General features: G+C 55.3%; 49 protein-coding genes (1 of these 49 running past the window's edge). 23 read left to right on the top strand and 26 right to left on the bottom strand.

The features are described from left to right. A protein-coding gene (gene yfaU, locus FHW71_RS22160; protein ID WP_179453095.1) for a 2-keto-3-deoxy-L-rhamnonate aldolase crosses the window boundary here: on the top strand, window positions 1-563 show its 3' portion. Its footprint begins 238 nt before the window's first position; the window shows 563 of its 801 coding nt (coding positions 239-801); its start codon lies off the left edge, out of view; the stop codon is at window positions 561-563. Window positions 564-674: 111 nt separating this feature from the next. Here yfaU and FHW71_RS22155 read toward each other — a convergent pair whose 3' ends face one another. After that, on the bottom strand, window positions 675-1,166 hold the full coding sequence (locus FHW71_RS22155; protein WP_179453150.1) for a helix-turn-helix domain-containing protein: 492 nt from the start codon (window positions 1,164-1,166) through the stop codon (window positions 675-677). Window positions 1,167-1,483: 317 nt separating this feature from the next. On the opposite strand from FHW71_RS22155, the gene FHW71_RS22150 reads away from it, so the two are divergent. Next, window positions 1,484-2,506 carry an alpha/beta hydrolase gene (locus FHW71_RS22150; RefSeq protein ID WP_179453094.1) on the top strand — a complete coding sequence of 341 codons (1,023 nt, stop codon included), beginning with the start codon at window positions 1,484-1,486 and terminating at the stop codon, window positions 2,504-2,506. 30 nt (window positions 2,507-2,536) lie between these two features. On the opposite strand, the gene FHW71_RS22145 is transcribed toward FHW71_RS22150, so the two are convergent. The 3 genes from FHW71_RS22145 to proP all read right to left on the bottom strand — a co-directional run bounded on the left by FHW71_RS22145 (window position 2,537) and on the right by proP (window position 6,217). Beyond that, a complete protein-coding gene (locus FHW71_RS22145) occupies window positions 2,537-3,508 on the bottom strand; it encodes a sensor domain-containing diguanylate cyclase (RefSeq protein ID WP_179453093.1) in 972 nt (323 codons plus the stop codon). A 109-nt stretch (window positions 3,509-3,617) separates the two neighbouring features. Further along, window positions 3,618-4,595, bottom strand: a complete 978-nt coding sequence (gene hemB, locus FHW71_RS22140) for a porphobilinogen synthase (protein WP_179453092.1) — start codon at window positions 4,593-4,595, stop codon at window positions 3,618-3,620. Between the two features lie 116 nt (window positions 4,596-4,711). Then, window positions 4,712-6,217, bottom strand: a complete 1,506-nt coding sequence (gene proP / locus FHW71_RS22135; RefSeq protein WP_008108164.1) for a glycine betaine/L-proline transporter ProP — start codon at window positions 6,215-6,217, stop codon at window positions 4,712-4,714. 359 nt (window positions 6,218-6,576) lie between these two features. On the opposite strand from proP, the gene FHW71_RS22130 reads away from it, so the two are divergent. From FHW71_RS22130 to FHW71_RS22120, 3 genes are all read left to right on the top strand, one after another. Continuing rightward, window positions 6,577-7,377, top strand: coding sequence for a hypothetical protein (locus FHW71_RS22130; protein WP_179453091.1), 801 nt, complete (start codon window positions 6,577-6,579; stop codon window positions 7,375-7,377). Next, window positions 7,370-7,840, top strand: a complete 471-nt coding sequence (locus FHW71_RS22125; protein WP_179453090.1) for a hypothetical protein — start codon at window positions 7,370-7,372, stop codon at window positions 7,838-7,840. Before FHW71_RS22130 ends, FHW71_RS22125 begins: the two co-directional genes overlap by 8 nt. A gap of 111 nt (window positions 7,841-7,951) precedes the next feature. Further along, complete coding sequence (locus FHW71_RS22120) at window positions 7,952-8,431, top strand: hypothetical protein (protein WP_179453089.1); 480 nt, start codon at window positions 7,952-7,954, stop codon at window positions 8,429-8,431. On the opposite strand, the gene FHW71_RS22115 is transcribed toward FHW71_RS22120, so the two are convergent. Both FHW71_RS22115 and FHW71_RS22110 read right to left on the bottom strand, forming a co-directional pair. After that, window positions 8,423-9,382: a D-2-hydroxyacid dehydrogenase family protein gene (locus FHW71_RS22115; RefSeq protein WP_179453088.1), complete on the bottom strand. Its 960-nt coding sequence runs from the start codon at window positions 9,380-9,382 to the stop codon at window positions 8,423-8,425. The two genes, FHW71_RS22120 and FHW71_RS22115, sit on opposite strands and share 9 nt — an antisense overlap. Then, window positions 9,357-10,961, bottom strand: coding sequence for an EAL domain-containing protein (locus FHW71_RS22110; protein WP_179453087.1), 1,605 nt, complete (start codon window positions 10,959-10,961; stop codon window positions 9,357-9,359). The genes FHW71_RS22115 and FHW71_RS22110 overlap by 26 nt, the downstream gene beginning before the upstream one ends. A gap of 238 nt (window positions 10,962-11,199) precedes the next feature. Here FHW71_RS22110 and FHW71_RS22105 point away from each other — a divergent pair, with 238 nt between their 5' ends. Then, the gene (locus FHW71_RS22105; protein WP_179453086.1) at window positions 11,200-11,964 is read left to right on the top strand and encodes a class II aldolase/adducin family protein; all 765 of its coding nucleotides are present in this window, start codon (window positions 11,200-11,202) and stop codon (window positions 11,962-11,964) included. Window positions 11,965-11,974: 10 nt separating this feature from the next. Next, window positions 11,975-12,919 (top strand): ABC transporter substrate-binding protein, encoded by a 945-nt coding sequence (locus FHW71_RS22100; protein WP_154157240.1) that lies wholly within the window; start codon window positions 11,975-11,977, stop codon window positions 12,917-12,919. Between the two features lie 35 nt (window positions 12,920-12,954). Here FHW71_RS22100 and FHW71_RS22095 read toward each other — a convergent pair whose 3' ends face one another. From FHW71_RS22095 to FHW71_RS22070, 6 genes are all read right to left on the bottom strand, one after another. Continuing rightward, window positions 12,955-14,001, bottom strand: coding sequence for an AI-2E family transporter (locus FHW71_RS22095; protein ID WP_179453085.1), 1,047 nt, complete (start codon window positions 13,999-14,001; stop codon window positions 12,955-12,957). Between the two features lie 229 nt (window positions 14,002-14,230). Continuing rightward, window positions 14,231-14,710 (bottom strand): type VI secretion system tube protein TssD, encoded by a 480-nt coding sequence (gene tssD, locus FHW71_RS22090; protein ID WP_179453084.1) that lies wholly within the window; start codon window positions 14,708-14,710, stop codon window positions 14,231-14,233. A 213-nt stretch (window positions 14,711-14,923) separates the two neighbouring features. Beyond that, entirely contained in the window at window positions 14,924-15,598 is a 675-nt protein-coding gene (locus FHW71_RS22085; RefSeq protein WP_179453083.1) for a hypothetical protein, read from the bottom strand. Window positions 15,599-15,797: 199 nt separating this feature from the next. Next, window positions 15,798-17,447 (bottom strand): ABC transporter permease subunit, encoded by a 1,650-nt coding sequence (locus tag FHW71_RS22080; protein WP_179453082.1) that lies wholly within the window; start codon window positions 17,445-17,447, stop codon window positions 15,798-15,800. Between the two features lie 3 nt (window positions 17,448-17,450). After that, the gene (locus FHW71_RS22075) at window positions 17,451-18,422 is read right to left on the bottom strand and encodes an ABC transporter substrate-binding protein (protein ID WP_179453081.1); all 972 of its coding nucleotides are present in this window, start codon (window positions 18,420-18,422) and stop codon (window positions 17,451-17,453) included. Continuing rightward, window positions 18,400-19,113: an ABC transporter ATP-binding protein gene (locus tag FHW71_RS22070; RefSeq protein ID WP_179453080.1), complete on the bottom strand. Its 714-nt coding sequence runs from the start codon at window positions 19,111-19,113 to the stop codon at window positions 18,400-18,402. The genes FHW71_RS22075 and FHW71_RS22070 overlap by 23 nt, the downstream gene beginning before the upstream one ends. Window positions 19,114-19,339: 226 nt before the next feature. Between FHW71_RS22070 and FHW71_RS22065 the strand changes: the two genes are divergently transcribed. Beyond that, window positions 19,340-20,563: an MFS transporter gene (locus tag FHW71_RS22065; RefSeq protein WP_179453079.1), complete on the top strand. Its 1,224-nt coding sequence runs from the start codon at window positions 19,340-19,342 to the stop codon at window positions 20,561-20,563. A gap of 151 nt (window positions 20,564-20,714) precedes the next feature. Here FHW71_RS22065 and FHW71_RS22060 read toward each other — a convergent pair whose 3' ends face one another. Then, the gene (locus FHW71_RS22060; protein ID WP_179453078.1) at window positions 20,715-21,530 is read right to left on the bottom strand and encodes a TIM barrel protein; all 816 of its coding nucleotides are present in this window, start codon (window positions 21,528-21,530) and stop codon (window positions 20,715-20,717) included. Between the two features lie 424 nt (window positions 21,531-21,954). On the opposite strand from FHW71_RS22060, the gene FHW71_RS22055 reads away from it, so the two are divergent. Next, a complete protein-coding gene (locus FHW71_RS22055) occupies window positions 21,955-23,460 on the top strand; it encodes a CoA-acylating methylmalonate-semialdehyde dehydrogenase (protein WP_061719751.1) in 1,506 nt (501 codons plus the stop codon). Between the two features lie 24 nt (window positions 23,461-23,484). Next, complete coding sequence (gene iolB / locus FHW71_RS22050; RefSeq protein ID WP_061719750.1) at window positions 23,485-24,300, top strand: 5-deoxy-glucuronate isomerase; 816 nt, start codon at window positions 23,485-23,487, stop codon at window positions 24,298-24,300. A gap of 84 nt (window positions 24,301-24,384) precedes the next feature. On the opposite strand, the gene FHW71_RS22045 is transcribed toward iolB, so the two are convergent. Both FHW71_RS22045 and iolC read right to left on the bottom strand, forming a co-directional pair. Continuing rightward, window positions 24,385-25,230: a MurR/RpiR family transcriptional regulator gene (locus FHW71_RS22045; protein ID WP_008107943.1), complete on the bottom strand. Its 846-nt coding sequence runs from the start codon at window positions 25,228-25,230 to the stop codon at window positions 24,385-24,387. A gap of 288 nt (window positions 25,231-25,518) precedes the next feature. Beyond that, complete coding sequence (iolC, locus tag FHW71_RS22040) at window positions 25,519-27,432, bottom strand: 5-dehydro-2-deoxygluconokinase (RefSeq protein ID WP_179453077.1); 1,914 nt, start codon at window positions 27,430-27,432, stop codon at window positions 25,519-25,521. Between the two features lie 549 nt (window positions 27,433-27,981). Between iolC and iolD the strand changes: the two genes are divergently transcribed. From iolD to iolE, 3 genes are all read left to right on the top strand, one after another. Next, a complete protein-coding gene (gene iolD, locus FHW71_RS22035) occupies window positions 27,982-29,916 on the top strand; it encodes a 3D-(3,5/4)-trihydroxycyclohexane-1,2-dione acylhydrolase (decyclizing) (protein WP_179453076.1) in 1,935 nt (644 codons plus the stop codon). Window positions 29,917-29,984: 68 nt separating this feature from the next. Further along, window positions 29,985-30,998: a Gfo/Idh/MocA family oxidoreductase gene (locus FHW71_RS22030; RefSeq protein WP_008107937.1), complete on the top strand. Its 1,014-nt coding sequence runs from the start codon at window positions 29,985-29,987 to the stop codon at window positions 30,996-30,998. A gap of 65 nt (window positions 30,999-31,063) precedes the next feature. Next, the gene (gene iolE, locus FHW71_RS22025; RefSeq protein ID WP_061719747.1) at window positions 31,064-31,960 is read left to right on the top strand and encodes a myo-inosose-2 dehydratase; all 897 of its coding nucleotides are present in this window, start codon (window positions 31,064-31,066) and stop codon (window positions 31,958-31,960) included. 80 nt (window positions 31,961-32,040) lie between these two features. On the opposite strand, the gene glpD is transcribed toward iolE, so the two are convergent. After that, window positions 32,041-33,549 (bottom strand): glycerol-3-phosphate dehydrogenase, encoded by a 1,509-nt coding sequence (gene glpD / locus FHW71_RS22020; protein ID WP_061719746.1) that lies wholly within the window; start codon window positions 33,547-33,549, stop codon window positions 32,041-32,043. A 350-nt stretch (window positions 33,550-33,899) separates the two neighbouring features. Here glpD and glpE point away from each other — a divergent pair, with 350 nt between their 5' ends. The 5 genes from glpE to malQ all read left to right on the top strand — a co-directional run bounded on the left by glpE (window position 33,900) and on the right by malQ (window position 40,567). Next, entirely contained in the window at window positions 33,900-34,226 is a 327-nt protein-coding gene (gene glpE, locus FHW71_RS22015) for a thiosulfate sulfurtransferase GlpE (protein WP_008107933.1), read from the top strand. A 32-nt stretch (window positions 34,227-34,258) separates the two neighbouring features. Further along, window positions 34,259-35,083 carry a rhomboid family intramembrane serine protease GlpG gene (gene glpG, locus FHW71_RS22010; protein WP_061719843.1) on the top strand — a complete coding sequence of 275 codons (825 nt, stop codon included), beginning with the start codon at window positions 34,259-34,261 and terminating at the stop codon, window positions 35,081-35,083. A 42-nt stretch (window positions 35,084-35,125) separates the two neighbouring features. Next, the gene (locus FHW71_RS22005) at window positions 35,126-35,884 is read left to right on the top strand and encodes a DeoR/GlpR family transcriptional regulator (protein ID WP_008107931.1); all 759 of its coding nucleotides are present in this window, start codon (window positions 35,126-35,128) and stop codon (window positions 35,882-35,884) included. A gap of 172 nt (window positions 35,885-36,056) precedes the next feature. After that, window positions 36,057-38,462: a maltodextrin phosphorylase gene (gene malP / locus FHW71_RS22000; RefSeq protein ID WP_179453075.1), complete on the top strand. Its 2,406-nt coding sequence runs from the start codon at window positions 36,057-36,059 to the stop codon at window positions 38,460-38,462. A 50-nt stretch (window positions 38,463-38,512) separates the two neighbouring features. After that, window positions 38,513-40,567 (top strand): 4-alpha-glucanotransferase, encoded by a 2,055-nt coding sequence (gene malQ / locus FHW71_RS21995; protein WP_179453074.1) that lies wholly within the window; start codon window positions 38,513-38,515, stop codon window positions 40,565-40,567. A gap of 39 nt (window positions 40,568-40,606) precedes the next feature. On the opposite strand, the gene nfuA is transcribed toward malQ, so the two are convergent. Together nfuA and gntX are read right to left on the bottom strand one after the other, a co-directional pair. After that, the gene (gene nfuA / locus FHW71_RS21990) at window positions 40,607-41,182 is read right to left on the bottom strand and encodes a Fe-S biogenesis protein NfuA (RefSeq protein ID WP_008107927.1); all 576 of its coding nucleotides are present in this window, start codon (window positions 41,180-41,182) and stop codon (window positions 40,607-40,609) included. Window positions 41,183-41,240: 58 nt separating this feature from the next. Beyond that, a complete protein-coding gene (gene gntX / locus FHW71_RS21985; RefSeq protein ID WP_179453073.1) occupies window positions 41,241-41,918 on the bottom strand; it encodes a DNA utilization protein GntX in 678 nt (225 codons plus the stop codon). A gap of 35 nt (window positions 41,919-41,953) precedes the next feature. On the opposite strand from gntX, the gene bioH reads away from it, so the two are divergent. Next, on the top strand, window positions 41,954-42,724 hold the full coding sequence (gene bioH, locus FHW71_RS21980) for a pimeloyl-ACP methyl ester esterase BioH (RefSeq protein WP_179453072.1): 771 nt from the start codon (window positions 41,954-41,956) through the stop codon (window positions 42,722-42,724). Here bioH and FHW71_RS21975 read toward each other — a convergent pair. Together FHW71_RS21975 and FHW71_RS21970 are read right to left on the bottom strand one after the other, a co-directional pair. Then, window positions 42,708-44,393 carry an alpha-amylase family glycosyl hydrolase gene (locus FHW71_RS21975; RefSeq protein WP_179453071.1) on the bottom strand — a complete coding sequence of 562 codons (1,686 nt, stop codon included), beginning with the start codon at window positions 44,391-44,393 and terminating at the stop codon, window positions 42,708-42,710. The two genes, bioH and FHW71_RS21975, sit on opposite strands and share 17 nt — an antisense overlap. Before the next feature lie 116 nt (window positions 44,394-44,509). After that, window positions 44,510-46,837 carry a Tex family protein gene (locus tag FHW71_RS21970; protein ID WP_179453149.1) on the bottom strand — a complete coding sequence of 776 codons (2,328 nt, stop codon included), beginning with the start codon at window positions 46,835-46,837 and terminating at the stop codon, window positions 44,510-44,512. Between the two features lie 189 nt (window positions 46,838-47,026). On the opposite strand from FHW71_RS21970, the gene greB reads away from it, so the two are divergent. Beyond that, window positions 47,027-47,515, top strand: a complete 489-nt coding sequence (gene greB, locus FHW71_RS21965) for a transcription elongation factor GreB (RefSeq protein WP_061719740.1) — start codon at window positions 47,027-47,029, stop codon at window positions 47,513-47,515. 63 nt (window positions 47,516-47,578) lie between these two features. Here the strand turns inward: greB and yjbE are convergent, their stop codons facing one another. Next, window positions 47,579-47,818, bottom strand: coding sequence for an exopolysaccharide production protein YjbE (yjbE, locus tag FHW71_RS21960; protein ID WP_179453070.1), 240 nt, complete (start codon window positions 47,816-47,818; stop codon window positions 47,579-47,581). A 512-nt stretch (window positions 47,819-48,330) separates the two neighbouring features. On the opposite strand from yjbE, the gene ompR reads away from it, so the two are divergent. Together ompR and envZ are read left to right on the top strand one after the other, a co-directional pair. After that, window positions 48,331-49,050 carry a two-component system response regulator OmpR gene (ompR, locus tag FHW71_RS21955; RefSeq protein ID WP_001157751.1) on the top strand — a complete coding sequence of 240 codons (720 nt, stop codon included), beginning with the start codon at window positions 48,331-48,333 and terminating at the stop codon, window positions 49,048-49,050. After that, window positions 49,047-50,411 carry a two-component system sensor histidine kinase EnvZ gene (gene envZ, locus FHW71_RS21950; RefSeq protein ID WP_008107911.1) on the top strand — a complete coding sequence of 455 codons (1,365 nt, stop codon included), beginning with the start codon at window positions 49,047-49,049 and terminating at the stop codon, window positions 50,409-50,411. Before ompR ends, envZ begins: the two co-directional genes overlap by 4 nt. Before the next feature lie 90 nt (window positions 50,412-50,501). Here the strand turns inward: envZ and pckA are convergent, their stop codons facing one another. The 5 genes from pckA to FHW71_RS21925 form a co-directional block, all read right to left on the bottom strand. Then, window positions 50,502-52,121, bottom strand: coding sequence for a phosphoenolpyruvate carboxykinase (ATP) (pckA, locus tag FHW71_RS21945; RefSeq protein WP_179453069.1), 1,620 nt, complete (start codon window positions 52,119-52,121; stop codon window positions 50,502-50,504). Window positions 52,122-52,395: 274 nt separating this feature from the next. After that, a complete protein-coding gene (gene hslO / locus FHW71_RS21940) occupies window positions 52,396-53,268 on the bottom strand; it encodes an Hsp33 family molecular chaperone HslO (protein ID WP_061719737.1) in 873 nt (290 codons plus the stop codon). A gap of 23 nt (window positions 53,269-53,291) precedes the next feature. Beyond that, entirely contained in the window at window positions 53,292-53,693 is a 402-nt protein-coding gene (gene hslR, locus FHW71_RS21935; RefSeq protein ID WP_008107905.1) for a ribosome-associated heat shock protein Hsp15, read from the bottom strand. Window positions 53,694-53,711: 18 nt separating this feature from the next. Further along, window positions 53,712-54,380 carry a GMP/IMP nucleotidase gene (gene yrfG / locus FHW71_RS21930; RefSeq protein WP_179453068.1) on the bottom strand — a complete coding sequence of 223 codons (669 nt, stop codon included), beginning with the start codon at window positions 54,378-54,380 and terminating at the stop codon, window positions 53,712-53,714. Window positions 54,381-54,433: 53 nt separating this feature from the next. Beyond that, window positions 54,434-56,575 carry an intracellular growth attenuator family protein gene (locus FHW71_RS21925; protein ID WP_008107900.1) on the bottom strand — a complete coding sequence of 714 codons (2,142 nt, stop codon included), beginning with the start codon at window positions 56,573-56,575 and terminating at the stop codon, window positions 54,434-54,436. A 397-nt stretch (window positions 56,576-56,972) separates the two neighbouring features. Here FHW71_RS21925 and nudE point away from each other — a divergent pair, with 397 nt between their 5' ends. Further along, window positions 56,973-57,539, top strand: coding sequence for an ADP compounds hydrolase NudE (gene nudE, locus FHW71_RS21920; RefSeq protein WP_008107898.1), 567 nt, complete (start codon window positions 56,973-56,975; stop codon window positions 57,537-57,539). Window positions 57,540-57,671 lie beyond the last annotated feature (132 nt).

Raw genomic sequence — 57,671 nt, 5'->3', positions numbered from 1 at the left:
CCGCACTGATTAAGCAGGTGCTGGATATCGGTGCGCGCACCTTGCTGGTACCAATGATCGATAGCGCCGAGCAGGCAAGAGCGCTGGTGAAGGCGACACGCTATCCGCCTTACGGTACGCGCGGCGTCGGAGCGGGCGTGGCGCGTGCGGCACGTTGGGGACGCGTGGAAAATTACATGGCACGCGCCAATGAAGAGTTGTGTCTGTTGATTCAGGCCGAAAGCAAAACGGCGATTGATAATCTGGATGCGTTACTGGAAGTCGAAGGCGTTGACGGGATATTTATTGGCCCGGCAGATTTATCCGCCTCATTGGGTTATCCCGATAACGCAGCACATCCTGAAGTGCAGAAGGTGATTGAGCACAGTATTAAACGCATCCGCTGTGCAGGAAAAGCGGCCGGTTTTCTGGCAGTTAATCTTGAAATGGCAGAACGCGCCATCAGTTGGGGGGCAAACTTTGTTGCTGTCGGCGTGGATACCATGCTTTATACCGATGCTCTGGATAATCGGCTCGCGCATTTTAAAAAGCGTTTAATCGCGCCGAATAAATCGAACTACTAAATGAGTAAACGGATGGTGCGCCATCCGTTTTTCATTGATGAAATATATCATTTAATTGAAATGAATAAGTCTGTTGACGTCAAAAGGCGTTAATAAAAGAACCGTTATTTATCAACGCATCACACAGCTGAGCCGGGGCAGAAATCTATCGTTGCGCGCTAGCGGCGTAACAATCTCTTTAGCACGTTCTGTGGCATCAAAACCCGCTTGACGACACAGCACACAGGGATCGCTACTTTCACGCATTGCTTGTTTGGTTTCATCATCGAGCTGGCGCTTGCGGCAATACAGCGGCGTGCAGCCCAATACATGCTTAAACGATCGAGTAAAGGATTGCTGGCTTTCGAAATGGTATTTAACCGCCAGACTGATAATCGGCGCATTGCTGTCTTTTAAATCATTGATACAGTGAACCAGTTTCTTTTTACGAATGTAGCGTGCCAGCGTTTCATTGTGATAGCGGGCGAAGAGTTTCTGTAAATACCATTTAGAATAGCCGGACTTCAGTGCGATATCATCGATGCTTAAACGTTGATCCAGGTTAGCCATAATCCATTCGGTTACCGAATCAATTACCCCTTCATTGTATTTTTGCTGTGTCATCATAGTCCTCCATTAACACGCACAGAGTGTAATTTAATTAATCTTTCCATTCTGCAATTAATGTAAAGTTTTCTGATTATTGAACTATTTTGTTATTTGTCATCAAGACCGGTCTTGGTTTTCGTGAATTTACAGGTTTTCTTGTTGTGATGGTGTTGAATATTTATCGTAATAACGGACGTTATTATTAACTCAAATTTTTCATCGCATTGAGATGCTTAATAGTAAAAGTCGTGCTTTTTGGCGGCACACTTCATCAATACTTAACGCGAATTAACGTGCCAGACTGAAGGTTTTCACTCTTGAGGAATGGCGCTATGGATTTTCGTTTCAAGCCAAAACAGTCACTTGCCATTATTCTGGCGTCGATGGCGCTTTGTGGTACCGCCCCGGCGCTCGCTGCCAATGTGTATGGCGAGCAGTTGGAAGGTTTCAACTATCCCTATCCGCTGCAGCACTTTAACTTCACCTCGCAGCAGCAAGCGATGAGCATGGGTTATATGGATGTCAAACCTACGCAGCAGGCCAACGGCAAAACCGTGGTGCTGATGCACGGCAAGAACTTCTGCGGCGCAACCTGGGACGGCACCATCAAAGCGCTGAGCCAGAAAGGTTATCGGGTGATTGCGCCGGATCAGATTGGCTTCTGCAGCTCAACCAAACCGGCTAACTATCAATACACTTTCCAGCAGCTGGCGCAGAACACCCATCAGCTGTTGCAGCAACTGGGTATCGACAATGTCATTATTGTTGGGCATTCCACCGGCGGCATGCTGGCGACGCGCTATGCGCTGATGTATCCACAGCAAACGCAGAAGCTGGTGCTGGTCAATCCCATCGGTTTAGAAGACTGGAAGGCCAAAGGCGCGCCGTGGCGATCGGTGGATCAGTGGTATCAACGTGAACTCAAGCTGGATGCGGCGGGTATCAAGAAGTATGAACAGCAGACTTATTACAGCGGCCAGTGGAAGCCGGAGTATGACAAATGGGTCGATATGCTGGCCGGACTAAACAGCGGACCGGGCCACAAGAAAGTGGCGTGGAACTCGGCGTTAATCTACGACATGATCTTCACGCAGCCGGTTTATTACGAATTTAAAGATCTGCGCGTGCCAACCACCTTAATGATCGGTACCGCTGATACCACGGCGATTGGCAGCGATATCGCGCCGCCGGACGTGAAAGCAAAACTCGGACATTACAACGTGCTGGGCAAGCAGGTGGCGCAGCTGATTCCCGGCGCACGCTTAATCGAATTCCCTGGCATGGGCCACGCGCCGCAAATGGAAGAGCCGCAGAAGTTTAATCAGACATTAATCGCGGATTTAGCTGGCAATTAACCGTAGGGGCGCCATTCATGGCGACCAACATCAACTCATCTTCTTTTTCCCATTCTTAGCGGCGTACATCCGTTCGTCGCTACCTTCCAGCAATTGTTCCAGCGATTGCGGATGGTCAGGATCGAACTCAACAATCCCCGATGAGAAGTGCAGGGCGTAACGCCGCTCCAGATTCTGCGTTTGCTGTTGCAGGAAACCATCAAAGCGCGCCAACACGCCTTCGGCATCGGCGAGCTGCAAGCCGTTAAACAGCACCACAAACTCATCGCCACCCAAACGGGCAAAGATATCCGCGTGGCGGAAACTCACTTTCATGGCATCGGCAAAATCCATCAGTGCGCGGTCGCCTTCGCGATGGCCGAGGGTATCGTTGATGGCTTTAAAGCGATCGAGATCGAGGAACGTCAGGCTGGCGGGTAACTGCTTCACCTGGCACTCATTCAGCGCCAGCTGGCCGAGCGTCATAAAGCCGCGGCGATTGGTGATTTGCGTCAGTTCATCTGAGGTCGCGGTCTGGAAAGCCACCAGCTCCGCTTCCGCCATTGCGGCCAAATCGCGCAGTGTATGAATATCGTCTGCATCGAACTGGCGCGCATGGTGATCGATAATACACAGCGTGCCGATTTTGGCTCCGGCGGGCGTGCGCAGTGGACACCCGGCGTAAAAACGCACTGGGCTGTTTTCGCCGCTCACCAACGGGTTGTCGTGGAAACGTTCGTCTTCTAGCGCGTTTTCAACCACCATCACATCATCTTGCAGGATTGCATGGCCACAAAATGAGGTATTACGTGGTGCGGTGGTAGCAGCGTAACCGGCCGCTGATTTGAACCACTGATGGTCCTCTTCCAGCAGGCTGACCAGCGCGACGGGCACGCCAAACAAACGACGGGCAAGGCGGGTTAATCGGTCGAAACGCTCTTCTGCCGGCGTGTGCAGAATGTTGAGCGCACGTAACTGGGCCAGACGATGTGACTCGTCCGCAGGCAGTGCAGGTGCTTTCATCGCGTTACTCTTATTAATTATGGAATTACTGAAACACTGGTGTTGGTGCCATAAAGGCTGAAAGCGCCTGGCAACGGGATGCGATGTCCGATGCCAGGCGTAACGATAATCAGAGCACTTTTTGCTCGGCGAGATCAAGGGCAAAATAGCTGAAAATGAGATCGGCACCGGCACGTTTAATCGCGCCCAGGCTTTCCAGAACCACATTACGTTCGTCGATGGCGCCCGCCTGTGCGGCGAATTTAATCATCGCGTACTCACCGCTAACCTGGTACGCCGCCAACGGCAACGTAGTGCGTTCGCGGATATCGCGCAGGATATCGAGATAAGCACCCGCTGGTTTCACCATCAGTGAATCTGCGCCTTCCGCTTCATCAAGCAGCGACTCGCGCAGTGCTTCACGGCGGTTCATTGGATTCATCTGATAAGTCTTACGATCGCCTTTCAGCGCGGTGCCTGCTGCTTCACGGAACGGGCCGTAGAAGGAGGAGGCGAACTTGGTCGAATACGACATGATGGCGGTATCGGTGAAGCCTGCGGCGTCCAGCGCCTGGCGAATGGCTTTCACCTGGCCATCCATCGCGGCAGAAGGGGCGATAAAGTCGGCGCCGGCTTGCGCTGCCACCACGGCTTGCTTACCGAGATTTATCAGCGTTTGGTCGTTATCAACGCCGTGATCGCACAGCACGCCGCAATGGCCGTGGCTGGTGTATTCGCAGAAACAGGTATCAGACATCATGATCATTTCTGGCACGGTGTCTTTGCAGATACGCGACATACGCGCCACCAAACCGTTTTCGTTCCAGGCATCGCTGCCGGTGGCATCGGTATGGTGGGAAATGCCGAAGGTCATCACCGAACGAATACCCGCTTTAGCAATACGTTCGATCTCATACGCCAAACGTTTTTCTGGAATACGCACCACGCCCGGCATGGCGTTAATTGGCACGTAATCGTCCACGCCTTCTTCAACGAAGATCGGCAGCGCCAGATCGTTGATGCTTAGGTTGGATTCCTGGAACATTTCGCGCATTGACGCGCTTTTGCGCAGCCTTCTTGGGCGCTGGATCAGATTAAATTCAGACATGCTCTACAACTTATGCAGGTTAAAAAAGTGGCAATAGTTTACCCCTTTTCGGCACTGCGCATGAAGGATTGTGTGCGGAAACGAAAACTCCCGCCGGGCGGCGGGAGTGGGGAAGATTACTCGTTGATGTCCGGGTGCTGCTGCACCAGGTTTTTACGTTTCGCCTCAAGCTTGGCGATCTCGTCATCAATATCTTCGATTTTCTGCTCGATGTTGTCGTGATGCTCCTGCAGGATTTCACGCGCTTCTTCGAGATCCGACGCCGCCGGAGTGGCACCGCGCAGCGGCTTGTTAGCGGTCTCTTTCATGTAGATACCGGTAATCAAACCAATCACCGCGACAACCATCAGGTAGTAAGCCGGCATATACAGATTGTTAGTGGCTTCGACTAAATAAGCGGCGAGTGTCGGAGTCAAACCGGCAATCAGCACCGAGATATTAAAGGCACTTGCTAAGGCGCTGTAGCGAATGTGGGTTGGGAACATCGCAGGTAGCGACGATGCCATTACACCGGTAAAGGCATTAAGAATCACCGCCATCAGCAGCAGACCGGCAAAAATCAGGCCCAACACGCCGCTGTTGATCAGCATAAATGAAGGAATTGCGAAGGCAAACAGCGCGATAGAACCAATGATGATAAACGGACGACGGCCAAAACGGTCACTCAGCATACCCATCACTGGCTGCACAAACAGCATACCCATCATGATGGCGATAATGATTAACACGCCGTGATCTTCCGAGTAGTGCAGGTTATGCGACAGATAACTCGGCATGTAGGTCAGCAGCATGTAGTAGGTCACGTTGGTGGCAATCACCAGACCGATACAGGCCAACAGGCTTTTCCAGTGTTTGGTCGCAATCTCTTTAAACGACACTTTCGGGCCATCGCGCAGTCCTTCACGGTCGCCCTGTTCCAGTTTCTCAACGTGCTGCTGGAACGCCGGCGTTTCTTCCAGCGCATGACGCAGATACAAACCAATGATGCCCAGCGGCAGCGCGATAAAGAACGGAATGCGCCAGCCCCACTCAAGGAACTTCTCTTCACCGATGATGGTGGAGATCAGTACCACAACGCCCGCACCCAGCACGAAGCCGGCAATCGAACCGAAGTCGAGCCAGCTGCCCATAAAGCCGCGCTTACGGTCAGGCGAATACTCGGCAACGAAGATCGATGCGCCGGTGTATTCACCGCCGACCGAGAAGCCCTGCGCCATTTTTGCCAACAGCAGCAGGATCGGTGCCCAGATACCAATCGAGGCATAAGAGGGTATCAAGCCAATACAGAAGGTACTGATCGACATGATGACAATGGTGATAGAGAGAATTTTCTGGCGACCATATTTATCGCCCAACATGCCAAAGAACAAACCACCGAGCGGACGAATCAGGAACGGAACTGAGAACGTACCCAGTGCAGCAATCATCTGTACACTTGGTGAAGCATCCGGGAAGAACACCTTACCCAGCGCATAAGCCACAAAGCCATAAACACCAAAATCAAACCATTCCATCGCGTTGCCCAGCGAAGCTGCGGTAATGGCTTTACGTAAACGGGAGTCATCGATAATCGTGACATCATCAATCCCGATAGGTTTTACACGCTTCCTACGTAGTTTCATGCAGATACCCTGTATTGGAATTCGAAAAATCCTCAACGCTGCGGACTCAATAAATGCCAACAGTCCGCGGCGTTGAGAAAATTAAAGCATAGCCGGGAAATAACGTTTTTCCCTGGCCTGCCGGGCAATTATTAGGGGGGTAATGATTGCCAACCGCGACAGAGTATACCGATTTAGTGTGATATTTGTCATGTTTTCACCATTAACTGGCTATTTTTTAGCTAATGATACGGCTTTATTCATGCTTAAACGCGTCAAAAAAAGGCAGGAAAATAACATCACACTCTGCGGTTAGCGTGCGCCTTATGGTTAAACTACTTATACTTACGCCAATTGCTTTTTTGGAAATCAGGATTCGCATGGCGCGTTATGTTTTGTATGCCAAAAGTCTCTGTTTTGATGCCGAACAACAGGTGTTTTATCCGCTGAATGCCTCAACACAACGTGTTGCGTTGAGTACGCTTCAATGCGCAGTATTACGCCGCGTGCTCAATGCGCAGGGGAAACTGGTACGTAATCAGGCGCTGCATGTGCTGTTCCAACGGGAACCTTCTGATGTGCCCTTTGCCGATCGCCTCACTACGACCATTGCCGAGATCAATCGCCTGGCACTACATGCTCATGCGCCAGGTGCGTTGATTCACCAGGTGCCGCTAATTGGCTGCGTGCTGGCGGAGCAGGTTGATGTTGAACCCTGCAACGACACGCTGTCTGTGAAATCAGAGCCTGAGATGCCGGTGAACATTCAGCCTGCACCGCAAGCTAATCCTGTTGTCGCTAAGAAAAAATCCTGGTTGCTGCGCGGAGTGCTGGCCGGTTTTTTGCTGCTCAATGCGATGCTTGCACTGGTTGCACGACACGAGTTAGCACCAGCGGGACATGAAGGCACTGATTACAAATCCTATGGTCAGGAGGCGCGAACGCAGGTGTTTATCGCCGAAAGCCTATTGCCAAACTCTTTTGTGGTTCAGGATGCCCTGCGCCGCTTTCGCGATTTAAAGCCGCGTCTGGCGGATGGATCGACACCGCCTTTGCTTTATATCAATCGTTCGCGTACCCGCGTGTTTACCAGCGCATTTCTCTGCGCGCGACCGATGTCGCAAAAGAACAATGAATGTCTGTCGTGGATGGTATCTGCTCAGGAATTACCGGATGCGTAAATCACTTCTGGCTGTTGCCCTCTTTGTTGCTTTTATCTTGCCGTGGGCACTGGTGTTGCTGGTACGCCCAGCCGAACCGGTACCGGAATGGTGTGAATTTCCCTATCGTATTCAGAATGAAGCGCAGCCAGGTGGCGTGATTAATGCCACGGTGCGCAATCGTTTTAAAGCTGATGGCAGCGGCAGTTCAATTCTGACCGGCACCATCACGCTCAGCGATCGTCATTATCAATTAAATCGGGTATCAGATTACAGCTGGCATCGGCAGGGTGATTTTATGCTGGTGAATACGCATCAGGTGCAGATTATGGCCAACGATACGGTGCCTGCCGCGCTGGCAGCACAGGTTCTTTTCACTTCGGGGCGCGAAGCTAATAATGATTTTTATCAGATGTATCAACTCCCGAACGGCGATCAAATAATCAATTATTCTGGTATGCCACGGCTTTATTGCCATACCTGATTGTTGCGCAAATAAATAAGAAAAACTTACCATTAAGCGAGGCGGTAAGCACCGCTTGCCAGTTTGTAAGCATTCAGTAATACTCTGCCGCCGTGCTTTGGTGGAGTGTTCATGTCGAGGAAAAACGCCCAGTCTTTTAAGAATCCCTGGCTGTCGATGATCGACAGTGTAGAAAGGAATCTTATCAATTTTGTGCCTGCGGCACCTCGTACGGCTGCCGTTTCCAGTACCTCGATTGAGTGGATTAACTGTGGCGAGCGAGCCGATGCGCAGCTGGCATTATTGGCGCAACAACCCGATGAACTGCTGCAACGCCTGAAAAGCTGGCGCCAGGCCGGATTACTCACCAGCCAGGCGATGGAGAGCTTTCGTCAGCTGCAACGGCTGACACAAACCAGCATCGCACGTAACCAACCCATCACGCAGCTTGATGAATATCAGCAATTAGTGGGGCAGTTAACGCCGACGCTGGAGCGCATCAATCAACGTCTCAACGCCCAGCGCGATTTGCCGAATGGCGCACTGGCGGAAGATAGCCTTGAAGTGGCGCTGCGTATTGCTGAAAAACGTCGCGCAGGCCGTTCAGAGTAACGAGCGCAGCGGCGCACCGGTCAACCATCCCTTAATATCTTCCACCGCCTGCGTAAAGTAGGTGTGATAATTGCTGTCGGCAACATAGCCGAGATGCGGCGTCGCCAGCACATTCGGCAGCAGACGCAACGGATGATCCGCAGGAAGCGGCTCCTGTTCAAACACATCCAATCCTGCACCGGCTAGCTGACCCGATTGCAGCGCGGCGATCATCGCCTGTTGATCAACAATCCCGGCACGCGAAGTGTTAATCAGTAGCGCACCAGGCTTCATCTGCGCCAGCGCCGCCGCATCGATCAAATGGCGTGAGCGTTCGCTCAATACCAGATGAATCGACACCACATCGCTGCTGTTGAGCAGCACTTCCAGCGAGGGCGAGCGCTCAACGCCACACTCGGCGGCGCGTTCAGCGGTTAAATTCTGGCTCCACGCACATACATTCATCCCAAACGCCTGCGCTACTTTTGCCATCTCGCCGCCGATTTTGCCCAGTCCGAGCAAGCCCAGCGTTTTGCCCTGCAGACTCATGCCTAAGGTGTGCTGCCACGCGCCGTTGCTGCGCAGCGCTTGATTCTCCGGCACGATATGGCGCGCTAGCCCAAGCAATAATCCCCACGTCAGTTCCAGCGGTGCCGCACTGCTGCTGGCGGTGCCACATACCGCGATATAGCGCTCTGCGCAGGCATCTAGATCGATGGAGGCATTACGCATGCCGGAAGTGACTACCATTTTCAGATTGGGCAAGCGGCCAATCAGCTCGGCGCTGAGCGGCGTGCGTTCGCGCATCACCACCAGAATGTCGGCGTGGGCGATGTGTTTAACCAGTTGATCCTGGTCGGCGAAATGTTCAGTCAGGGAAGTGGTGTTAACCAGCGGGGCGAGAGACGCCCAATCGGCAAGTGACTGGGCGACGTTCTGATAATCATCAAGAATGATGCAGTTCAGGCTCATGATGTTCCTCAACGAGAAGTGGCTTGTGCCCTTGCTCGCTGAGCCAGGCACGCAGCCGGTCATTATCCAGCGGACGGGCATAATAGTAGCCCTGAATAAATATCACACCACGCTGCCGAAGGTACTCAAATTGTGTTGCGGTCTCTACGCCTTCACCGAGTACATCCAGTTCCAGCTTGTGGCACAGATTAATAATCGCATCCAGCACCGGCGTTTCGACGTCGAGGCCTTCAATGGCGTTAATAAAGCCACGATCGATTTTCAGATAATCCAGCGGGAAGGTGAGCAGATAAGTCAGCGAGCAGTGTCCGGTACCGAAATCATCAATTGCCACCTTCATGCCCTGCGCGCGCAAATGGCGCAGTTTACGCGCCACCATTTCACCATCTTCAATCAGGCTGCGTTCGGTCAGCTCCAGAGTAATACACATCTGTTTATCTTTGATGCGCTCAGCAAACAGCTCAATGTCAGCAACGAAATCGGCATGTTGCAGATGTTCCGCCGCCAGATTCAGCCCGATGTGGAAACCGGGTTCGACCTGCCAGCCCTGAATATCTTCCGCCATCAACTCCAGCAGATGCTGGGTCAGCGGCACAATCATGCCTTCGGCTTCAGCGGCGCTGATAAAGATATCCGGGCGAATCATGTCGCCATTGGGGCGCTGCCAGCGCAGCAAGGCTTCGGCGCCGGCGCAGGCGTGCAATGTGTTGCTGTAAACCGGCTGATAATGCACCGAGAACTGACGCGCGCGGATAGCGCGGCCAATCTCATCGTGCCAGGAGATACGGCGACGCAGCCAGTTGGCGGTGAGGATCATCAACAGAATCGAGAAAATCGCCGCCATCGGCAGGAAGATGAACAGCGCCTGACGCCAGGCTTTCAGCAACTCCGAAGCCGGAACCGTCACACTAACGGTGATGGGATAGCGGCTGGATTCGGCCATAAAAGTTTCACTTTTCATATACAGCTTCGGCCGCATGTCATTCGGTCCGCTGGCGATCACCGCACCGCCGCTGAATTGCAGGCTCATTTGGTAGCCACGAGATCCGCCGATGGCGTTCATAAAGTCCATCAAATATTGGCCATCAATGACCGCCCAAAAGCCGCTGGTATCGGGGAGCTGGCGCACAAACACCACGGCAGGACGGTTCTGTACGCCGTAAGTGCCGCGCACCGAGATGCTCCACCAGGCTTTGCCGGTAATCGGCGGTGGCTGCAGCATCATTTCGCTTAAGGTGCCGTGTTTCAGGCCAAAGGCGGACGAGCAGCTGATGTCGCCGCCTTTCAGCATACCAATGGATCGGAAATAGGGATTGAGCGTGCCCGCTCGCTGCAGCTGATCTTCGATTTGTGTGCAAGGTTGATAGTGATACTGACGCAGCTCAGTGATCATATCCCATGCGTTATCACTCATCTTTTCAGCCTGAGTGAGCAAGGTATTGGCGGTGGAAATCTGCTGTTGGTGGACGGTATGGCGCGCTTCGATGGCGGTACAAAGGATGCCGAGCACCAAGGGTAACAACCCGGCGCAGACAATTAAGAGCCAGCCAAAATCGTGATGTCGTTTTTTCAGTGGCACCAGACAATCCTCGGTGGGTTTACGCCGCGCATAAGCTGCGGTTGCGGCGTCAGCAGCATACCATTTTCACAGGGCTGTGTAGGGTAGCGATTTAAGAATAAACCGGTCTGATACAGGTCAATGATCAATCTCACTTTGCGTTTACTGACAATGTTTTGCCGTTATTGGCATTTCCCAGCGGCAAAAACGCTATGCCACGATGTTAGGTAAGCACATTGACCTGAAATGAGGAGCGGAAATGAGCATTGAAACCCTGGATGTCACATCGTTACGGCAGCGCATTAGCGAAGGCGAATGGCAGGCGCGTACCAAGCTGGCACAGGCTTACCATCTGGCGGCCAAGCTGCGCTGGACCGACCATATTTACACCCATTTTTCCCTGCGCGTACCGGGCGATCAGCCGCACTTTCTTATCAACGCTTTCGGGCAAACCTTCGATGAAATCCAGGCGGAAACGCTGGTGAAAATCGACATCGACGGCAATATTATTGACGACCCAACCGGGCTGGGAATTAACCTTGCCGGATTTGTTATTCACAGTGCGATTCACCGCGCGCGGCCCGATGCCCATGCGGTGCTGCATACGCATACCGCCGCGGGCATTGGCGTTTCGGCGCAGCGCAACGGCCTGCTGATGATTTCGCAACACAGCACCCGTTTCCATAATCGCCTTGGTTATCACGATTACGAAGGCATCGCGCTGGATCTCGACGAGCAGCAGCGCATCGTCGCCGATCTTGGCGATCTCAACGCGCTGATCCTGCGCAATCACGGTCTGTTGACCAGCGGCAGCAGCATTGAAGAAGCCTTCTACAACCTTTATTACCTCGAACGCGCCTGCCAGGCACAGTTGGCAGCACAATCGGGCGGCGCGGATCTGATTATTCTGCCAGATGCTGTTTCCGAGAAAGCCGCGCAGGCGTTTGATAACAGCATTCGCCAGCGCAAATATCAGCTGCACTGGGATGCTTACATCCGCCAGCTCAACCGCAACGCACTTTGAGAATCTCCCAATGAAATGGCTGAAACCGGTATTTTCTGCGCTGCTGCTGTGCGCGGCGTTTGGCAGTCAGGCGGCGCCTGATTTGAGTAAAGTCACGCTGGTGCTGGGCGATCAGGCGCGCAATCTGCGTTCGCTGATCGAAGCGGCAGATGTAATGAAAGACGCGCCTTATCAATATCGCTGGGCGAATTTCCAGGGCGCAGCGCCGCTGTTTGAAGCGCAGCGTGCCGGTGCGGTGGACACCTCGTACGCAGGTGATTTGCCGGTGCTGATGGCGGCGTCGGGCGGCGTGCCGCTGAAGATCATCGCCACCAACGTCGGTGACGCCGGTTCGAACGGGCTGATCGTGCCCGCCGACTCGCCGATCCACAGCGTGAAGGATCTGGCCGGCAAGCAGGTTGTCGTCTCGTCGGCGCGCGGCAGTATCTCGCAGCACTTGCTGTATGAAGCGCTGGAAGAGGCGAAAGTGCCGCGTGATACGGTGCCGGTGCGATTTGTGTTGCCGACCGACGCCAGCGCGGCGTTTAACTCAGGACAGATTGCCGCGTGGGCGACCTTCGATCCCTATTTAGGCATTGCCGAAAAGCATGGCGCGCGTCTGCTGCGTGACGGCAAAGGGCTGACGACCGCGCTGTCGTTTGTCACCGCCACGCAAAGCTCGCTCGACGATCCCGCCAAGCGCGCGGCGATTGCGGATTTCACCCATCGTCTTGCCAAAGCCCGCGAGTGGGCGCTGGCGCATCCGCAGCAGTATAACGAGGTGTATGCGCAGTTAACGCGCCTGCAACCGGCGGACGCGCAGCAGATTACTGCGCGTATTTCCCACGGCGTGCGTGGCGTGACGCCGGATGATGTGGCGAAGGTGCAGAAGGTATCGGACTTGTTCAGCGAGCTGAATATTCTGCCGAACAAAGTCGATGTGCAGGCAATTACCGATAACAGCGTGTTTCAATAAGCGGCGTAGGGTCGCCATTCATGGCGACCTGGCTGTTATCGCACCCGTTTACCCGGCCGCCCGTTCCCCAACATAATCGCCAACCGACTGCCGCCCGGCGTGGTTTCCATCAAAATCTTGGTCACGCTAGTAAGCGGCACCGACAATAACATGCCGACCGGGCCCAGCAGCCAGCCCCAGAAAATCAACGACAGAAACACCACCAGCGTCGAGAGTCCCAGCCCGCGCCCCATCAATCTTGGCTCCAGCATATTGCCGAACACCATGTGAATCGCACTGAACAGCGCCGCCACCAGCATGGCGTCATAAATATTATTCAGCACCAGCGCCTGAATAAACGGCGGGATGCCGGCGATGATCGGGCCGATATTGGGGATGAAATTAAGGATGAACGCCACCACGCCCCAGAACAGCGCGAACTTCACGCCGAGCAGCAGCAGCGACAGCCAAACGGCGACGCCAGTAATCAAACTCACCAGGGTTTTTAGCGCCAGATAGTGCGTGACGCCTTTCAGTGCACGGTGCAGACCGGCGATACGGATCTGTGGATTGACCATCGCGTTACGCATTTTGTACGGCAGATGGCGCACCTCAAACAGCATAAATACCACGGTGAGAATCAGCAGCAGCACGTTGGTCATCGCGCCGGACAGCTGTTTCAACACCGATGTGGCCATGTCCATCACCACGTTGGGATCGAGGCGTGCCGCCAGCGCTTCGGTAGAGATGTTGATATGAAAACGCGCGGCAAAATGTTGCATCACCGCCAGCTTCTGCTCAAGCATGGCGCGGATTTGCGGATAGGTATCACTGAAGTCACTGGCCGAGCTGGCGAGTACAGCAATCAGTAACAGCACGACGATAAAAATCACGCTGATCACCAAGGTAATCGCCAAGCCACGTTTGACGCCGCGCCGCATCAACATCGTCACCAGCGGATTGAGCACGATTGCCAGGAAGCTGGCCAGTAAGAAGGGCACCAGAATGTCCGAGGCGGCGCGAATGCCCGCCAGAATAATCACCAGCATCGCCAGTTTTACCAGGATGTTCTGGCCAATTTTTTCCTGTAGCAGGTTGTTCATTCTCTCTCCTGAGACGGTTTTTGCTCAGGAGAGTGTAGTTGATGGAAATTAACCATCTGTTTTTTAAGATAAACAGAAGTTTTACAACGCGCACCATCCGTAGCTACCTTTTTAACGTCACGCGATAACTGCGTAATGTCCACACCACGGCTTACCGTGCCGACATCAACACTTGTTTTAAACATCGACACGGTTACACAACGAGTAAGGCGAGGCGTTAGCTATTTTATTAAGCGATCATTCGCTCGTTCCAACCATCTTTAAACTGAATATTCCCATCGACGTATTTCCACACAATTGTCTCATAACGAATCTCGATATTTTCCATGTGTGTGCTTGCTATGCCTGCTGGTACGAGTGATGGAGTAATACTGGTGATTTTTACGTTTTCTAGCACAATGTTAAAGTATTCAGTTTCAATTCCTGCTTCATTAATTCTATACATTTTTATTGTGGCTGATTTGAGTATTCTGCCCTGACACAAAGCGCGGAATAATAATGGCGTTGTCTGGTCAAATTCTTTCTGGAAAACTATTGGGGCATGGATTCTTGCTGCAGTTAACTTCCCGGTATGTCTATCGGCTGGAACCGAGATGTTATGCGTTAGAGTGCGCATTTCAATTGAGCCAAGTCGTGTAGGCATCAGGCATCCACCAACGATAGGGGATCCGTTTTCATCTGTTAGCCATAAATGAGCTGGAGTTGACATAGTTAAGTTCCTTTTAATTTTAACGAGGGCGGTTAAACCAGATAACAAATGCAAAGGTAATTATTATAAAAACACCGGTTGACTGAAGTGCGTAGGGGCGAAAGTACGTTACTGAAAAAACGCCGAAAATAATAATTAAAACAAGCGGAATGTAGCCCCAAAAAAAGTATGATGCCTGAGCCTTTAACCATTGCTTTAGAAAATTTCGCATGCCTACTTCACCATATTAATTATTGCTTCGGTAATGTCACTATCAAATGCTTGAGCTTTCATAAAAGTAGGCTCGACGAGGAAATACATCATTTCGAGTCTCTGCATGTGCAGGGCATGATAATACATCGGCGCTTGCAGCCTGAGTCGTTCAGCACTTTCAGCAGCTTGCTGTACGATGCCGTATAGCCCTAGCCCGGTAACAGTTAGTGCGGCAGTCTTTCCTGTCCAGGCGGCAATAGATGAGTTAAAGCCTATGCCAAGGCAAACAGTTGTTGTTATTCCGATGACAAAAGCCTGATTGTTTAGTGTACTAGCGGAGATGATCACGCCTGCTTTTAATAAACCGGAATTGATTGCTGAAAGTTGTTCGCGTGTTTTGAATCTGAAAATTTCTTCAAAATAGATGTGAACCAGTCTGTAGATAATGTCACGTCTTTTGACGACTTCGGCAATGCCGTCCAGGAAGCGCAAGTCTTCTTCTTTTAGCTTTGCACACACATCTTGATAGTTATCGGTGAAGCAAGATGTGTAATACACCAAGCGTGTTGCTCCGTCGCCAATTTTACTGGCTTGTTGAAGAGCCTGGTCTTTTACACCTATAAGAGCTTTTTCAAGCTGTGACGCCATCAACTCATCGGCTTTAATGCCCTTGAGTATCAAATCACTGTGATACATGCTGTTTCCTTACGGTAAGAAATCATCCCTAAGCGAAACTACAATTTACCCATTTAAAATGTAAGGTCAATGCGACATGGACATGGGTTATAAAATATGTTGATTAGATGACAGCTAAACCTACAGCCACGGCTTAAATAATGTTAATTACCAAGGTCATATTTATGCGTGATGAATCACACAGCTACGGTATGTATGACTATTTCTCATGACGCCGCATCAGCGTGGTCGCAGCTAACATCAAACTCAAACTGGCGAGCAGCGTCAGCGTAGCCATCGCCATACCTTGTCCCACCGAACCTTGTTCGAACTGACGCCAGATAAAGATCGCCACGGTTTGCGTGCCCGCCGGAGCCAGCAGCAGCGAGGTCACCAGCTCACGTGATGCCACGGCAAACACCATCATCATCGCCGCCAGCAAGCTGGGTGCCACCAGCGGCAGCACAACCAGCCGCAGCGCCTGCAAACGTGATGCACCATGCACGCGCGCCGCCGGTTCCAGCGTTGGGGCCAGCTGACGCAGCGCGCTACTGACATAGCGCACCGGCCACGGCAGCAGCAAACAACTGTACGACAACAGCAAAATAAACATCGTGTTATAGGGCGAAACCGGCCAGAAACCGCGGTTCCACAGCAGAATCAAACCCACGCCAACCACCACGCCCGGCATCGCCGCAGGCAGCAGCGCCAGGCCATCCATCATGGCTAGCAAACGGGTTTTGCCTTCCGACACGCGCCAGGCAATGAGAAAGCCCAGCGCGCCAGTCAGCAGCGCCGCGCCAAGCGCCAGGCCAATGCTGGTGGAGAAGGCCGCCAGCGCATCGCCTTGCTGGCTGAACAGCGCGCCGAAGTGGCGCAGCGTTAGATTGCTGAGATGCAATCCGCCCGAGAGCGTATTCAGTAAGCCGCTCAAGGTCATCGCGCCGAGCGGCAGCACCACCGCCAGCAGCACGGTGAGAGCAAACGGCAGCAGCATCAGGTTTTGTAAGCCGCCGGCATGCGCCAGTTCCTGAGTTGTCGGTTTACCGCCAACCGCCGTGACATCGCTGCTGCCGGTCAGTTTGCGCTGCAGCAGCCACGCCGTGAGCGCCACCAGGCTCAACATCAGTGACAACGACGCCGCGCCGGGCAGATCGATCGGCCAGTCGGCGAGTTTGGTTTCAATGCCAACGGTCATCAGCGTCAGCTTTGCCTGCGCACCCAGCGCTGCGGGCACGCCGTACTCTTCAATCGCCAGCGTAAATGCCAGCAGCACGCCGCCTGCCAACGCCGGTAAGGTGAGCGGCAAGGTAATGTGCCAGAAGCCGCGCCACGCCGATGCGCCGTGCACGCGCGCTACCCAGGCAAGGCGTTGCCCGCTCGCCAGCAGCGAACGCGACACCGCGAAATAGACTACCGGGAAGATGTTCAGCGTCATCACACCAATCATGCCGCTGCTGCTAAATAGCAGGCTGTCGAAGTTGATGCCGGTAAGTTGTTCGATATAACCGTTGCGTTGCAGCGCCAGCGTCCATGACAGCGCCACAATATAGGGCGGCGTCAGAAACGGGATCAGAAACAGCAAATCCCACAACGCCGCGCCCGGCAGGCGGAACAGGCCGCGCAGTGCGCCGAGCGGTAAGCCCAGCAGCAAACTGCACAGCGCCACGCCGCCGCCGATTTTCAGCGTGCCCAGCCACATCGATGCCAGCTGCGGATCGTCCAGCAGCGCCGGGAAAGCGCTAAAAGCGCCGCGCCAGCTGCCTTCACCGAAGTAAGGAAACAGCGCTTGCAGCACGATAAACAGCAGCGGCAGCGCCACCAGCAGTAATAACGCCAGCAGAATCAAGCCATTCAGGGCACGCGACATCGTTTACTGTCCGAACAGGGCGCCAAAGCGCTTCAGCACCGCCGAGCGCTCGCTGCTGCCATCCTGATTGGTCGGCAACAATTTGATCTCGGTGAACAGCGGGCGTTGCGCTTTGATATCGGTACGCGCCGGCATCAGCCAGGCTTTGGCTACTTGCTCCTGACCTTCATTCGACAGCACGTAATCGACGAATTTCTTCGCATCATCTGCGTGCTGGCTGCTTTTCAGGATCATCATCGGACGCGGCGCGACCACGGTGCCGTTTTCCGGGAAGATCACCTTCACGCTTTCGCCCTGCGCGATGTTGTTATAGGTGACGTAATCGACCGCGCCAAACACCGCCGCTTTCGCGCCTTGCAGCACCGGCGTCACCGCTTGCGCGTTCGGGCCGCTCATCACCATGCCGTTGGCTTTCAGCTGATCAAACAGCTGCCACGCTTTTTCGCCTTCGCTGTTTTGCAGGCCAATCAACAGATCGAGTGACGCGCCAGACAGCGCCGGATCTGGCGTGGTCACTTTATCTTTAAAGGCGGGCGCGGTGAGATCCTGCCAGGTTTTCGGTTCTGGCGTGTTGCTTTGCGTATTCCACACGATGCCGAGCGCGGAAATGCCTTGTGCGACATAGTTGGCGGTTTTGAACTGATCCGGCACTTTCGCCGCATTAGCACTTTCGAAAGGTTGCAGCCAGCCGCGCTGTTGCAGATCTTCGGCGGTATCCCACGAAGCCGAGATCAACACATCGGCCTGCGGATTGGCCTGTTCCGCTTCCAGACGCGCCATCACTTTGCCGGTGGTGGCCTGGAAAATATTCACTTTGATGCCGGTCTGTTTTTCAAATCCGGCGGCAAGACTTTTCGACAGCGAACCCGGACCGGCGGTGTACACCGTCAGCGCCTGGGCATCGTTGATCATGATGGCGGAAGTCAAAATCATCGCGCTGATGGCTCCTGTTTTAACTGACTTGAGAGATGGCATTGCGGTCCCCTGAGAGGTGAGTAACGGAAACAATCTGGCCCTGCGCCAGGTGAATGATGCGGTCGGCCAGCGTGTTGGCTTCCTCGCGATCGTGCGTAACGTAAACAGCGGTGATGCCCGCCGCGCGCAGCAAATCCGCCATGGTGTGAACCAGGGTTTCACGCAGGTCGCGGTCGAGGTTAGAGAGTGGTTCGTCGAACAGCAGAATGGCCGGTTTCGCCACCAGCGCGCGCGCCAGCGCCACGCGCTGCTGCTGGCCGCCGGAAAGCAACGCCGGTTTGCGATCGCCAAAATCAGCGAGGCCAACCTGAGCCAATGCGGCATCGGCCTGTTGTCGCGCGGCGGCTTTTTTCATGCCGCGCATGCGCAGCGGAAAGGCGACGTTTTGCGCTACCGACATGTGCGGCCACAGCGCGTAATCCTGGAACACCATGCCGAGGTTACGCTGCTCCGGCGCATCGCAGTGGCGCGGCGAGGCCACGCAGCGTTCGCCGATCCACAGTTCACCGGCGCTTGGCTGCAGCAAACCCGCCAGCAGTTTCAAAAGCGTGCTTTTGCCACAGCCGCTCGGGCCGAGCAGCGCCAGGATTTCGCCTGCGGGAATGGTCAGGGAGAGATCGTGCAGAATAGTCAGGTTACCCACCGACCATCTGAGATTTTTCAGTTCAATAGGCAGCGCGGCATGCGTCATCGGCCACCTCCCGCGAAGGAGTTAGCGTTACGCACGCGCGCCTGAGAAATCAGGGGCGTCATCAGATTGTTATCCTCTTTGGGATTTGATTGAGGGCGAGTCTACGAGCGCGATATGACGAAATGATGACCGTAAAACTGGGCATTTCACTGATGCGGATAAAACCAAAAGGCGTATAGTTATCCTCTTGTTATGAAAATTCCGTCACCCACGAGCGCAATCACTCATGCCTGACCTGCCTGCCGCCGCACCTGAACATGGCCGTTTTCGCCTCAATTTACTGATCCTCTCCATCGTGAAGTTCAACTTTGCCAGCTATCTCACCATCGGCTTGCCGCTGGCGGTGCTGCCCGGCTTTGTCCATGACGGACTGGGCTACAACGCCTTCTGGGCCGGATTAGTGATCAGCCTGCAATACATCGCCACGCTGCTCAGCCGCCCGCACGCCGGACGCTATGCCGATCTGTGGGGGCCGAAAAAAGTGGTGGTGCTGGGGCTGGTGGGCTGTTTGCTGAGCGGCATCTGTATTCTGCTCTCGGCGCTCAGCGACGGGCAGGGCGTGCTGAGTCTGGTGCTGCTGTGTCTGGGGCGCGTGATTCTCGGCGTGGGGCAAAGCTTCTCCGGCACCGGTACGTCGCTGTGGGGCGTGGCGCGCGTCGGTTCGCTGCATATTGGCCGGGTGATTTCGTGGAACGGCATTGTCACCTACGGCGCGATGGCAATCGGTGCGCCGCTCGGCGTGGTGATTTTCCGCAGCGGCGGCTTGCTACTGCTCTCCGGCATCATCATTGCTATTTGCGTGCTGGCGATTGCGCTGGCGCTGCCGCGTGCGCCGGTGAAAGGCAGCAAAGCCAAGCCGCTGCCGTTCCGTGACGTGCTGAGCAAGGTGTACGGTTTTGGCCTGATTCTGGCGATGGGTTCCGCCGGATTTGGCGTTATCGCCACCTTCATCACGCTGTTTTATCAGGATAAAGGCTGGGATGGCGCTGCCTTCGCGCTGACCATGTTCAGTGCCGCGTTCGTCGGCACGCGACTGCTGTTCCCCAATGCCATTAATAAGCTCGGCGGTTTGCGCGTGGCGAGTATCTGTTTCGCGGTGGAAGCAGTTGGCCTGTTTCTGGTGGCCGGTTCGTTCGATCCGTGGATGGCGAAGATGGGCGCATTCCTCACCGGCGCGGGTTTCTCGCTGGTGTTCCCGGCGATTGGCGTAGTGGCGGTAAAAGTGGTACCACAGCAGAATCAGGGCAGCGCGCTTGCCACCTATACTGCGTTTATGGATTTGTCGCTGGGTATCACCGGGCCGATTGCCGGTTTTATTATGAGTTACGCCGGTGTGTCGCTGGTCTATTTCCTCACCGCGCTGCTGGTGTGTTTAGCGCTGTTCTGCACGCTGCGCATGATTAAGCGAATGCCGGAAGATCCGGTGGTGGAGATTAAAGAGAACGCGTAATTGGCGGTCGCCATTAATGGCGACCCTACGGGTTTCGTAGGGTGCGCATTCATGCGCACCTGGTTTAGCAAAGATGAACGGTTTAAAAAAAAGGCCTCCGACCGAGGCCAACACTAGCAAAATGTGTCATTAGACACAGATAAGGGTTCGTTTAGGCTTGCAGCAACTCAATGCTGTAGCGAATTTGGCGTTCGATCTCTGCTGTATTCCACGTCTCCAGTTCCGACGAAAACGGCTCAAATGCGTAAACGCCTTTATAGCCCAGCATCTCCAGACGTTTCACCTGCGCCACGCTGTTTAGCACATCGCGGTCGCTGAGCATGATACGTTCTTCATCGGTCAGTTGCGCCGTCGGGCGGGTATCTTCCACACCAGACAAATGCACCAGCCCAATATGGTTGATATCAATCTCCTGCGGGAACTCGTTTTCGGCGTTCTCATACAGGTGATGATGGAACGTATCGAGCAGCACTTTGAACGGTACTTTTGCCTGCTGAATCAGCTTTTGCGTTTGCACCGCCGAGCGCAGCGAACTGACCGGGAAGCCCAGCGGTTCCACCAGCCCCTGAATGCCATACTTCTCAAAGCGCGGTGCCAGCACCTGCAGCGCTTCCAGCGTCTGCTGGGGCGAAATCTCAATCCCTTCATTCAGCGGACACATCACCAGCGCTTTTGCGCCGATGGCTTGAGCTTCCTGCAGTAGCGCGTCGGCTTTAGTCAGCAGCGCCTGATCAGCACGGTTAAACGGATAGAGCGCATTAATCGTGACGATTTCAATATGGTACTTATCCGTTAGCGCTCGCAGCTGCGCCACGCTGAGATCATCGGTGACCTTGCCGCTCTGCATGTCATTACGCAGTTCAACCTTGCTCAATCCCAAACGCTGCACCAGCTGAAAGAAGGCTTCCAGCGACAGCCTGGGCGCAATTTTACGGTTAATACAGAAACGGGTTGGATCGATGGCCATAGGCGGCTCCTGTAAACGGATACGGTATCGGTGCTGCAAAGAGAACATTTATTTCATTATTATTGAATTATGAAATATCAGATATTGGATCTGCCTCGCAAAAATTTCATATTTCGTTTCGCGTTGCATGTGGAAGCTAGATTTCAGACACAAATTCTGTGCGCGCAACGGCTTAGCTGTGATGCGGTTTGACATACCTGTAGCGCCAGTAGGGAAGCGCTACGGGCGGATTTGCACCCGGCTGTCAGCGCAGGCGGAAAAAATGCGATCCATGCCGCTAAAAGGAAATTTTCCAAAAAGAAGTATTTGAAAAATTCATTTCATTACTATAGCTTCATAGCACGCTTTAAGTATTGCCTGCACACGCAGCGTCGCGGTTCGAACGGGCTATCTGCAGGGAACTTCACATCTAAGAGGCAACGACATGACTATCGTAGGAAACTTTATCGGCGGCAAAATTACCCACAGCGCCAGCAATGAAACCATTCCCGTGTATGATCCAGCGACCGGCAAAGTCGTGCGTGAACTGACGCAGAGCACCGCTGCTGAAGTGGAAAAGGCGATTGAAGTCGCTCATGCCGCGTTCCCGGAATGGTCGAAAACCGCGCCGTTGCGTCGTGCCCGTGTGATGTTCAACTTTAAAGCGCTGATGGAAAAACATCGCGAAGAGCTGGCGGCACTGATCGTGTCTGAGCACGGCAAAGTGTGGTCCGATGCGCTGGGTGAACTGACGCGCGGTATCGAAGTGATCGAATATGCCTGCGGTATTCCACATCTGATTAAAGGTGAAAACTCACCGAGCGTCGGCACCGGCGTTGATAGCTACTCGCTGATGCAGCCGGTCGGCGTTGTGGCTGGTATCACACCGTTCAACTTCCCGGCGATGGTGCCACTGTGGATGTTCCCAATCGCGCTGGCGTGCGGTAACACCTTTATCCTCAAGCCACCGGCGCTGGATCCATCCGCTTCTGTGCGCATGGCCGAACTGCTGAAAGAAGCCGGCTTGCCGGATGGCGTATTCAACGTGGTGCATTCGTCTAACGAAGATGCCGAGCAGCTGTACAAAGATCCGCGCATCGCCGCAGTCAGCTTTGTCGGCTCTTCCGGCGTAGCGGAGCACATCTACAAAACCGCCAGCGCCCACGGTAAACGTGTGCAGGCGTTCGGCGCGGCGAAAAACCACGCCATCGTAATGCCCGATGCCGATCTTGATGCCACCGTGAACGCCATTATGGGCGGCGCGTTTGGTTCAGCGGGTGAACGCTGCATGGCGCTGCCAGTTGTTGTTGCCGTTGGTGACGACACCGCAGACAAGCTGATTGCCCGTCTGACGCCGCTGATCAAAGCGCTGCGCGTTGGTCCTGGCATCCAGAAAGGTGCCGAAGAGAATGAAATGGGGCCGGTGGTTTCTGCTGCGCACCAGAAAAAAGTGCTGGGCTACATCGACAAAGGTGAGCAGGAAGGCGCGAAGCTGGTGGTTGATGGCCGCGGCATCCAGGTTGCTGGCCATGCAGAAGGTTACTACGTTGGCGGCACGCTGTTCGACAACGTGACTTCGGATATGACCATCTGGCGCGAAGAGATCTTCGGACCGGTGCTGAGCATCATGCGTTCCAGCGATTTCGACAGCGCACTGCAGCTGGTTAACAGCCACGAATTCGGCAACGGCAGCGCGATCTTCACCAGCAACGGCCACACCGCGCGTGAATTCGTGCAAAACGTCGAAGCCGGCATGGTTGGCGTTAACGTGCCGGTTCCGGTACCAATGGCATTCCACAGCTTCGGCGGCTGGAAACGTTCGGTGTTTGGTGCGTTGAACGTGCACGGTCCAGACGGCGTGCGTTTCTACACCCGCATGAAAACCGCCACCGTGCGTTGGCCGAGCGGTCAGCAGACCGTCTCTGAGTTCAGCATGCCGACGCTGGGCTAATTTCGCTCAACAAGGAGGAACAGGATGTCTCTGATTTCGAAAGCGCAAAAACCCGACAGCAACGGCCGTATCCAGAACGTCACGCCGGAAAGCGCGGGCTGGGAATACGTCGGCTTTGATGCCTATCTGCTGAAAAAAGGGCAGAGCCTGAAGCTGAGCAGCGGCGACAAAGAGTTGTGTCTGGTGCTGGTAGCGGGCTTTGCTTCGGTGAAAACCCGTCACGCCGAGTTCCCCAATCTGGGTAAGCGTCTGTCGCCGTTTGAACGCATTCCACCTTATTCGGTGTACGTCCCGCATAACGACGAAGTGGAAGTGTATGCGGATAGCGATCTGGAGCTGGCGGTGTGTAATGCACCGAGCCGCGGCAGCCTGCCGGCGCGACTGATTGCGCCGGAAGATGTTGGTGTTGAGCAGCGTGGTAAAGGGCGTAACCAGCGTCTGGTGCACAACATTCTGCCAGACAATAAAGAGGCCGACAGCCTGCTGGTGGTGGAGGTGTATACCGACGAAGGCGCGACCAGTTCGTACCCAAGCCATAAGCACGACCAGAAAGACAGCCCGGACGAAACCTATCTGGAAGAGACGTATTATCACCGTTTCGATCCTGAACCAGGTTTCGCTATGCAGCGCGTTTATACCGACGACCGTTCACTCGACGAGTGCATGGCGCCGTATAACCGCGATGTGGTCACGGTGCCGCGTGGTTATCATCCGGTGGCGACCATTGCCGGTTACGATAACTACTATCTCAACGTGATGGCGGGTCCAAAACGACTGTGGAAATTTACCTGGGAGAAAGATCACGCCTGGGTGAACAGCGACCAGTATCCGCGTTCGTAACATGCGCACCAACGTAAAAAAGGGCAGCCAGGTGGCTGCCCTTTTTGTTGGGTGGTCGCCATGAATGGCGACCCTACGGGATGATTATTCGCTGGTGACGTTGTTGTTCAGCGCTAACGATACGGCGAGCGTTTGTGCCAGACACAGCGAAGCCACCTGCGAACGGAAGCCATCCACCTGCGCTTCACGCACCACAAAGCACACATCGCTGAAGGCGGCCAGCGGGCTGACTTGGCTGTCGGTGATGGCGATGAGATGCGCACCACGCTTAGCGCCTAGCTCAACCAACTCCACCGCTTCACGCGCGTACGGCGAGTAGCTGATGGCGATCACCACGTCTTTCGGATTCACCATGCTCAGCTGCTCGGTGAACATGCCGCCGAGGCCGTCGATCAGGAACGCACGACGCTCCAGATGGCGCAGCGCATACACCAGATACGATGCCACGCTGAATGAGCGACGCAGGCCGATGATGTAGATGTTCTCAGCTTCATCGAGCATTTTCACCGCGCGATTCAGCTGATCTGGATTGACCTGCATCGCCAGCTGTTGCAGCGCCTGACTGTTCACCATGGTGAAGACGTTGAGGATTTCGGCCGGGCTTTCGGGTGAGGTGGCGCTGTCGTCGGTGGCGGTCTGGCGGAACAGACGTGCGCGCTCGGTGTAGTTAACCGTTTCTTCCATCAGGTGCTGACGGAAAACCTGTTTCATTTCGTTGAAGCCGCTGAAGCCAAACGCGTTGGCAAAGCGGATCAGCGTGGAAGGGGGGACATCCGCATGTTGCGCGATAGAGGCAACGGTATCGAAAGCGATGCTGTTACTGTTATCAAGGATATAACGAGCCACCTGCTTCAGGCGTTTGCTCAGCGTCTCATAGCGACGACGGATCTCGTCCTGTAACAAGGTTAATTGCGTTGGATTATTGGTCATTACTTCGGCCCGCTAAAAAAGAAAATATGGCTGGATAATGAGCGCTATAGTACCAGATGGATGGAAAATTTCATTTGTTTGACATCATCGTGACGCTTATTTCATCGGTTTATGAAATGCCTCACAAAAAGAGGGACAAACAGGGCGGGAGTTATGCTGTTACCAGGTCGCCATAAATGGCGCCCCTACAAACAGACACGTAGGGTCGCCATTTATGGTGACCTGGACAAGGTGCGTGACCAAAAAAAACGGCCCATCAGGGCCGCTTCATTGTCATCTAACGCATCGTTATCCGCGCACAGCGCGCCAGTAGCCGATCAACCGCAGGTAGTTGCCTTTCACGGTCTCAATCAGCGCTTTATCATCCAGCTCGCCTTGCAGCCACTGGCGTGATGGCTGGCCGAAGATGGTGCGACCTACTGCGAAACCCTTCACCCACGGCGCTTGCGCGGCGGCGGCGAAACCGGCTTTCAGTGTCTCTTCCGGCGCATCAAGGCCCAGCAGCAGAATGCCGCGACAGTGCGGATCCTTCTGCTCGATCAGCCCGCTGATCGCCTGCCAGCTCTCGGCAGACAGCGGCGGCAGTTTCCACCAATCCGGCTGAATGCCAAGGCTGTAGAAGTGGCTCAGCATGTCGTAATAGTAAGATTCATTACGGTCCGGATTGCTCTCCGGCAGAATCAGTTCCAGCAGCAGTTCGTGCCCGCTCTTGTTACAGCCATTCCACACATCCAGAACCAGATCATCCTGCTCTTTACGCAGTTCAGCGCTGTCGTGCGGATGGTAGAACACCAGGCATTTCACAACGTGCTCGGCTGGCCAGTCGACCAGCTGCGAGCCGATGTTGCCGTGCTCCAGGCGCAGCGGACGTGAACTTGGCAGCTCAATCGGACGTCCAATCCACCAGTTTTTACCGGTAATCGCGTTCAGCGCTTTCTGGCCGTAAGTGGTATCCGCGAGGATGCCGCTCTTCTCATTCAGACCGGCTTCGTTAGCCGCTTCTTCTGCGGCACGCAGCAGCAGCAGTTTCAATTGTGGAATGCGCTCTTCGCTGACGCCCGCTTCGCGCGCCATATCAGCCAACTGCTTGCGATGGTCGAAGGCGAAGACATTCAGCTCAGGCCACTGCTGTTTACGCGTGGTAACGCGATGCAGGTGATTGAGACGCGCATCGAGATCCGGACGTTTCACGTCTTTATCGCGACTGAGGAAATCATCCAGCTCTTCTTTGGTTGGCATCGCTGGTGCGCAGCCGTGACGCGACACTACCAATGCGCCACAGGCGTTGGCGTAACGGCACGCTTGCTCCCAGCTTTCATCGTTCAACCAGCCGCGCAGCAGTCCAGACATAAAGGCATCGCCCGCGCCCAGCACGTTCAATACTTCTACGCGCACGCCGCTCTGCAGTTTGGTCTGTTCCCAGCTATCCGGGATCTCGCCCTCAAACACTACGCAACCCAGCGGACCGCGTTTGCACACTAATGTGGCCTGGCTCGATTTACGCACATTTTTCAGCGCAGTCAGCGTGTCGGTGCTGCCGCCGGCGATATGGAACTCTTCTTCCGTTCCGACCACCAAATCGAAATAGTGCAGCACTTCCTGCAGCTGTTGCGTCACTTCGCCTGATTCAATGAAACGCGTTTCGCCGTCGCCGAGGGAAGTCAGTCCCCACAGCACCGGACGATAATCGATATCCAGCGCGGTGCGCAGGCCGTTGCGTTTGGCGATATCCAGCGCTTTCAATACTGCGGCGCGCGTTTGTGGATGCGACAGGTGCGTGCCGGTGACGGCGACCGCACGTGAAGAGGTGATGAACTCTTCTTTAATATCTTCCGGCACCAGCCCCATATCGGCGCAGTTGTCGCGGTAGAAGATTAGCGGGAAGCTCTCTTCATCTTTGATCCCGAGGATCACCAGCCCGGTCAGGCGATGCTTATCGGTAATCAGGCCATCGGTGTTGCAGCCTGCACGTTGCAGCTCTTCACGCAAAAAGCGGCCGTTATGTTCGTCACCCACACGCGCCAGCATCGCCGATTTCAGGCCCTGAATGGCCGTACCGTAGGCCACGTTGCCGGAAGATCCGCCGAGATATTTGTTCAAGCTGGTCATATCTTCCAGACGTGATCCAATTTGCTGACCGTAGAGGTCGACGGCGATGCGTCCGATACAAATCACATCAAGCCGCTTCTGTTGTGTACTCATACCTATTGTTTCCTTCTGTGATAAGCAGACACTGCGGGCGCTGCCGCCCAACGTCGAGCGCTTTGCTTCCGGGTTCTCAAGGTGCCTGATTGGCTTTGGTCGCAGTATGAGGAATAAAAATTCCAAATTCAATATGAAATGAAACATTCATCACGATTTTGTGAGCCAGGTAAAACTCTGACGAAGCCGCAAAGCAGCCGCGCATTCACCGAGAGTTTCAGTGATAGTCAGGCTTGTGAGCCAGGTCTCAGGAAAGTGCTGGCGAATCAAGGAAGCTACTGAAGTGAAATGAAATTTCGTTATGACCGGCAAATGACCTTTTACTGTTCCAATTTTCCCCCTTTCGCGGCTCGCGCAGCCCACGTTTCATTGCTGAATTTGATCTCCATCGCAAAATGAAATGTTTCTTCTGTAATCGTGTTTAATGAAAAAAATATTTGTTTATAATCGCCTCACGTTTCACTTAATCCGCGGGCGCCGTGAACGGCAGTTTTTACCCGAACCGCGATGTACCTCACCGCAGGTACCAGCATGTAAAGGAAGAAGCATATGGGCACAATCAGACTCACCACGGCACAGGCGCTGGTAAAATTTCTTGATAACCAATACCTGAACGTTGACGGCGTTGAAACCAAATTTGTGAAAGGCATTTTTGCCATTTTCGGTCACGGCAACGTGCTGGGATTGGGACAGGCGCTGGAGCAGGACAGCGGCGATCTGGTGGTGCATCAGGGTCGTAACGAGCAGGGCATGGCGCACGCCGCCATTGGTTTTGCCAAGCAGTCGCTGCGTCGTCAGATTATCGCCTGTACTTCATCGGTTGGTCCCGGCGCAGCCAACATGATTACCGCTGCCGCCACCGCGACTGCCAACCGCATTCCTTTATTGCTGCTGCCGGGCGATGTATTCGCCACGCGCCAACCGGATCCGGTATTGCAGCAGATCGAACAGAGTCACGATCTCAGCATCAGCACCAACGACGCGTTCCGTGCAGTCAGCAAATACTGGGATCGCGTTAGCCGTCCAGAGCAGCTGATGACCGCCTGCATCAACGCCTTGCGCGTGTTGACCGATCCGGCAGAAACCGGCGCGGTGACGATTGCGCTGCCGCAGGACGTGCAGGGCGAAGCGTGGGACTTCCCGGAATACTTCTTCCAGAAACGTGTGCACCGTCTGGATCGTCGTCTGCCAACCGCCGCGCAGTTACAAGACGCGCTGGCGCTAATTGCGCGCAAACACAAGCCGTTGATCATTGTTGGTGGCGGCCTGAAATATTCCGACGCCGGTGATGCGCTGCTGAAATTTGCCGAGCGCTTCAACATCCCGTTTGCCGAAACTCAGGCCGGTAAAGGCACCATCGTTTCCGATCACCCGCTGAATGTCGGAGGCGTGGGCGAAACCGGCTGTCTGGCGGCCAACCTGCTGGCGAAAGAGGCCGATCTGGTGATTGGTATCGGTACGCGTTACACCGACTTCACCACCGCGTCGAAATGGATTTTCCAGAATCCGGATGTCAGCTATCTGAACCTCAACGTCAGCAACTTCGACAGCTATAAGCTGGATGCGGTGCAGCTACTGGCGGATGCGCGTGAAGGTTTAACCGCGCTGGAAAGCGGTTTGAAAGGTTTCGAAAACCATTGGGGCGGCCAGATTGAGCTGTCGCAAAGCAAGTTGCTAAAAGAGACGCAGCGCGTCTATGCCGCGACCTACAACACCGACGATTTCATTCCGGAAATCGCCGACCACGCCGATCGCGAAGCGCTGTTTGCGGAGTTTGAGCGCCTGACGAAATCGGTGCTGACGCAGAGCAGCGTGCTGGGCACCTTAAACGAGCAGCTCCCAAAGGATGCGGTGATTGTCGCGGCAGCGGGCAGTCTGCCGGGCGACCTGCAGCGCGTGTGGCGCACCAAAGATTACAACTCGTACCACGTTGAGTACGGCTACTCCTGCATGGGTTACGAAGTGAATGCCGCGTTGGGCGTGAAGCTGGCGCAGCCGCAGCGTGAAGTCTACGTCATGGTCGGCGACGGCTCGTTCATGATGCTGCACTCCGAGCTGGTTACGTCGATTCAGGAAGGGGCGAAAATCAACGTGGTGTTGCTGGATAACATGACCAACGGTTGTATCAACAACCTGCAGATGGAACACGGCATGGACAGCTTCACCACCGAGTTCCGCTTCCGTAATCCGGAAGGCGGCAAGCTGGATGGCGGGTTTGTGCCGGTGGACTTCGCGGCGATCGCCGGCGGTTACGGCTGCAAAACCTACCGCATCACCACGCTTGAGCAGCTGGAAGCCGCGCTGATCGATGCGCAGAAACAGACTGTTTCCGTGCTGTTCGACATCAAAGTGCTGCCAAAAACCATGGTGCACAAATATTTCAGCTGGTGGCACGTCGGCGTGGCGCAAACCTCCACCTCCGAGCGCACGCAGGAAGTGGCCGACAACCTTAACGTGCATATCGAACAAGCACGTAAGTATTAAAACCTCTTTTAGGCCGGAGCTCTCCGGCCTTGTTTTACCCTAACTTATCCGACTCTACAGGTGTAATTATGACGCTCAAACTCGGTGTAATTGGTACCGGTGCAATTGGTCAGGAACACATTCGTCGCTGCAATAACGTTTTGCAGGGTGCGAAAGTGGTGGCGGTTTCTGATATCAACGTGGAAGGCGCGCGCGCTGCGCTGCAACGTCTGAATATCGAAGCCGAGGTTTATCAGGATGGTCATCAGGTGATCAACTCGCCAGATGTTGACGCCGTGCTGGTGACATCCTGGGATCCGACCCACGAAGAGTTCACGCTGGCGGCCATCGCTGCCGGCAAACCGGTGTTCTGTGAAAAGCCGCTGGCGCTGAGCGCTGAAGGTTGCCGTCGCATTGTCGATGCCGAGATCAAACATGGAAAACGTCTGGTGCAGGTTGGCTTTATGCGCCCGTACGATTCCGGCTATCGCGCGCTGAAAAAAGTGATTACCGACGGTGAAATCGGCGAGCCGCTGATGCTGCACTGCGCACACCGCAACCAGAGCGTCGGCGAGAATTACACCACCGACATGGCGATCACCAACACCCTGATTCACGAGCTGGACGTGCTGCGCTGGCTGACGGAAGACGACTACAAAACCGTGCAGGTGGTGTTCCCGCGTACTACCTCGAAGTCTCATGCCAAGCTGAAAGATCCGCAAATCGTGCTGTTCGAAACGCAGAAAGGCATCCGCATTGACGTAGAGATCTTCGTTAACTGCGCGTACGGCTACGACATTCAGTGTGAAGTGGTGGGCGAAGAGGGCATCGCTAAGCTGCCTGAGCCTTCGGCGATCCAAACGCGCAAAAACGCGCGTCTCGGCGTGCCGCTGCTGACCGATTGGAAAGATCGTTTCATCGATGCGTATGACGTTGAACTGCAAGCGTTTATTAATGACGTGAAAGACGGCCAACTGACCGGACCTTCTGCCTGGGATGGTTTTGCTGCTTCCGTGGCCGCCGATGCCTGCCAGAAAGCGCAGAACAGCGGCGCAATCGAGCCGGTTACCATGCCGCCGCGTCCGGATTTCTACGCCAAATAACTGAGCTGTGCGCTAAATACTCCTCGGCGGCTCAGCGGCCGCCTCTGTGAATCAGGGACAACAAGATGAACAAAGACAACGTTAAACTGGCGATTGCGCCAATTGGCTGGACCAACGACGATATGCCGGAGCTGGGCAGCGAAAACACCTTCCAGCAAACCGTCAGTGAAATGGCGCTGGCAGGCTTTACCGGCAGCGAAGTGGGCAGCAAATACCCGCGCGATCCGGCGATTCTCAAGCCGATGCTGGATATCCGTGGTATTCAGATCTGCAACGCGTGGTTCAGCACCTTCTTCGCCAACGGCGAAAAAGCGAAAACCATCGACGAATTCACCAATCACATGAACTTCCTGCATGCGATGGGCGCGCGCGTGATTGGTTGCTCCGAGCAGAGCAAAAGTATTCAGGGCACCACGCTGGCGGTGCTGGAGCAAAAGCCGATTTTCAGCGATGAAGAGTGGCGCTTAACGGCGGAAGGCTACAACGAGCTGGCGGAGATCGCCGCGAAGAAAGGCATGCGTTTGACGCTGCACCATCACATGGGCACCGGCATCCAGACGCCAGCCGAGATTGATCGCTTTATGGAATCGACCAATGAGAATGTTGGCCTGCTGTACGATACCGGCCACATCTACTATTCCGAAGGCTCACAGCAAGCAATGCTGGATGTGCTGACCAAATATCTGCCGCGTATTTTCCACGTGCATCTGAAAGACGTGCGCGACAGCGTGGTCGCGGAAGTGCGCGAGAAATCCCTGTCGTTCCTTGATGGCGTGAAGAAGGGCACTTTCACTGTGCCGGGCGATGGCGTGATCGATTTCAAACCGGTGTTCAAAATCCTCGACGATTACGGCTATAAAGGCTGGATGGTGGTGGAAGCAGAACAGGATCCGGCGCTTGCCAATCCGTTCGAATATGCGGTGAAAGCGCGTAAGTACATTCGTGAGAATGCGGGGTTGTAAATAGTGCAGGGATTGAAAAGGTCGCCATGAATGGCGACCCTACGTAAACGGGGCGTCATTAACGACGCCCCGTTTTTATATTATGACGCTAACGACAACGCCGGTTTCTGTGCGTTAACCGCCAGCCACTCAGCAATGCGTGCCTGCTCGGCTTCGTTTAGCCACATACCTTGTTTGGTACGACGCCAAATCGCATCATCCAGCTCGCGTACCCATTCGTTTTTCACCAGGTAACGCAGCTCGGCTTCGTAGAACTCGTGACCGAAATTCTCGCCCAAATCGTCGATGCTCTTCGCGTCTGCCAGCAGCTCTTCGGTGCGACTGCCGTAAGTACGCGCAAAGTGGCGCGCCATGCCTTCGCTGATAAACGGATAGCGACGACGCAGGCCAGCGGCGTAATCATCGCGTGAACCGGAGAAATCACCGCCCGGCAATACCGCGTTTTTAGTCCACGCGGGGCCGATGTTCGGGTAATACTTGGTCAGTTTCTCCAGCGCATGTTCCGCCAGCTTACGATAGGTGGTCAGCTTACCGCCGAACACTGACAGCAGCGGCGCCTGGCCGTTGTCGTCATGCACATCCAGCGTGTAATCGCGGGTGATGGCCTGCGGCGAATCCGATTCGTCATCGCACAACGGACGCACGCCTGAGTAAGTCCAGACGATGTCATCTTTGCTCAGCTGCTGTTTGAAGTGTCCGTTGAACACTTTCAGCAGGTAGCTGATTTCGTTGTCATCGATCTTCACGTCTTTCGGATCGCCTTTGTACTCCACGTCGGTGGTACCAATGATGGAGAACTCGTCCATCCACGGAATGACAAACACGATACGGTTATCTTCGTTCTGTAGGATATATGCCTGCTTTTCGCGGTGGACGCGCGGCACCACAATGTGGCTGCCTTTGATCAGACGAATGCCGTACGGCGATTTCAGCTTCAGGCCATCGTCGAAGAACTCTTTTACCCACGGACCGGCCGCATTGACCAGACCTTTAGCGCGCCAGGTGTAGGTTTTGCCGGTATCAATGTCTTCGGCTTCCACCATCCACAAACCGGCTTCACGCCAGGCGCGGGTCACGCGAGTGCGGGTGCGCACTTCGCCGCCCTGTTTTTCCACTTCCTGCGCGTTGAGAACCACCATGCGCGCATCATCAACCCAGCAGTCAGAATATTCGAATCCGCGCGTGATCTCCGGCTTGAGGGCCGAATCCGCGCCAAAACGCAGGCTTTTACTGCCCGGTAGCGTGGTGCGTTTGCCGAGGCGATCGTACATAAACAGGCCCATGCGGATCATCCACGCCGGACGCAGATGCGGACGGTGCGGCAGACGGAAACGCATCGGGAAAGCGATGTGCGGCGCCATTTTCAGCAGCACTTCACGTTCTGCTAAGGCTTCACCGACCAGGCGGAATTCATAGTGCTCAAGGTAGCGCAGGCCGCCGTGAATCAATTTCGAGCTGTTAGAGGAGGTTGCACAGGCCAAATCCCGCGCCTCCAGCATCAGCACCGACAGTCCGCGTCCTGCAGCGTCCACTGCAATGCCGGCTCCGTTAATGCCGCCGCCGATCACGATCAGGTCTTTGGTTTCCACGTCATCTCCTCCGATGTTCGGAATAGTTCTAAAATGTTCGTTTTCGAGCGTAATAATAATCGGAAACCAACATCGACGCCAGCGGTTAACTGAATAAAAACATTTTTGCGTGATATAGCTAACATTCCGACAGGAAAAAAATCACATAACCATAAAGGTTGTCAGGTTATCGCGGCGGCTTCTCAGGTTAAACTAGGCGCTAATTGTGTAATGCTTATGAGTTGAGCATGTTTAGGTCGCCATGAATGGCGACCCTACACCGGGCAATCGTAGGGGCGCCATTCATGGCGACCTGGCAGCAACACCGGTAATTTTTAACCGCTAATTGTGACCAAGTAATGAGAGACACCATGGAAACCTTCGAGTGTATTAATGTCCTGCAGGCGCAAGAGCATCTGGCACAAGGTGCGCAGCTGGTGGATATCCGTGATCCGCAGAGCTTTATGATGGGCCACGCGGCGGGCGCGCAGCATCTGACCAATGACAATCTGGCGGATTTCATCGCCAACGCGAATCAGGCATTGCCGGTGCTGGTGATGTGCTATCACGGCAACAGCAGCAAAGGCGCGGCGCAGTTCTTGCTGGGCCAGGGATTCAGCGCGGCGTACAGCATTGACGGCGGATTTGACGCCTGGCGCGCGGCATTCCCGGCGCAGGTTGCCCTCGGCGACGCCTAAGCCCATCGCATAAGGAAGGAGAGCACCGCATGATGCGCATCACCCAGTTTAACAATCCGCGCATGGCGCAGGCGTTTGTCGACTACATGGCGACACGCGGCGTGACGCTACGCATTGAGCGCGAAAGCCACTTCGTCATCATGTTGGACGATGACAGCAAGTTTGAGATGGTCGAAAACGAACTCGCGCAGTTTGTGCGCGATCCCAACCATCCGCGCTATCAGGCCGCCAGCTGGCATAGCGGCAGCACCGAAAGTGGCTTGCGTTACGAGCGCACCAACATCTGGTCGAGCATTCGCGAACGCGCAGGTCCGCTCACCATGACCATCATGATCGCCTGCATCGCGGTGTTTATCCTGATGCAGATCGTTGGTGATGATGTGGCGCTGGATTGGCTGGCGTGGCCAGCGGACTCTTCGCAATATTTCCAGGTATGGCGCTGGTTTAGCCATGCGCTGCTGCACTTCTCGCTGCTGCACATCCTGTTCAACCTGATGTGGTGGTGGTATCTCGGCGGTGCGGTCGAGAAGCGTCTCGGCAGCGGCAAGCTGTTTGTGATTATGCTGATCTCGGCGCTGCTGACCGGCTGGATGCAGGCCAAGTTCAGCGGCGTGCTGTTTGGTGGCTTGTCGGGTGTGGTTTACGCGCTGATGGGTTACTGCTGGCTGCGCGGCGAGCGTGATCCCGAAAGTGGTATTTATCTTGAGCGCGGCCTGATTGGCTTCGCGGTCGTATGGTTGGTGATTGGCTGGTACGGCGCATTTGGTCTGTCGATCGCCAACGCCGCGCACGTCACCGGCTTGCTGGTGGGTTTAGCGATGGCATTTGTTGATACGCGTAAGATCACGCGTCGTTAGCAGCACCAATAAAAGAAGCGGCTACGAGCCGAGGAGAGAGATGTGAAGCAGACGCAACGTCATGACGCCATTATCGATCTGGTCCGGCGTCAGGGATATGTCAGTACCGAAGAGCTGGTGGATCACTTTGAAGTCAGCCCGCAAACCATTCGGCGTGACCTGAACGACCTGGCCGATCAGAACAAAATCATGCGTCATCACGGCGGGGCGGCGTTGCCGTCCAGCTCAGAAAACACCGCATGGCAGGATCGTAAGATGATGTGGTCGGCGGAGAAAGCGCGTATCGCCGAGCGTGTGGCGAGCCAGATCCCCGATGGCGCGACGCTGTTTATTGATATCGGCACCACGCCGGAAGCGGTGGCACATGCGCTGCTCAATCACAATAATCTGCGTGTCGTCACCAACAACCTCAACGTAGCAATTCTGCTGATGGCGAAACCGGATTTCCGCGTGATTATCGCCGGCGGCGAAGTGCGCACGCGCGATGGCGGCATCATGGGCGAAGCGACGCTGGACTTCATTTCCCAGTTTCGTCTCGATTACGGCATTCTCGGTATCAGCGGCATTGATATGGATGGTTCGCTGCTGGAGTTCGATTATCACGAAGTGCGCACCAAACGCGCCATTATCGAAAACTCACGCTGCGTGATGCTGGTGGTGGATCACTCGAAGTTTGGCCGCAATGCGATGGTCAACCTCGGCAATATGAGCCTGATTGATTACATGTATACCGACCAAAGCCCGCCGGCTAGCGTGCTGAAAGTGATTGAGCAGCACGAAGTTCACCTCGAATTGTGTTGATAGCCTGGTAAACGGTCGCCATGAATGGCGACCGTTTGATACCCAGCGTGCACGATTTTTTTCCTGGTACTGACATTTCCCTGTCGCTTTTTTCTGCGGCCCCAGCTTTACTTATCCTTTCACCTCTTGCGCTCGCCCCGGCTTTACCGTTAACGGACACGAAGGGATTGATATGTCGCAGCAAAAATTCAATAAAACACGTTTCGACGCCGCTCTTACCCGCCAATGGCAACATCTTGGACTCACTTCCGCCCAGCAAATGACACCGCACCAATGGTGGCAGGCGCTGAGCAGCGTGCTGGCAGAAATGCTGGCGACGCAGCCACCTGCGCCACCTAAACAAGGGCAGCGTCACGTCAACTATCTGTCGATGGAGTTTCTGCTGGGGCGTTTGACAGGCAACAATCTGCTCAATCTTGGCTGGTACAACGAGGTGCAAGCCGCGCTGGCGGAACATCAGGTTGAGCTGAGCGAACTGCTGGAAGAGGAAGTGGATCCAGCACTCGGCAACGGCGGATTGGGGCGCTTGGCCGCCTGCTATATGGATTCAATGGCGACCGTTGGGCAGGCCGCGATGGGCCACGGCCTCAACTATCAATACGGCTTGTTTCGCCAGACGTTTGCCGATGGACAGCAGCAGGAAGCGCCGGATGACTGGCAGCGCGATCGCTATCCGTGGTTCCGCCATAACGCCGCGCTGGATGTGCAGGTTGGTCTCGGCGGCAAGGTCAAAGAGAATCACGATGGCAGCATCCTCTGGCGACCTAAAATTCACCTTAAAGGTGAAGCCTGGGATTTGCCGGTGGTCGGTTATCGCAACGGCATCACTTTGCCGCTGCGACTGTGGAAAGCCACTAGCGCGCAGCCGTTCGATCTCACCGCGTTTAACAACGGCCAATTCCTGCAGGCTGAGCAGCAAGGCATCGAAGCCGACAAGCTGACCAAAGTGCTCTATCCCAATGATAATCATGCCGAAGGTAAGCGGTTGCGCCTGATGCAGCAATATTTCCAGTGCGCCTGCGCGGTGGGCGATATTCTGCGGCGTCATCATCTCGCCGGGCGAGCCATTCGCACTTTGCCTGATTTCGAAGTGATCCAGCTTAACGACACGCATCCCACCATCGCCATTCCGGAGATGCTGCGCGTGCTGCTGGATGAGCATCAATTGAGTTGGGACGATGCGTGGCACATTACCAGCCGCACCTTTGCGTATACCAATCACACGCTGATGCCGGAAGCGCTGGAGCGTTGGGATGAGAAGCTGGTGCGTGACCTGCTGCCGCGCCATATGTTGATTATCCGTGAGATTAATCGCCGCCTGAAAAAGGTGGTGAAGAAACAGTGGCCGGACGACAAAGTCACCTGGCACAAGCTGGCGGTGGTGGCCGACGGTCAGGTGCGCATGGCGAACCTGTGCGTGGTGAGCTGTTTCGCCGTCAACGGCGTGGCGGCGCTGCACTCCGAGCTGGTGGTGAAAGATCTGTTCCCGGAGTATCACCTGCTGTGGCCGAATAAATTCCATAACGTCACCAACGGCATTACGCCGCGCCGCTGGTTGAAACAATGCAATCCGCTGCTGTCGACGCTGATTGATGACAGTTTGCAGGTTGAGTGGGCCAACGATCTTGATGCGCTGGCGTGGCTGGCACCTTTCGCCCGCAAGAAGGTGTTTCGTCAGCAGTTCCGCGACATCAAGCAGCAAAACAAGCAGCGCTTAACGCTCTACATCAAGCGTGTGACCGGTATTGATATCAATCCGGATGCGCTGTTTGACGTGCAGATCAAGCGGCTGCACGAGTACAAACGTCAGCACCTCAGTTTGCTGCATATGCTGCACTGCTATCGTCAGTTGCGCGACAACCCGGATAACCCCGATTTTGTACCGCGCGTGTTTCTGTTTGGCGCCAAAGCCGCGCCCGGCTATTACCTCGCCAAAAACATCATCTATGCCATCAACAAAGTGGCGGAGGTGATCAACAACGATCCGCGCGTCGGCGATCGCCTCAAAGTGGTGTTTATCCCGGATTACCGCATCACCGCCGCAGAGCTGATGATTCCGGCTGCCGATCTCTCCGAGCAGATTTCCACCGCCGGTTATGAAGCTTCTGGCACCGGCAATATGAAGCTGGCGCTCAATGGCGCGTTAACCATTGGCACGCTGGACGGCGCCAACGTGGAGATTGCCGAAGCGGTAGGCGCGAAGAATATCTTTATTTTCGGTAACAGCGTGGACGAGGTGAAGGCGCTGAAGGCGGGCGGCTACAGTCCGAAAAAGCTGCGCAAACAGAATCCTTATCTGGATGGTTTGCTGAAGGAGTTGGAGAAGGGCAAGTTCAGCGACGGCGATAAGCACGCGTTTGACCTGATGCTGCAAAGCCTGACCAAAAATGGCGATCCCTGGCTGGTGCTGGCTGACTTTGATGCCTACATCGCCGCACAGCAGCAGGTGGAAGCGTTGTGGAAGAATCAGGAAGCCTGGACGCGTGCAGCCATTCTGAATACCGCTCATACCGGCCGTTTCAGTTCTGACCGCTCGATTCGCGATTACCAGCAGCGGATTTGGCAGGCGGCACGATAATCGATATTTCGGTCGCCATGAATGGCGACCCTACAAATTCCGGAGAAGTGATGACGCTTAACAAGCTGGATCAGGCGGCACAGGATGCCGGCATTTCGCTGCGCTTTATCAACGCTCACGGCGAGCCTGAAACCATCAGCGATGACACCAAACGTGCGCTGCTGGCGGTGATGGAAACGCCAACCGGCAAAGCGCCACCGCTGCCGCCGGTGCAGGTCTTTGCCGCACGCAGCAAGCGCCAACTGACGCCACAAGGCAGCGGCACTTTTTCCTGGCAGCTACAAACTGAACAGGGCAAAAGCTTCAACGGCGAGGTGCAAGGCGGGGAATTGCTGACATTGCCGCCGCGTTTGTCACAAGGTTATCACCAGCTCACGTTGCGCAAAGGCCGCCAGCAGTGGCAGACGCGCATTATCATCGCGCCGCGTCGTTGCTTTATCCCCGAATCCATCGAGCAAGGAGAGAAACTGTGGGGCGCGCTGGTGCAGCTCTACACGCTGCGATCGGATGACAATTGGGGCATTGGTGATTTCGGCGATTTAGCGCAAATGCTGGAGAAGGTCGCCGATTATGGCGGTGACTTTGTCGGCCTCAATCCTTTACATGCGCTTTATCCTGCACAGCCAGAAAACGCCAGTCCTTACAGCCCAACTTCGCGCCGCTGGCTTAACGTGTTGTATATCGACGTGAACCGGCTGGAGGATTTCCAGCACAGCGAAGCAGCGCAGCGTTGGTGGCAAATGGCGAAAACACGTAAGGCGCTGGAGCAAGCGCGCGCGGCCGAGTTTGTCGATTACAGCGCGGTGGCCGAACTGAAATTGACGGCGCTGCGCTTTGCCTGGCAGCGCTTTCAGCCTCGCGCCGCTGATGATGCTTCGTTCCAGCAATTTATCGTCGAGGGCGGCGATCATCTGCGTTATCAGGCAGCTTTTGATGGCATTCTCGCCGAGCGCAGCCAGCAACATCCCGATGAATGGGGTTGGGCGAACTGGCCGGAAGGCTGGCGCAATGCCTTGTTGCCGGAGGTGCAGCAATGGTGCGCGCAGCATGAGGATGAGATTCAATTCTGGAGTTGGTTGCAGTGGGTAGCGCAAGAGCAGTTCGCCATCTGCTGCCAGATCAGCCAGCAACTTGGCATGGAAGTAGGATTATATCGCGACTTAGCGGTCGGCGTGGCGCAGGGCAGCGCGGAAACCTGGCAGGATCCGGAATTGTATAAACTCGGTGCATCCGTCGGCGCGCCGCCGGATCGTCTCGGTCCGCAGGGACAAAACTGGAGTTTGCCGCCGCTCGATCCGCATGTGATGCGCGCGCGTGGCTATCAACCGTTTATCGATCTGCTGCGCGCCAATATGCGCGACTGCGGCGCCTTGCGTATCGATCACGTCATGGCATTGCTGCGTTTGTGGTGGATTCCCTACGGTGAAAGCGCGGATAAAGGCGCTTACGTGGCGTATCCGGTGCACGATCTGCTGGCAATCCTTGCGCTGGAGAGTCAGCGCCATCGCTGCATGGTGATCGGTGAAGATCTCGGTACGGTGCCGAAAGAGATCGTCAGCCTGCTGCGCAACAGCGGCATTTTCTCGTGGAAAGTGTTGTTCTTTGAGCAGCACGACGACGGAAGCTATCGTCAGCCGCACGAGTATCCCGCGCAGTCGATTGCCAGCGCCAGTACCCATGATTTGCCGACGTTGGCGGGATTCTGGGGATTTAAGGATCTTTCTCTGGGGCACAAACTGGGCTTGTACAAAGAGAGCGTGTTGATTCCCTTGCTGGGACAAAGGGATAAACAAAAACAGGCGCTATTGGATGCGCTGCATCAGATGAATACGTTGCCTGCGCGCCAAAGCTTCGTTGCCAGCCGAGTGTCCTTCACACCGGTGCTCAATCGCGGCTTCCACCGCTATCTGGCGCAAACAAACAGCGCATTACTGGGGCTGCAACCGGAAGATTGGCTGGCTATGTCTTCACCGGTCAACGTGCCGGGCACGGTAAATGAATATCCAAACTGGCGGCGCAAGTTAAGCGTCACTTTAGAAGAGATGTTCAGAGGAAAAGTGCCGGGCTTGCTAACTGCGGTCAATACAGGGCGCAGGAAGCGTTAGAGAACGCGCGGCAGCGTCGGGTCGCTGCCGCGTGCTAAATCAGTAGTACGAGTGTTCGCCGCGCTGGTGCTCGGTCAAATCACGCACGCCTTTCAGCTCAGGGAAAGCTGCCAGCAGCTCTTTCTCGATGCCATCTTTCAGCGTCACGTCGATCATCGAACAACCGTTACAGCCACCGCCGAATTGCAGAATGGCGATGCCGTCATCGGTGATTTCCATCAGCGATACGCGACCGCCGTGGCCAGCCAGCTGCGGGTTAATCTGCGCTTGCAGCAGATATTCCACGCGTTCCACCATTGGCGCATCGTCAGAGACTTTACGCATTTTGGCGTTTGGCGCTTTCAGCGTCAGCTGCGAACCGAGGTTGTCGGTGACAAAGTCGATTTCCGCGTCATCGAGGTACGGTGCGCTCAGCTCATCAACATAGGCTGACAGTTTTTCGAACTTAAATTCGGTATCAGTCGCTTCTACTGCATCGGGTGGGCAGTAAGAAACACCGCATTCTGCGGTTGGCGTACCCGGATTAATGACGAATACGCGAATCTGAGTGCCATCTTCTTGTTTGGACAGCAATTTTGAGAAGTGCTCTTGCGCAGCATCAGTAATAACGATCATGGCGATTGCTCAATAGTTGACTAAATTACTTGGTTATAATACGCCCAACACCGACGCTCTACAAGGTACGGCACAGGCAACCAATGTGTACGCTGGCCGCGCCTTGCGCCAGCAGGATGCGGCTAATTTCCGCCACGGTACTTCCGGTCGTCACAACATCGTCGATAAGCAGGATATGGCGTCCGCGCACCGGCATTTCAAGGCGAAAGGCACCGCGCAGGTTCTTTTTACGCGCGCTGGCGCTCAATGAGTGCTGTACCGCGCCGTGTCGTACACGCTTTACCCCTTCGCGATATTCACAGCCCAGCCAGCGAGCCAGCGGTTTTGCCAGCAGCGCCGCCTGATTATAGCCGCGTTGCCAGGCGCGCCGACGATGCAGCGGTACGCTCAGCACCAAATCTACACGCGGCAGCCGGTAATCACGACGCATTGTTAACAATTTTAACAAAATCAGCCGCGCCAGCATCACTCTGAGTGCGGTTACGCGAGAAAACTTCAGCTGCTGCACCCAATCACTCAGCGGCGGCAGGTAATCGCTGACGCAGCTCAGGCTCTGCCACGGCGGCGGACGGCGCAGGCAGCGCCCGCAAGGTTGCGTTCCGCTAGCCGGTAATCCGCAGCACGGGCAGAGCGCTGGCAGACGCGGAATCTGCTGCACGCAGCGGCCGCATAAGCCGTGGCTGGCAATCTGTAGCGGCAGGCGGCATAGCCAACACAGTGCCGGGATTGGTAGCATAGCGACCTCCTTTTCACTTTTCCGGAGTGTAACCGATGAGTTCGCTTTACTGGCACACCACAGGCACGGGCGATCGCGATCTTGTGCTGCTGCACGGCTGGGGTTTGAACGCCGAAGTGTGGCAAAACATGATTCCGCGACTCAGCCCGCATTTTCGCCTGCATCTGGTGGATCTGCCGGGCTTTGGCCGCAGCCAGGGTTTTGGGCCGCTGACCTTAGCGGAAATGGCGCAACGGTTGTTGCCACAGTTACCCGATCGCGCAGTGCTGCTCGGCTGGTCGCTGGGCGGATTAGTTGCTAGCCAGCTGGCGTTAACCCAGCCGCAGCGCGTTGCAGCGCTGATCACCGTCGCCTCATCGCCGTGTTTTACCGCGCGTGATGAATGGCCGGGCATCAAACCTGAAACACTGCAAAATTTTCAGCAGCAGCTCAGCACTGATTTTCAGCGCACCGTGGAGCGCTTTCTGGCACTGCAAACCATGGGCACGGAAAACGCACGACTGGATGCGCGTCAGCTGAAAGAGGTGGTGTTATCCCAGCCGATGCCGTCGGTTGAGGTGCTGGAAGGGGGATTAGAGATTTTGCGTCAGGACGATTTGCGTGCCGAGCTCGACGATCTGCCGTTGCCGTTCCTGCGCATTTACGGCTATCTCGATGGGCTGGTGCCGCGTCGTATCGCAGAAGAACTGGAGGCTCGCTGGCCAGATTCATCCTCGGTAGTGATGGAGAAAGCCGCGCATGCGCCTTTCATTTCTCACCCGGATGAATTTACGCAGCTGATAATGGAGTTTACCGCAGCCACATAAACTGCCACGCAGCCAGCGTCAAAGGCTGGCTGCCATCCAGCTTCTCCCCGCTAATCACATCCTGCACAAGCCGCGTCAGCGGTAACTGCGTCGTCACGTCATGGTTACTGAGATTAAACACGCACAGCAAACCCTCTTCGCTATCCGGCTGATGGCGACGCAGCACCAGCAAGGTATTCTCGCTCTCCAGCAGCGTCATCGGGTTATCGGGATGAAATGCGGATTGTCGCGTACGCAGCTGAATCAGTGCGCTGAGGCGTTCATACACCTGCTGACGTAGCGGATTGCTGCCGCTGATCCACTGCTCCATTTCATGCAGATCATATTTCTGACGATTGATGGCGCGGTTGTGACCGGCGGCGCGCACGCCGTCGTTATCGTTGCGTGAACCAAGAATACTTTGGATGTAGATCGCCGGTACGCCGGGAAACGACAGCAGAATGGCGTGCGCCAGCAGAAAGCGACGCAGCCGCGTGTCATCGTCGTCGCCTTGCTGATTCAGCGCATCAAAATAGGTGACGTTGATTTCGTATGGGCTGGTGGTGCCATCAGCATTGTTCTTGTACGAGACCAGCGCGCCTTCCAGCGCTAAATCGCGCACCAGCGCCACAATCTCCACTTCCGACAAAATGCCGCGTGCCGGATTCAGTCCTATGCCGTCGTGCGAGGCAAGAAAGTTAAAGAAAGTCGTGGTGCCGCCGCCCAAATCCAGCGTGCTGGCCCACTGACGCAGCGCACGCGCCGATCCGGAATGAATGGCGTGCAGCACCAGCGGCGGCAGCGAAAACTGATACACCATTTGCGCTTCATCTTTGCCGTTGCCGAAATAGCTGATGTTGTCTTTATGCGGCACGTTGGTTTCGGTAACGATCACCGTGCCGGGCGCGACTTCATTGGCGATGGCGCGAAACAGCTTCACCAGCTGATGCGTTTTCGGCAGGTGAATGCAGTTAGTGCCCGGCGTCTTCCACATGTAGCCGACTGCGTCGAGCCGCACATAATCCGCGCCTTTGATCAGGTAATCGAGCAGCACATCAACCATGCGAATCAGCACTTCCGGATTGCCAAAGTTGAGGTCGATTTGGTCGGCGCTGAAGGTGGTCCAGATATAGCGCGTTTCGCCGTCGGCCATCGCAAACGGCGTGAGCAGCGGCGAGGTGCGTGGACGCGTCACCGCACTGAGATCGGTGGCGGGCGGCATGCTGATAAAGAAATCATCCCAACCAGGATCCTGCGCCAGAAAGTGCTGAAACCAGCGGCTGTGCGCCGACATGTGGTTGCAGACAAAATCGAACATCAGGCGCGTTTCGCTGTGCAGCGCGCTGATGTGCTGCCAGTCGCCGCAGATCGGATTGACCTGGTGATAATCGATAACCGAGAAGCCATCGTCCGAAGAGTAGGGAAAAAACGGCAACAGATGCACCAAGCTGAAAGTGGATTGCAGATGCTGCTGATAAAAACGCGAAAAGCTGGCGAGGGTTGGCTGTTCGGGTTCACGGAACTGATCGGCGTAAGTGATCAGCACCACATCTTTCTCATCCCAGTGCGCCTTGCGCGGCAGTTTTACCGTATCGCGCGCGGCACGAATGTTCGAAAGCAGGCGTTCACGCGCCGCGAGCGGAAAGCTGCCGTGATAAATCTCATCGATTAAGGCGTTGATAATATCCATTGGATCGCAGGGCCACGCGGCAGGTCATTTTTTCAAAGCGTAGATGGACGAGCAGAATTATCAAGGCGGTATGCGCGCGGAGACGGGATGTCTCCGCGCGTGTTTAAGGCAGGAACTTAACGTTTTTTGAAGGCGGCGGCGAGCGCATCACCCATGGCGCTGTTGCCCGCCGGAGCGCTGGCCGGTTTGCCACGGCCTTTGTTATTGGCTGTCGGGCGGGCGTTTTCTTTGCCCGCGCTGCGGTTGCCGCCGCGCGCATTGCTTTCACCTGGCTGCTCGTCCAGACGCATGGTGAGCGCAATACGCTTACGCTGCATATCCACTTCCATCACCTTCACTTTGACGATATCGCCGGCCTTCACCACCTGATGAGGATCTTCAACGAACTTGTCGGAAAGGGAAGAGATATGCACCAAACCGTCCTGATGCACGCCGATATCGACGAAAGCACCGAAGTTGGTAACGTTGGTGACGGCGCCTTCCAGCACCATGCCCGGCAGCAGATCGTTAAGCGTTTCCACGCCTTCAGCAAATTGCGCGGTTTTAAACTCAGGACGCGGATCGCGGCCCGGTTTTTCCAGCTCTTTGATGATGTCTGTGACCGTTGGCAAGCCGAAGCGCTCATCGGTGAAGTCGCGTGCATTGAGATCGCGCAGACCGCCTGGATTGCCCATCAACTCATTCAGCGCCTGCTCGGTGGCGGCCAGAATGCGCTCGACCAGCGGATAGGCTTCCGGGTGCACGGTTGAGGCATCCAGCGGGTTATCGCCGTGGTTGATGCGCAGGAAGCCCGCGCACTGCTCAAAGGCTTTTGGCCCGAGGCGGCTCACCTTCAGCAGCTGCTGACGGTTCTGGAAGCGGCCATTCTCATCGCGCCAGCTGACAATATTCTGCGCCATCATGCGGGTTAAACCGGCCACGCGAGTGAGCAGCGCCACAGATGCGGTGTTGAGATCGACACCGACGGCGTTTACGCAGTCTTCCACCACCGCATCCAGCTTCTTCGCCAGCTGGCTTTGGCTGACGTCGTGCTGATATTGGCCTACACCGATCGATTTCGGGTCGATTTTAACCAGCTCGGCGAGCGGGTCCTGCAGGCGACGTGCAATGGAAACCGCGCCACGAATCGACACGTCGAGATCCGGGAACTCCAGCGCCGCCAGCTCAGATGCCGAATAGACCGATGCACCGGCTTCGCTGACAATCACTTTCTGCGCGTTGATTTGCGGGAACTGCTTCTGCACGTCGAGGAAGAATCGCTCGGTTTCGCGCGAGGCGGTGCCGTTACCAATCGCCACCAGTTCAACCTGATGTTTCGCACACAACGCCGCCACGGCGGTGGCCGCTTTCGCCGCCTGGCCGGTGTGCGGATAAATAGTATCGGTCGCGACCAGCTTGCCGGTGGCATCCACCACCGCAACTTTCACACCGGTACGCAAGCCCGGATCGAGGCCCATGGTGGCGCGCATGCCGGCAGGCGCGGCCATCAGCAGATCGTGCAGGTTACGGGCAAACACGTTGATGGCTTCATCTTCGGCGCGTTCACGAATGGTGCCCATCAATTCGGTTTCGAGGTGCAGCAAGACTTTGATGCGCCAGGTCCAGCTCACCACTGCTTTACGCCAGCTATCCGCCGGCGCGTTATTCAGGCGCAGCTTGAGGTGTTCGGCGATCAGCGTTTCGCCATAGCTTTCACGCGGGGCTTCGTCGAACTGCGGATCGGCATTCAGCGACAGCTGCAGCACGCCTTCGTTGCGGCCACGGAACATCGCCAGCGCACGGTGCGACGGTACGCCGCTTAGCGCTTCGTGGTGATCGAAGTAGTCGCGGAATTTCGCGCCTTCTTCCTCTTTACCTTCCACCACGCGCGCCACCACATGGGCGTTCTTCCACAGATATTCACGCACTTTCGCCAGCAGCGTAGCGTCTTCGGCAAAGCGCTCCATCAGGATGTAGCGCGCGCCATCCAGCGCCGCGCGCACGTCGGCGACACCTTTGTCGGCATCAACGTAGCCAGCGGCCAGCTGCTCGGGATCCTGCGATGGGGCCTGCCATAGCGTGTCGGCCAGCGGTTCCAGACCGGCTTCAATAGCGATCTGTCCGCGCGTGCGACGCTTCTGTTTGTACGGCAGGTAAAGGTCTTCCAGCTCGGTTTTATTCAGCGTGCTGTTGATGGCGGTGGCGAGCTCAGGCGTGAGTTTGCCCTGTTCGTCGATGGATTTCAGAATCGACTGGCGACGATCGTCCAGCTCGCGCAGGTAACTCAGACGGCTCTCCAGCAAACGCAGCTGGGTGTCGTCGAGTCCACCGGTCACTTCCTTACGATAACGTGCGATAAACGGCACGGTGTTCCCTTCATCAAGTAAGCGAACGGCAGCATCAACCTGGTCGGCGCGTGCCTTCAGCTCACCTGCGATAATCTGGCTCAGTGAATCTTTCATCATCATTAACAATGCTTACACAGGGTTGGAAATAGCGGACAGTTATACGGAATGAGGCCGAAAATTGCCAGCCGGTGGCCCGTGAATCCGTCTTTTTCTGAATGCAGCGCGCGCAATCTTGCTGATGGTCAATCGGTCGCTTATTGTTAGCCTCTTTGCTGCGAAGAACCGCCGTCACCACGAGTTGAAGTCATGAAAACCCAACTGATTACCCGCGAAGGCTATAACAAGCTGCGTGCCGAACACGACCATTTGTGGAATGAAAAGCGTCCGGAAGTGACCAAAATCGTCTCCTGGGCGGCTAGCCTCGGCGATCGCTCCGAAAACGCCGATTACACCTACAACAAACGTCTGCTGCGCCAGATCGATCGCCGGGTGCGCTATCTGCGCAAATGCCTCGCCGATCTGAAAATTGTTGATTACGCGCCGCAGCAGGAGGGCAAAGTGTTCTTTGGTGCCTGGGTGCAAGTGGAGAATGAGCAGGGCGATGTGAAGCGTTTTCGCATTGTTGGCCCGGATGAAATTTATGGCGAGACCATGAAAGAGTACATCTCAATCGATTCACCGATGGCGCGCGCGCTGATCAAGAAAGAAGTGGATGATGAAGTGGTGGTCAACACCCCGGAAGGGCAGAAGTTGTGGTTCGTTAACAGCATTGAATATGTGAAAGAGACGCCGTAGCGGGTCGCGATAAATGGTCAGTTGAGCATGAAGCGGTCGCCATTAATGGCGACCCTACGGGCATTATTTACCGGCCTGGGTTGCGGTGGTGGTGGATGTGCTGCCACCTTTATCGCCGCCGCCCATGGTTGCCAGCGCCACGCCGAGCAGTGCGCCGACTGCGCCAACACCGATCGCGTCTGAGTTACCCTTCGCCGTGGTGGATGCCTGCGCGCCCGCCGCTTCGCCGGCGCTGGTGGCCGCCTGAACCTGAGTGACGCTGGTCAGTACCAGTGCGCCCAGCAGAATTACCGTTTTTTTCATTTTTCTCTCTCCACGTGAACTCAATAACAACAGGTACGAATCCAGTGTCGGAGATCGTGAGAATGGAGGAAAGAGGAGATTACTGATTGATTTGTAGGAATTAATTTAACGCTGGCCTTGTTTTTCATCGGCAAGGTATTGTTCCGAAAACAGATGCGCACTCCCGATGAGAAATGCCCTATTTTATGCTGCCATCACTATAACGCAGGCCTATTCTTCACCATCACCTTAAGCCAAATCGCCCTGAACACCTCTCTGGCGGCGGGATTTTTTGTCATGAACCAGTAACAGAAAGAAAATGCGCCAAATTTTCAGATAAGCGCTAAGCGGCTTGAAAGCACAGATAAAAAACGCGAAGCGAAGCGCATTTCAGGGCTAAAAATAAATATAAGCTGCTGTTTAATATGCTTTGTAACAATTTCGGCTAGAATATAAACCATTAATGACTGTCACACTGAGGCCTCTTTTTTTAACAATATTGGCTCAGGCAATGGCGCCTTTGGGAGTTGAACATGCAAGAGAACTACAAAATTCTGGTCGTCGATGATGATATGCGTTTGCGTGCGTTGCTGGAGCGCTATCTCACCGAGCAGGGCTTTCAGGTGCGTAGCGTTGCCAACGCCGAGCAGATGGATCGTCTGTTAACCCGCGAATCCTTCCACCTGATGGTGCTTGATTTGATGTTGCCGGGCGAAGATGGTTTGTCTATCTGCCGCCGTTTGCGCAGTCAAAGCAACCCGATGCCGATCATCATGGTCACCGCGAAAGGCGAGGAAGTGGATCGTATCGTCGGTCTGGAAATCGGTGCGGATGACTACATTCCAAAACCGTTTAACCCGCGCGAGCTGCTAGCGCGTATTCGTGCCGTACTGCGTCGTCAGGCCAACGAATTGCCAGGCGCGCCTTCGCAGGAAGAAGCGGTTATCGCTTTCGGTAAGTTCAAGCTGAACCTCGGCACCCGCGAGATGTTCCGTGAAGATGAGCCAATGCCGCTGACCAGCGGTGAGTTTGCCGTGCTGAAAGCGCTGGTGAGCCATCCGCGTGAGCCGCTGTCACGCGATAAGCTGATGAACCTGGCCCGTGGCCGTGAATACAGCGCCATGGAACGCTCCATCGACGTGCAGATTTCGCGTCTGCGCCGCATGGTGGAAGAAGATCCAGCGCATCCACGTTACATTCAGACCGTTTGGGGTCTTGGCTACGTATTCGTTCCGGACGGCAGCAAAGCATGAGGCGATTGCGCTTCTCACCCCGCAGTTCGTTTGCCCGCACCTTGTTATTGATTGTTACCTTGCTGTTCGTCAGCCTGGTAACAACCTATTTGGTGGTGCTCAATTTCGCCATTCTTCCCAGCTTGCAGCAGTTCAATAAGGTCCTCGCGTACGAAGTGCGTATGTTGATGACCGATCGGCTGCAGCTGGAAGATGGAACTCAGTTGGAAGTGCCGCCGGCCTTCCGACGCGAAATTTATCGTGAGCTGGGCATCTCGTTGTATACCAACGCGGCGGCGGAAGAGAGCGGTTTGCGCTGGGCGCAACATTACGAATTCCTCAGTGAGCAGATGGGCCAGCAGCTGGGCGGTCCCACCGATGTCCGTGTCGAGGTGAATAAAAACTCGCCGGTGGTGTGGCTGAAAACCTGGCTGTCGCCAGATATCTGGGTGCGCGTGCCGCTCACCGAAATTCATCAGGGCGACTTCTCACCGCTGTTCCGCTACACGCTGGCGATTATGCTGCTGGCGATTGGCGGCGCCTGGCTGTTTATCCGCATCCAGAACCGACCCTTGGTGGATCTGGAGCATGCGGCGTTACAGGTCGGTAAAGGCATTATTCCGCCGCCGCTGCGTGAATACGGCGCGTCGGAAGTGCGTTCGGTAACGCGGGCGTTTAACCAGATGGCGGCCGGTGTGAAGCAGTTGGCCGACGATCGTACCTTGTTGATGGCGGGTGTCAGCCATGACTTGCGTACGCCGTTAACGCGTATTCGTCTCGCCACCGAGATGATGGGCGAGCAGGATGGTTATCTGGCGGAGTCGATCAACAAAGATATCGAAGAGTGCAACGCGATCATCGAGCAGTTCATCGATTATCTGCGCACCGGTCAGGAGATGCAGACCGAGCGCGCCGACCTGAACAGCGTACTGGGCGAAGTGGTGGCGGCAGAGAGCGGCTACGAGCGCGAGATTGAGAATGCGGTGATGTCCGAGGATTTGATGCTGGATATCAACCCGCTATCAATCAAGCGCGCGCTGGCGAATCTGGTGGTCAACGCGGCGCGTTATGGCAACGGATGGATTAAGGTCAGCAGCGGCAAGGAGCTCAACCGCGCGTGGTTCCAGGTGGAAGATGATGGTCCGGGCATCAAGCCGGATCAGCTACAGCATCTGTTCCAGCCGTTTGTGCGCGGCGACAGCGCGCGCAGCACCAGCGGCACCGGCCTCGGTTTAGCGATTGTGCAGCGTATTATCGATGCGCATGAAGGTTCGCTGGAGATTGGTGATAGCGATCGCGGCGGATTACGGATTCGTGCCTGGTTGCCGATTCCGGAAGGTAATAGCAGTACGGCGGTGGTGAGTATTAATCACAGTTCGTGATCATTGGGAATGTTGCGGTTATTGACCAGGTGGGCATAAATGCCCACCCTACAAAATCTGATGGGCACAAATGCCCCATCAGATTTTAACTTACAACTGCGGCCCGGCTTGCACCAACGCCTTACCGGCGTCGTTATCCGTATACTTCTCGAAGTTCGTAATAAAGCGCTGCGCCAGATCCTGCGCGGCTTGCTGCCAGGCCGCTTCTGTCGGCCAGCTGCGGCGCGGATCGAGAATCGCGCTATTCACCTGCGGCAGAACTTTAGGTATCTGCAGGTTGAACACCGGCAAGGTTTCAGTCTCAACCTCATCCAGCTCACCGGCCAGAATCGCATTGATGATGGCGCGCGTGTCTTTCAACGAAATGCGCTTACCGCTGCCGTTCCAGCCGGTATTCACCAGATACGCCTGCGCACCTGCCGCTTCCATCCGCTTCACCAGCACGTCGGAATATTGCGTGGGGTGCAGCGTCAGGAACGCCGCGCCGAAACAGGCGGAGAAGGTTGGCGTTGGCTGCGTAACGCCGCGCTCGGTACCGGCCAGTTTGGCGGTAAAGCCAGACAGGAAGTGATACTGCGTCTGTTCCGGCGTTAAGCGTGAAACCGGCGGCAGTACGCCAAAGGCATCGGCGGTGAGGAAAATCACTCGCTTGGCATGGCCCGCTTTGGACACCGGCTGCACGATGTTTTCGATATGCTCAATCGGATACGAGACGCGGGTGTTCTCGGTCTTGCTGCCGTCGGCGTAATCAACGGTGCCATCGGCGCGCACCACCACGTTTTCCAGCAGCGCATCGCGGCGAATCGCGCGGTAGATTTCCGGCTCCGCCTGCTCAGACAGGTTGATGGTTTTGGCGTAGCAGCCACCTTCAAAGTTGAACACGCCATCGTCATCCCAGCCGTGTTCGTCATCGCCAATCAGCTGGCGATCCGGATCGGTGGACAAAGTGGTTTTGCCGGTACCGGACAGGCCGAAGAACACTGCTACATCGCCCGCTTTACCGACGTTAGCCGAACAGTGCATCGAAGCGATGCCTTTCAGCGGCAGCAGGTAGTTCATGATGGCGAACAGACCTTTCTTCATTTCGCCGCCGTACCAGGTGCCGCCAATCAGCTGCATGCGTTCGGTCAGGTTGAAGGCGACGAAGTTCTCGGAGTGCAGACCTTGCGCCTGCCAGTCTGGATTAGTGCACTGCGCGGCATTCATCACCACGAAATCCGGTTTGAAGTCAGCCAGTTCGGCTTCGCTCGGGCGGATAAACATGTTTTTGACGAAGTGTGCCTGCCACGCCACTTCCATCACGAAGCGCACGCTGAGGCGCGTGTCGGGATTGGCACCGCAGAACGCATCAATCACAAACAGACGTTTGCCGGAAAGCTGCTGGGTGCAGCGGTCTTTTAACGCCTGCCAGGTTTCCTGTGACAGCGGCTGGTTATCATTTTTGCCGTTGCCGACATCGTTCCACCACAGCGTGTCGCGCGTGGTGTCATCCCGAACGATGTACTTATCTTTTGGCGAGCGACCCGTGAAGATGCCGGTATCCACGGCAATAGCACCGCTCTGCGTCAGAATGCCTCGCGCATAACCTTCCAGCTCTGGGCGAGTTTCTTCCTGAAACAGGGTGTCGAAATCAGGGTTGTACACCACTTCGGTGGTGCCGCTGATGCCCATAGAGGCGAGGTCTTGCGATGTCAGGCCGTTAACGCGCATGTGACTGCTCCTTTAATCGGTATCTGTTACTGCATATTTTTTATGGGGTGATTCTGCTGCCTGCCTGCATAGCCACGCAGGGCAGATCGCGCGCAGTGTACTCTTCTGAGCACGGCGGAAAAGAGAAGATAGTCAGAAATGCGAGCTGGAACGTGACAAGTAGAGAAATCTGCCACTTATGAAACTAAAGTCAGCGTTATTTAGCTAATAACCGTGATAAATGATAGGGATACGTTCAGCAGGAAAGCGGGCGGATGAACCGCCCGGCAGGTGATTAATGTACTTGATCGCTGTTGTTGGTTGGCGCGTTGCGAAGGGCGGCAATATCTACCGCATCGAACACGTAATGCGAATTGCAATAGTCGCAATTCATGTCGATTTCGCCATCCTCTTCGAGGATTTCGTTTACTTCTTCCACTGGAAGCGTGCTCAGCACTTCGCCACAGCGCTCGCGTGAACAGGTGCACTTGAAGCTCACCGGCGTTGGGTCAAACACCGTGGCTTCTTCTTGATGGTACAGACGCCACAACACGTCGGTCGCTGGCAATTCGATCAGCTCTTCGCTTTTCACGGTTTCCGTCAGCGTAGCGAGGTGATTGAAATCATCGAGGTTCGACTCTTGCGCAGGCAACACTTGCAGCAGAATACCGGCTGCGCCTTTGTCGCTGGTGCGGATAAACAGGCGCGTTGGCAGCTGCTCAGAACGCATGAAGTAATCTTCCAGACAACCCGCCAGCGTATCCGCTTCCAGGCCAACCACGCCTTGATAGCGCTCGCCTTTCTCTGGCGAGATGGTGATCACCAGATAGCCGTTGCCGACCATCTCTTTCAGGCTGCTGCCCGGTGCGATCTCTGCGTCTTCTTGCACGCGCGCCACGCCACGCAACTCCTGACGGTTGTTACCGTTGATCACCGCCAGCGTCAGCGGACCGTCGCCCTGCAACTGCACCGTGATATCACCGTCAAACTTCAGCGTTGCCGTCAGCAGGCTGGTGGCCACCAGCAGCTCGCCCAGCAAGGTTTTTACCGGCTCAACGTAGTCGTGATTTTCGACAATTTCACGCCAGGTTTCGGTCACATTTACCAGCTGGCCGCGCACGGCGACGTTTTCGAAAAGATAACGGTGCAGTTGATCGTTTGTAGACATAGTGTTTCTCTCGTTGGGGCGCGTTATTTATCGCCCGACAATTTAAATTTCATCAGATCGCGGCGCTCTTTCTTATCCGGGCGACGATCGGGGTGCGGCATGGTTAGTGAATTCATCTTACGTGCCAGCGCAGTTTTCTCGCGCTTGTCGATGCTGGCGGCGGTTTCGGCATACAGCGCCTGGGCTTCGCTGGCCGGGCGGCGCTGATCGGTCACTGCGGTGATCACCACCGTGCGCTCATCGTTGCCCTGGCGCAGCGTTAATTCGGCATTCAGCTCCACCAGTTTGCTCGGCTTGCTGCGCTGACCGTTGTAGTGCACTTTGCCGCCTTCCACCATTTCACGTGCCAGCGCACGCGTTTTATAGAAGCGCGCGGCCCACAGCCATTTATCGAGGCGCACGCCTTCGCTCACTTTCTCTTTCATGGTATTGCGGCTCCTGCTTTAACGCAGCGTCTCGCACAATTGACGATAGTCGCCTACCGCCGGATGACGCTGGAAAGATTGATCGGGCCGACCGGAATCCGGATTGCTGACGCCTAAGCACCAGCGAATGCCCCAACTTGTCGCTGCATCCAGAATCGCTTCGCTGTCATCAATGAATAGCGTGCGCGCGCTGTCAAACGCAGTATGTTGCTGAACGGCCTGCCAGAGACGCGGATCCTCTTTCGGATATCCAAAGGTATGGGTGGAAAGTAATAAATCAAGGTGGGCAGCTAATCCGGTCTGCTCCAGTTTCACATCCAGATTGTAGGGATGCGCATTGGTCAGCAGAATGGTGCGTTTACCTGCGGCACGCAGCGCCTGCAGTAGCGGCAGCGTATCTTCACGCATTGCCGCGCGGTGGCGCTTGTCCCACGTCATGGCGCGAATATCCAGCGCCAGTTCCTGCGACCAGTAATCGAGACAATACCAGTTTAGCGTATGCACCACGGCCTGATACTTCTGCTCAATCAGCTGATGCGCTTCGCCCAGCGTGATGGCGCGTTCGCGGCTCAGGGTTTCCGGAACGTGTTCCAGCCAGAAGTGGCGGTCGAAGGCGAGATCGAGCAAGGTGCCGTCCATATCCAGCAGCACGGTATCAATCTCTGACCAGTTAAGCGTAACCTGCATTTTCTTTCTCGCCGCAAAAAAGTGGGCGACAGGGTAGCACAGAAGGGAAGGGCTCAGAACAGCGAGCGCACGCTCTGCATAGTGTTCAGATTGTGGTTGAAGCACTTATCGTAATACTGCTGAATTTCCGCCATGCGCAGGCGATTACGATGAATACGACGCAGCGCCAGCAAGCCGTTGATCACCGCGCTGGCAATCAGCACCAGCATCAACAGCGCGGTGCCCAAATAGCGCCACTGCGCCATGGCATCCGGCTCGTTATGCAGCGCGATATGGCGTGTGCCGTTGGCATCGGTGGTAATGCTGGTGATGATGCCGCTGGCGGCGAACGGTGTGTGCAGCAGCATGCCGGACATGCGTTGCAGTTCGCGCCATTGTGAAGGTGCATCAAGATCAAACAGCGCGACCGACGGCTGCGGCTGCGTCACCATCTGACGACCTTCATCACTGATAATCAGGAAGCCACCCGGCGGCGGGCTGTTGAGATTTTCCGCCGCGCGACGCGTTTCACGCGCGAAGAAGCTGGACGTGGCGGTGTTCACCAGGTTTTCCAGCGCTTCGGCACTGACCGGACGCAGCAGCACGTTCATGCCATTCAGCTTGCCGGAATCCGCGCGGTGAATCAGTGAATCCCAATCTTTGGCGTTGCCGAGATTCACCAGCGCATTTTTCAGGCGTACACAATCCTGCTGCTGGCTGCACAGATCCTGGGTTTTCAGTACCAAATCGGAGAAATCATCCAGCAGAATCATGCCGGATTTCTGAATCGCCGAGGCCAGCTGCGGGTTGAGTTTGGGATCGGTGTTAGTTTCCGGATGCAGCTGGCGCGTGGTGGTATCGAGCAGCGCGGAGGCTTTATCGATGATGTCTGATTGCGGCTGTGGCAGCGGCGCGGCGTTATTCCAGTAAATCGCTGAGCAGTCGAACGGCATGTAAGCGTAGCTGCGATTGCTTTGATAATTGCCCGGCACCGAACACATGCCGGTGCCAGCCACTTTCAGGCTGTCGCCGATATGCAGCGGCAGCGCATTCAGCTTATCCACGCTATTCACTTCAATGCTCTCGGTGCCTTTCACCCACGCAAGGCTGAGTTTGATCGGCATGCTGAGAGGAATCCAGGTGAACAGCATCACCAGCACCAGCAGCGAACCGCATGCCAGCACCAGATTTTTACGCCAGCGCTGCACAGGGAAGTTACGCACTTCGTCCTGCAGCGATAGGAAACGACCCTGACGCACCACCTGACGATTGAGATACATCTCGACGTCGGTGGTCTGGCCTAGATCGTGTGCTACGTATGGCTGCCAGTGCGCGGGATAGATTAAATCGATAATGCCCAGCGAGATATTGCTCTGCTCCTGATTGGATTCACCAAACAGGCCCCAGCGCTTAGGCGCGCCGCGCAGGCAATGCACATCACGTAAGCCTTTGGCGCCAGGGAAACGATAGAGGAACCATAGGCTGACGGCGATCATCAGGCAGCCGAGCAGGGCAATCCAGCCCATCAGGCTGCCGGGCAGCACCAGACTCAGGAAGAACAGCAGGAACGCGAAACAGATGGCGACCGCTTCGCGCGTGCCGTCGGCGCGTGACAGTTGATACTCTTCCGAGGTCTCTTTGCGTACCTGCAGCAACTCAACGTTTTCGCTCTCTTCTTTGCGAATCGATGCGTTGGTGGACATCGGACGCACCAGCGGCGGCAGCGCCGGTTGTTCCACGGCGTAATTCACCAGCGAATGTCCGTTCAGTGAAATCACCAGCGGCAGCGTTTGCGTGCGGATCAGCTCTACGTAGTTCTCTTCGGCGATGTACTGTTCCCACAGCGGCGGCAGATGAACTTCGACTTCGTCGAGATAGTAGCGCCATTTCTGCGGATCGTCGGTGGAGAGGCCATAGCGGGTGATGGAGCGGGTGACAGGGTAAACATTGTTGCTTTGCGCGGTAAGCGTAAGCGCTTCAGGTTCGCGCGACTTCTTTGCCGAGCGTGCGCTGCTGTGTTGCTGCTGTTTGGCGATGAGCGCGATGTACTTTTCAACAGCGGTGCGTTCTTCGTCGGTGAGCTTGCGATTAGGCGGACTGATAAACGGCAGTGGTTTCGCCAACGGCGGACGATGCCGCATAGCGTACCAATAGCCGATACCTGCTAAGAGGGAACAGGCGAGCATGACAGCCAGAATGACAATATAAGTGCTCATGCTTTGCTCAATCCAGCCAAAAAACTGCCTTCACGTTAACGATTTACTCCCGGTGAATCCATCAATACAAGTCAATTTTGGCGAGCAGATGTCATTCTGACAAGGGAAAAGTCAGATAAAATAACGCGCAAAATCATTTAATTATAGTTTGTTAGATTATTCCTCAACGGGATGTTAACCAGACATGACTCAATTAAATATCGGTATTTTCTGAATTTAACAATACACCGTTGACTTATTGTGAATTTTTAACTGCATAGATAACAAGAAGTTGTTAGCAGCCGTAAGTGAATATGTGTCACCATAGTTTACTTACGCTGCGTGTCGCACAATAGTTCTGGCTTCGGTATGCTGGCGTCATCACGTTTCACAGGGTTGTGCTAAGTTTGAGGCTGATATGAAAACCCCAATGAAAAAACCTGATATCCTCAATGTGGCAGCGGTGGCCCGCTCCCGCCTGTTCACTATCGAAGCGGTGGATCTCGCTTTCAGTAATGGCGCGCGCCGCGTCTATGAACGCATGAAACCTTCCGATCGTGAAGCGGTGATGATTGTGCCGATTATTGGCGATGACGTGATCCTGATTCAGGAGTACGCCGTCGGTCTGGAAAGTTACGAACTGGGCTTTCCGAAAGGGCTGATCGATCCCGGCGAAAGCGCCTTTGAAGCGGCCGATCGTGAACTGAAAGAAGAAGCGGGATTTGGTGCCACAAAGCTGGAAGCGCTGGGCAAACTGACCATGGCGCCCTCTTACTTCTCCAGCAAGATGAATATTGTGGTGGCGGAAGGGTTGTACGAAGAGAAGCTGGAAGGCGATGAGCCGGAGCCGCTGATTGTCCATCGCTGGCCGCTGAATAATCTGCTGGCGCTGCTGGAGGAACCGGACTTCCGCGAAGCGCGTAACGTCAGTGCGCTGTTTATGGTGCGCGAGTGGCTGGTGAAGCAGGGCCGTTTAAGCTACTAAATTTCATCATGGTATAAAAAAGAAAGCCGGCAAGTTTGCCTAATGCCAGTCAGTTAAGCCTGACTGGCATTTCTTCTTTTGGCTGTCGGGTACTTCCAGGGCCTCTCTTTCACCACTCTCGGGAACGACCTC

The sequence above is a fragment of the Enterobacter sp. Sphag1F genome (assembly GCF_014193275.1).
Classification (GTDB): domain Bacteria; phylum Pseudomonadota; class Gammaproteobacteria; order Enterobacterales; family Enterobacteriaceae; genus Pantoea; species Pantoea symbiotica.
The sequence above is the reverse complement of the archived record's forward strand: the minus strand, read 5'-3'. Positions and strand labels throughout refer to the sequence as shown.

Bases quoted from the DNA above. Each gene is read 5' to 3' on its own strand.
- FHW71_RS22155 (WP_179453150.1), bottom strand. From the start codon at position 1,166: ATGACACAGCAAAAATACAATGAAGGGGTAATTGATTCGGTAACCGAA.
- FHW71_RS22150 (WP_179453094.1), top strand. From the start codon at position 1,484: ATGGATTTTCGTTTCAAGCCAAAACAGTCACTTGCCATTATTCTGGCG.
- FHW71_RS22145 (WP_179453093.1), bottom strand. From the start codon at position 3,508: ATGAAAGCACCTGCACTGCCTGCGGACGAGTCACATCGTCTGGCCCAG.
- hemB (WP_179453092.1), bottom strand. From the start codon at position 4,595: ATGTCTGAATTTAATCTGATCCAGCGCCCAAGAAGGCTGCGCAAAAGC.
- proP (WP_008108164.1), bottom strand. From the start codon at position 6,217: ATGAAACTACGTAGGAAGCGTGTAAAACCTATCGGGATTGATGATGTC.
- FHW71_RS22130 (WP_179453091.1), top strand. From the start codon at position 6,577: ATGGCGCGTTATGTTTTGTATGCCAAAAGTCTCTGTTTTGATGCCGAA.
- FHW71_RS22125 (WP_179453090.1), top strand. From the start codon at position 7,370: ATGCGTAAATCACTTCTGGCTGTTGCCCTCTTTGTTGCTTTTATCTTG.
- FHW71_RS22120 (WP_179453089.1), top strand. From the start codon at position 7,952: ATGTCGAGGAAAAACGCCCAGTCTTTTAAGAATCCCTGGCTGTCGATG.
- FHW71_RS22115 (WP_179453088.1), bottom strand. From the start codon at position 9,382: ATGAGCCTGAACTGCATCATTCTTGATGATTATCAGAACGTCGCCCAG.
- FHW71_RS22105 (WP_179453086.1), top strand. From the start codon at position 11,200: ATGAGCATTGAAACCCTGGATGTCACATCGTTACGGCAGCGCATTAGC.
- FHW71_RS22100 (WP_154157240.1), top strand. From the start codon at position 11,975: ATGAAATGGCTGAAACCGGTATTTTCTGCGCTGCTGCTGTGCGCGGCG.
- FHW71_RS22095 (WP_179453085.1), bottom strand. From the start codon at position 14,001: ATGAACAACCTGCTACAGGAAAAAATTGGCCAGAACATCCTGGTAAAA.
- tssD (WP_179453084.1), bottom strand. From the start codon at position 14,710: ATGTCAACTCCAGCTCATTTATGGCTAACAGATGAAAACGGATCCCCT.
- FHW71_RS22085 (WP_179453083.1), bottom strand. From the start codon at position 15,598: ATGTATCACAGTGATTTGATACTCAAGGGCATTAAAGCCGATGAGTTG.
- FHW71_RS22080 (WP_179453082.1), bottom strand. From the start codon at position 17,447: ATGTCGCGTGCCCTGAATGGCTTGATTCTGCTGGCGTTATTACTGCTG.
- FHW71_RS22075 (WP_179453081.1), bottom strand. From the start codon at position 18,422: ATGCCATCTCTCAAGTCAGTTAAAACAGGAGCCATCAGCGCGATGATT.
- FHW71_RS22070 (WP_179453080.1), bottom strand. From the start codon at position 19,113: ATGACGCATGCCGCGCTGCCTATTGAACTGAAAAATCTCAGATGGTCG.
- FHW71_RS22065 (WP_179453079.1), top strand. From the start codon at position 19,340: ATGCCTGACCTGCCTGCCGCCGCACCTGAACATGGCCGTTTTCGCCTC.
- FHW71_RS22060 (WP_179453078.1), bottom strand. From the start codon at position 21,530: ATGGCCATCGATCCAACCCGTTTCTGTATTAACCGTAAAATTGCGCCC.
- FHW71_RS22055 (WP_061719751.1), top strand. From the start codon at position 21,955: ATGACTATCGTAGGAAACTTTATCGGCGGCAAAATTACCCACAGCGCC.
- iolB (WP_061719750.1), top strand. From the start codon at position 23,485: ATGTCTCTGATTTCGAAAGCGCAAAAACCCGACAGCAACGGCCGTATC.
- FHW71_RS22045 (WP_008107943.1), bottom strand. From the start codon at position 25,230: ATGACCAATAATCCAACGCAATTAACCTTGTTACAGGACGAGATCCGT.
- iolC (WP_179453077.1), bottom strand. From the start codon at position 27,432: ATGAGTACACAACAGAAGCGGCTTGATGTGATTTGTATCGGACGCATC.
- iolD (WP_179453076.1), top strand. From the start codon at position 27,982: ATGGGCACAATCAGACTCACCACGGCACAGGCGCTGGTAAAATTTCTT.
- FHW71_RS22030 (WP_008107937.1), top strand. From the start codon at position 29,985: ATGACGCTCAAACTCGGTGTAATTGGTACCGGTGCAATTGGTCAGGAA.
- iolE (WP_061719747.1), top strand. From the start codon at position 31,064: ATGAACAAAGACAACGTTAAACTGGCGATTGCGCCAATTGGCTGGACC.
- glpE (WP_008107933.1), top strand. From the start codon at position 33,900: ATGGAAACCTTCGAGTGTATTAATGTCCTGCAGGCGCAAGAGCATCTG.
- glpG (WP_061719843.1), top strand. From the start codon at position 34,259: ATGCGCATCACCCAGTTTAACAATCCGCGCATGGCGCAGGCGTTTGTC.
- malP (WP_179453075.1), top strand. From the start codon at position 36,057: ATGTCGCAGCAAAAATTCAATAAAACACGTTTCGACGCCGCTCTTACC.
- malQ (WP_179453074.1), top strand. From the start codon at position 38,513: ATGACGCTTAACAAGCTGGATCAGGCGGCACAGGATGCCGGCATTTCG.
- nfuA (WP_008107927.1), bottom strand. From the start codon at position 41,182: ATGATCGTTATTACTGATGCTGCGCAAGAGCACTTCTCAAAATTGCTG.
- gntX (WP_179453073.1), bottom strand. From the start codon at position 41,918: ATGCTACCAATCCCGGCACTGTGTTGGCTATGCCGCCTGCCGCTACAG.
- bioH (WP_179453072.1), top strand. From the start codon at position 41,954: ATGAGTTCGCTTTACTGGCACACCACAGGCACGGGCGATCGCGATCTT.
- FHW71_RS21975 (WP_179453071.1), bottom strand. From the start codon at position 44,393: ATGGATATTATCAACGCCTTAATCGATGAGATTTATCACGGCAGCTTT.
- FHW71_RS21970 (WP_179453149.1), bottom strand. From the start codon at position 46,837: ATGATGAAAGATTCACTGAGCCAGATTATCGCAGGTGAGCTGAAGGCA.
- greB (WP_061719740.1), top strand. From the start codon at position 47,027: ATGAAAACCCAACTGATTACCCGCGAAGGCTATAACAAGCTGCGTGCC.
- yjbE (WP_179453070.1), bottom strand. From the start codon at position 47,818: ATGAAAAAAACGGTAATTCTGCTGGGCGCACTGGTACTGACCAGCGTC.
- ompR (WP_001157751.1), top strand. From the start codon at position 48,331: ATGCAAGAGAACTACAAAATTCTGGTCGTCGATGATGATATGCGTTTG.
- envZ (WP_008107911.1), top strand. From the start codon at position 49,047: ATGAGGCGATTGCGCTTCTCACCCCGCAGTTCGTTTGCCCGCACCTTG.
- pckA (WP_179453069.1), bottom strand. From the start codon at position 52,121: ATGCGCGTTAACGGCCTGACATCGCAAGACCTCGCCTCTATGGGCATC.
- hslO (WP_061719737.1), bottom strand. From the start codon at position 53,268: ATGTCTACAAACGATCAACTGCACCGTTATCTTTTCGAAAACGTCGCC.
- hslR (WP_008107905.1), bottom strand. From the start codon at position 53,693: ATGAAAGAGAAAGTGAGCGAAGGCGTGCGCCTCGATAAATGGCTGTGG.
- yrfG (WP_179453068.1), bottom strand. From the start codon at position 54,380: ATGCAGGTTACGCTTAACTGGTCAGAGATTGATACCGTGCTGCTGGAT.
- FHW71_RS21925 (WP_008107900.1), bottom strand. From the start codon at position 56,575: ATGAGCACTTATATTGTCATTCTGGCTGTCATGCTCGCCTGTTCCCTC.
- nudE (WP_008107898.1), top strand. From the start codon at position 56,973: ATGAAAACCCCAATGAAAAAACCTGATATCCTCAATGTGGCAGCGGTG.